Origin of the sequence: Nostoc sp. (assembly GCF_036919895.1) — a bacterium.
In the GTDB taxonomy this organism is placed as follows: domain Bacteria; phylum Cyanobacteriota; class Cyanobacteriia; order Cyanobacteriales; family Nostocaceae; genus Nostoc.
The window spans coordinates 1-57,671 of record NZ_JBALBW010000132.1; the positions used below are offsets into that span (position 1 = coordinate 1).

39 protein-coding genes and 3 tRNA genes (1 of these 42 running past the window's edge) are annotated in these 57,671 nt (G+C 41.2%); 20 read left to right on the top strand and 22 right to left on the bottom strand.

What is annotated here, in order from left to right; all coding sequences use genetic code 11:
• Window positions 1-82 precede the first annotated feature (82 nt).
• The 3 genes from V7K55_RS25320 (at window position 83) to V7K55_RS25330 (ending at window position 3,885) form a co-directional block, all read left to right on the top strand.
• Window positions 83-769, top strand: a complete 687-nt coding sequence (locus V7K55_RS25320; RefSeq protein WP_334835760.1) for a hypothetical protein — start codon at window positions 83-85, stop codon at window positions 767-769.
• Window positions 766-2,514 (top strand): ATP-binding protein, encoded by a 1,749-nt coding sequence (locus V7K55_RS25325; RefSeq protein WP_334835763.1) that lies wholly within the window; start codon window positions 766-768, stop codon window positions 2,512-2,514. Before V7K55_RS25320 ends, V7K55_RS25325 begins: the two co-directional genes overlap by 4 nt.
• 102 nt (window positions 2,515-2,616) lie before the next feature.
• A complete protein-coding gene (locus tag V7K55_RS25330) occupies window positions 2,617-3,885 on the top strand; it encodes a hypothetical protein (RefSeq protein WP_334835765.1) in 1,269 nt (422 codons plus the stop codon).
• Here V7K55_RS25330 and V7K55_RS25335 read toward each other — a convergent pair.
• From V7K55_RS25335 to V7K55_RS25380, 10 genes are all read right to left on the bottom strand, one after another.
• Complete coding sequence (locus V7K55_RS25335; protein ID WP_334835767.1) at window positions 3,854-4,186, bottom strand: TniB family NTP-binding protein; 333 nt, start codon at window positions 4,184-4,186, stop codon at window positions 3,854-3,856. The two genes, V7K55_RS25330 and V7K55_RS25335, sit on opposite strands and share 32 nt — an antisense overlap.
• 273 nt (window positions 4,187-4,459) lie before the next feature.
• Window positions 4,460-5,008: a Uma2 family endonuclease gene (locus V7K55_RS25340; RefSeq protein ID WP_334835768.1), complete on the bottom strand. Its 549-nt coding sequence runs from the start codon at window positions 5,006-5,008 to the stop codon at window positions 4,460-4,462.
• 187 nt (window positions 5,009-5,195) lie between these two features.
• Complete coding sequence (locus tag V7K55_RS25345; RefSeq protein WP_334835770.1) at window positions 5,196-5,378, bottom strand: CsbD family protein; 183 nt, start codon at window positions 5,376-5,378, stop codon at window positions 5,196-5,198.
• Between the two features lie 274 nt (window positions 5,379-5,652).
• Window positions 5,653-6,888, bottom strand: coding sequence for a DUF445 domain-containing protein (locus tag V7K55_RS25350; RefSeq protein WP_334835772.1), 1,236 nt, complete (start codon window positions 6,886-6,888; stop codon window positions 5,653-5,655).
• 113 nt (window positions 6,889-7,001) lie between these two features.
• Window positions 7,002-7,706 carry a bifunctional demethylmenaquinone methyltransferase/2-methoxy-6-polyprenyl-1,4-benzoquinol methylase UbiE gene (gene ubiE, locus V7K55_RS25355; RefSeq protein ID WP_334835774.1) on the bottom strand — a complete coding sequence of 235 codons (705 nt, stop codon included), beginning with the start codon at window positions 7,704-7,706 and terminating at the stop codon, window positions 7,002-7,004.
• Window positions 7,707-7,769: 63 nt separating this feature from the next.
• A complete protein-coding gene (locus V7K55_RS25360; RefSeq protein WP_334835776.1) occupies window positions 7,770-8,726 on the bottom strand; it encodes a response regulator in 957 nt (318 codons plus the stop codon).
• A 549-nt stretch (window positions 8,727-9,275) separates the two neighbouring features.
• The gene (locus tag V7K55_RS25365) at window positions 9,276-12,332 is read right to left on the bottom strand and encodes a hypothetical protein (protein ID WP_334835778.1); all 3,057 of its coding nucleotides are present in this window, start codon (window positions 12,330-12,332) and stop codon (window positions 9,276-9,278) included.
• A 218-nt stretch (window positions 12,333-12,550) separates the two neighbouring features.
• Window positions 12,551-15,298, bottom strand: coding sequence for a tubulin-like doman-containing protein (locus V7K55_RS25370; RefSeq protein ID WP_334835780.1), 2,748 nt, complete (start codon window positions 15,296-15,298; stop codon window positions 12,551-12,553).
• Between the two features lie 20 nt (window positions 15,299-15,318).
• A complete protein-coding gene (locus V7K55_RS25375) occupies window positions 15,319-17,184 on the bottom strand; it encodes a vWA domain-containing protein (RefSeq protein ID WP_334835782.1) in 1,866 nt (621 codons plus the stop codon).
• Between the two features lie 691 nt (window positions 17,185-17,875).
• Window positions 17,876-20,806 (bottom strand): sensor histidine kinase, encoded by a 2,931-nt coding sequence (locus tag V7K55_RS25380; RefSeq protein ID WP_334835784.1) that lies wholly within the window; start codon window positions 20,804-20,806, stop codon window positions 17,876-17,878.
• A gap of 223 nt (window positions 20,807-21,029) precedes the next feature.
• Between V7K55_RS25380 and V7K55_RS25385 the strand changes: the two genes are divergently transcribed.
• Window positions 21,030-22,160, top strand: coding sequence for a quinone-dependent dihydroorotate dehydrogenase (locus V7K55_RS25385; protein ID WP_334835786.1), 1,131 nt, complete (start codon window positions 21,030-21,032; stop codon window positions 22,158-22,160).
• Window positions 22,161-22,181: 21 nt separating this feature from the next.
• On the opposite strand, the gene V7K55_RS25390 is transcribed toward V7K55_RS25385, so the two are convergent.
• Entirely contained in the window at window positions 22,182-22,922 is a 741-nt protein-coding gene (locus V7K55_RS25390) for a hypothetical protein (protein ID WP_334835788.1), read from the bottom strand.
• 522 nt (window positions 22,923-23,444) lie between these two features.
• Here V7K55_RS25390 and V7K55_RS25395 point away from each other — a divergent pair.
• The 6 genes from V7K55_RS25395 to V7K55_RS25420 all read left to right on the top strand — a co-directional run bounded on the left by V7K55_RS25395 (window position 23,445) and on the right by V7K55_RS25420 (window position 28,855).
• A tRNA-OTHER gene (locus tag V7K55_RS25395) sits at window positions 23,445-23,574 on the top strand.
• A 45-nt stretch (window positions 23,575-23,619) separates the two neighbouring features.
• Window positions 23,620-23,746, top strand: a tRNA-OTHER gene (locus tag V7K55_RS25400).
• A gap of 60 nt (window positions 23,747-23,806) precedes the next feature.
• A tRNA-OTHER gene (locus V7K55_RS25405) sits at window positions 23,807-23,933 on the top strand.
• 37 nt (window positions 23,934-23,970) lie between these two features.
• A complete protein-coding gene (locus tag V7K55_RS25410) occupies window positions 23,971-25,572 on the top strand; it encodes a TROVE domain-containing protein (protein WP_334835790.1) in 1,602 nt (533 codons plus the stop codon).
• Window positions 25,573-25,592: 20 nt separating this feature from the next.
• Window positions 25,593-25,838, top strand: coding sequence for a hypothetical protein (locus tag V7K55_RS25415; RefSeq protein ID WP_334835793.1), 246 nt, complete (start codon window positions 25,593-25,595; stop codon window positions 25,836-25,838).
• A 692-nt stretch (window positions 25,839-26,530) separates the two neighbouring features.
• Window positions 26,531-28,855, top strand: coding sequence for an NB-ARC domain-containing protein (locus tag V7K55_RS25420; RefSeq protein WP_334835795.1), 2,325 nt, complete (start codon window positions 26,531-26,533; stop codon window positions 28,853-28,855).
• Window positions 28,856-29,025: 170 nt separating this feature from the next.
• Here V7K55_RS25420 and V7K55_RS25425 read toward each other — a convergent pair whose 3' ends face one another.
• Window positions 29,026-31,386, bottom strand: coding sequence for a CHASE2 domain-containing serine/threonine-protein kinase (locus V7K55_RS25425; protein WP_334835798.1), 2,361 nt, complete (start codon window positions 31,384-31,386; stop codon window positions 29,026-29,028).
• 741 nt (window positions 31,387-32,127) lie between these two features.
• On the opposite strand from V7K55_RS25425, the gene V7K55_RS25430 reads away from it, so the two are divergent.
• The 3 genes from V7K55_RS25430 (at window position 32,128) to V7K55_RS25440 (ending at window position 35,276) form a co-directional block, all read left to right on the top strand.
• On the top strand, window positions 32,128-32,649 hold the full coding sequence (locus V7K55_RS25430; RefSeq protein ID WP_041565194.1) for a LabA-like NYN domain-containing protein: 522 nt from the start codon (window positions 32,128-32,130) through the stop codon (window positions 32,647-32,649).
• Between the two features lie 95 nt (window positions 32,650-32,744).
• Window positions 32,745-34,349 carry a 2-isopropylmalate synthase gene (locus V7K55_RS25435; RefSeq protein WP_334835800.1) on the top strand — a complete coding sequence of 535 codons (1,605 nt, stop codon included), beginning with the start codon at window positions 32,745-32,747 and terminating at the stop codon, window positions 34,347-34,349.
• 246 nt (window positions 34,350-34,595) lie between these two features.
• Window positions 34,596-35,276 (top strand): ester cyclase, encoded by a 681-nt coding sequence (locus tag V7K55_RS25440; RefSeq protein ID WP_334835802.1) that lies wholly within the window; start codon window positions 34,596-34,598, stop codon window positions 35,274-35,276.
• 146 nt (window positions 35,277-35,422) lie between these two features.
• On the opposite strand, the gene V7K55_RS25445 is transcribed toward V7K55_RS25440, so the two are convergent.
• A complete protein-coding gene (locus V7K55_RS25445; protein ID WP_334835804.1) occupies window positions 35,423-37,879 on the bottom strand; it encodes a HEAT repeat domain-containing protein in 2,457 nt (818 codons plus the stop codon).
• 212 nt (window positions 37,880-38,091) lie between these two features.
• Window positions 38,092-38,529, bottom strand: coding sequence for a GNAT family N-acetyltransferase (locus V7K55_RS25450; protein WP_334835806.1), 438 nt, complete (start codon window positions 38,527-38,529; stop codon window positions 38,092-38,094).
• A 153-nt stretch (window positions 38,530-38,682) separates the two neighbouring features.
• Here V7K55_RS25450 and V7K55_RS25455 point away from each other — a divergent pair, with 153 nt between their 5' ends.
• A complete protein-coding gene (locus tag V7K55_RS25455; RefSeq protein WP_334835808.1) occupies window positions 38,683-40,128 on the top strand; it encodes a RecQ family ATP-dependent DNA helicase in 1,446 nt (481 codons plus the stop codon).
• A 54-nt stretch (window positions 40,129-40,182) separates the two neighbouring features.
• Here the strand turns inward: V7K55_RS25455 and V7K55_RS25460 are convergent, their stop codons facing one another.
• The 3 genes from V7K55_RS25460 to V7K55_RS25470 all read right to left on the bottom strand — a co-directional run bounded on the left by V7K55_RS25460 (window position 40,183) and on the right by V7K55_RS25470 (window position 45,719).
• On the bottom strand, window positions 40,183-41,130 hold the full coding sequence (locus tag V7K55_RS25460) for an aldo/keto reductase (RefSeq protein WP_334835811.1): 948 nt from the start codon (window positions 41,128-41,130) through the stop codon (window positions 40,183-40,185).
• Window positions 41,131-41,167: 37 nt separating this feature from the next.
• Window positions 41,168-45,100 (bottom strand): DUF2157 domain-containing protein, encoded by a 3,933-nt coding sequence (locus tag V7K55_RS25465; protein WP_334835813.1) that lies wholly within the window; start codon window positions 45,098-45,100, stop codon window positions 41,168-41,170.
• Between the two features lie 367 nt (window positions 45,101-45,467).
• Complete coding sequence (locus tag V7K55_RS25470) at window positions 45,468-45,719, bottom strand: hypothetical protein (RefSeq protein WP_334835816.1); 252 nt, start codon at window positions 45,717-45,719, stop codon at window positions 45,468-45,470.
• A gap of 291 nt (window positions 45,720-46,010) precedes the next feature.
• On the opposite strand from V7K55_RS25470, the gene V7K55_RS25475 reads away from it, so the two are divergent.
• The 5 genes from V7K55_RS25475 to V7K55_RS25495 all read left to right on the top strand — a co-directional run bounded on the left by V7K55_RS25475 (window position 46,011) and on the right by V7K55_RS25495 (window position 50,291).
• The gene (locus V7K55_RS25475) at window positions 46,011-46,616 is read left to right on the top strand and encodes a sigma-70 family RNA polymerase sigma factor (RefSeq protein ID WP_334835818.1); all 606 of its coding nucleotides are present in this window, start codon (window positions 46,011-46,013) and stop codon (window positions 46,614-46,616) included.
• Window positions 46,613-46,960, top strand: coding sequence for a hypothetical protein (locus V7K55_RS25480; RefSeq protein ID WP_334835820.1), 348 nt, complete (start codon window positions 46,613-46,615; stop codon window positions 46,958-46,960). The genes V7K55_RS25475 and V7K55_RS25480 overlap by 4 nt, the downstream gene beginning before the upstream one ends.
• A 12-nt stretch (window positions 46,961-46,972) precedes the next feature.
• On the top strand, window positions 46,973-47,440 hold the full coding sequence (locus V7K55_RS25485; protein WP_334835823.1) for a Spy/CpxP family protein refolding chaperone: 468 nt from the start codon (window positions 46,973-46,975) through the stop codon (window positions 47,438-47,440).
• A 4-nt stretch (window positions 47,441-47,444) separates the two neighbouring features.
• Window positions 47,445-48,962, top strand: coding sequence for a DUF1800 domain-containing protein (locus V7K55_RS25490; protein ID WP_334835825.1), 1,518 nt, complete (start codon window positions 47,445-47,447; stop codon window positions 48,960-48,962).
• Window positions 48,963-49,058: 96 nt separating this feature from the next.
• Window positions 49,059-50,291, top strand: a complete 1,233-nt coding sequence (locus V7K55_RS25495) for a DUF1501 domain-containing protein (RefSeq protein ID WP_334835827.1) — start codon at window positions 49,059-49,061, stop codon at window positions 50,289-50,291.
• A gap of 43 nt (window positions 50,292-50,334) precedes the next feature.
• Here the strand turns inward: V7K55_RS25495 and V7K55_RS25500 are convergent, their stop codons facing one another.
• Together V7K55_RS25500 and V7K55_RS25505 are read right to left on the bottom strand one after the other, a co-directional pair.
• Window positions 50,335-51,525: an MFS transporter gene (locus tag V7K55_RS25500; protein ID WP_334835829.1), complete on the bottom strand. Its 1,191-nt coding sequence runs from the start codon at window positions 51,523-51,525 to the stop codon at window positions 50,335-50,337.
• 12 nt (window positions 51,526-51,537) lie between these two features.
• Complete coding sequence (locus tag V7K55_RS25505) at window positions 51,538-52,110, bottom strand: Uma2 family endonuclease (protein WP_334835831.1); 573 nt, start codon at window positions 52,108-52,110, stop codon at window positions 51,538-51,540.
• Window positions 52,111-52,560: 450 nt separating this feature from the next.
• On the opposite strand from V7K55_RS25505, the gene V7K55_RS25510 reads away from it, so the two are divergent.
• Complete coding sequence (locus V7K55_RS25510) at window positions 52,561-53,166, top strand: GIY-YIG nuclease family protein (RefSeq protein WP_334835833.1); 606 nt, start codon at window positions 52,561-52,563, stop codon at window positions 53,164-53,166.
• 227 nt (window positions 53,167-53,393) lie between these two features.
• On the opposite strand, the gene recQ is transcribed toward V7K55_RS25510, so the two are convergent.
• The 3 genes from recQ to V7K55_RS25525 all read right to left on the bottom strand — a co-directional run.
• A complete protein-coding gene (gene recQ, locus V7K55_RS25515; protein ID WP_334835835.1) occupies window positions 53,394-55,556 on the bottom strand; it encodes a DNA helicase RecQ in 2,163 nt (720 codons plus the stop codon).
• Between the two features lie 311 nt (window positions 55,557-55,867).
• Entirely contained in the window at window positions 55,868-57,430 is a 1,563-nt protein-coding gene (locus V7K55_RS25520; RefSeq protein WP_334835837.1) for an AAA-like domain-containing protein, read from the bottom strand.
• Between the two features lie 110 nt (window positions 57,431-57,540).
• Window positions 57,541-57,671, bottom strand: the final stretch of a protein-coding gene (locus V7K55_RS25525; protein WP_442949118.1) for an AAA-like domain-containing protein. The gene runs 1,255 nt beyond the window's last position; only the last 131 of its 1,386 coding nucleotides appear in the window; the start codon falls outside the window, past its right edge; its stop codon occupies window positions 57,541-57,543.

Here is a 57,671-nt window from a genome sequence, read left to right on the forward strand (position 1 = left end):
TCTCCCGCAGGTCTACTGAGTAGGGTTTCATCTGATTTTTTACTTTTATCTTCTCAACTACTGTACCAAACCGTTACACAAAGTGCTGTATATAGAACCTGATAGAATTACAGCAAATGATAGCGATTTGTTTAGTCTATGTGACGAATTGGACAAAATTCGTAAGACTAAAGGCTCTTGGGCTACCACATTTCGGGAATATCAAGAAAGAGAGATCGCAATTTCCTGTGAGCAAGAAACTGTGTTGCTAGATGGGCCCGTTTTTACTCAAAACTTGATTACCCAAAGTTCAGGACGAGATATTTATAATGAGATGATGCAAACAGGGAAGCGTTTTATTGGTGTAATCAAAGATTTGGGGAGTTCATGGTCTATTAGTAAATGGACAGCAATGAGTTTAGAGCGAGGAGAGGGATTTGTCCTGTGTCCTATCCAAGAGCAATATCAACAACGGTTTGAAGATAACAGAAGCATTAATAACTGGATTGGCTCATTGTCTGGGCAGTATGTTAGGGTAGTCTATCGTCCTGCGGAGAAAGCGTTTGCCTTTGAATGCGCTCTAGCTGATTTGCCATACGCAGTAAGCTTATTGCGGCAAGATGCTAGTCCAACAATTAACCACGAAATCCCGCTTTTGCTCGAAACAGTTGATTGGCATCTCAGAGGAAGCAACAACTCCCAGGCAATAAAACACTCCTTTATTAGCGAGATTCAGCGCAATAACTATCGTATGGGAGTAGATATTACAAATGAGGGTAACTACAGATGACACTAATTCAAATTCCCGACACAATTAATTCTGATTTAAGTTTAATCTGTGGCTACACCTTTAATGAGCCAGAGTTATCAGCCAACGAGTTCGTAATCGTTGAAGATCGCGCAAGCCACAGGAACTATTTTGGACAAGTTGTTGGGCCACAAGCAAACTTGAATCGCTCGGCACTTGGGCCACAAGATAACGCGACAATCAATGCTTTTGAGCAGCTAGAGCAGAATAACTATGCTCGTGAAGTTGTAGTTCGAGAGGTTTATTTTTATCAGGTAAACCTGATTAAAGACATTACCCAAGACCCACCAAGTAGCGTTCGTCTGCGACCTCAAATTGGCTCTATTGCAAGACAAGCAACAGAAGATGAGATCATCGGATACTTAAACTTGCCCCCTGCGGATGAAAGATATAGAATTGGACAGATTATCGATACAAATATTGGCATTTATGTCAATGCACGAACTTTTTATTATCAAAGCTTAATTGCTGGTGCAACTGGGAGCGGAAAAACCAATTCTTGTGCAAATTACATTCGCGCAGCACTACAAATGGGCTTTGCAGTTATTATTTACGATCACAAGCCTGATTATCAGCATATTGATCGACATAATCAAGATGCAATAGACATTTTAAATGGGAATCGTCAAATAGACCAAGACACAACCTGGATTGAAGGAGTTGATGCTGATTTTTACTACTTGGGAGAGGAATCAACTACCTTTCAAGGTACTCCAATTGCTATTCCCGCCTCAGAGTTCGATCCAGCAGTTCTGGCAGCAGTAATGTACTATCCTCCTAATGAAACTAACTCTCGTGAAGAATTCGAGACTTTATTAGAAGAATTTGACGACGAGCGACAGGCAGATCAGAATGGTAACGAGTCAGTAATTTGGACGCTAGGGGACTTTTACCGATGGGTGACTAGCTATGATTCCCAGAACCCCAATGCACGACAGCCACCTCCTCATAGAAGAGGGGGCATAGACATGCGAACTTACAATGCTATGGTCAACAAAATGACCCGTCGTAATCGTCGTCCAGCTTGGGTTGACGGTGGACTACCAATCCGTCCAACAGCAAATCCTAACGGTACTAGACCCAGAATAGCCAGTGCGAGTGCAGCTGCAATGGGTCAAGATCAAACCCCTCAGCAACCACAATACTTTGATCCTACTGATCTATTACAACCTGGAAGAGCATTAGTTATTCGTGTGGGACAGGTAGGTGGAGGACGTGACTATGGATTGTTCCTCAACTATATGCTTAAACGAGTTTACGATCTCAAAGAGCAACGCCAGATTACTTTCCCAGTGCTGCACCATATTGATGAAGCTCAAGACCTCTTCAATGGTAGTAAGCAGTTTGCCTCTGCAATAGGGAATGTGCTTAGTGAAGGAGTCCGTAAAGGCAGAAGCCGACAAATTGCCTTTACTATTGCTGTTCAGAGCGCTGCTCAAATACCTGATGATATCTTGAATAATTTAAACACTCGCATTATTCATCGGCATAACCGAGCCAGTGAAGCGCAAAGAGCATTAGAGAAAGCCGCAGATGCTCAAATTTCAATGACCAAGAATTTTGGGCCTGGTGAAGCACTTGTTGACCTATTTGGTGCTTCAGCAGTAGTTAATGCCAGAATGCGTTTATCGCCTTTTCAGCTTACTACTGAGGAGTTATTGCAGCAGCAAGAACAACAAGCTACATCTCAATCGCAAAGACAGCGCACAACTTCTCCACCAAGATAAAATTTACTTCATGTCTAAAATATCGAAAAAACAGCCAGAGATCCTGGCTTCATCTTCTATCGTCCTAACTATTTTTGTTAGTAGTCAGGAGGAAAACAATCAATGAAAGATCCTTTGTCTGAAAACAAATTCGCTATTATCCCCACCATTGTTAGTGGCAATCAAGAAACAGTTGTCGTCAATTTTCTGAAAACGGCTAGGGAATTACTGAGGCAAGCTAAAACACTAGAAGAAACTCAGGAGGTTTGGCAAAAACTCAATGCCCTGGAAGCTATCTCTAAAAAATTCCGATTAAGTAAAGAGGTGCAGCTTGACGCTACTGAATTGCGGATTCGGATTGAACGTCGAGTAGGAGAAATGTTAAACCAAAAAAATCAAAGCAGAGAAGGAGATATAAAAAACCAGAATCAAAACTCAGTTAAAGTTTATTTAGATTCCGAGGATTCTAAAAGCGTCTCATCAAACCTTAGTTTTACCAAAAATGATTTGTCAAAATTCCAGAAACTTGCAAGCACTCCACAAAAAGTGTTTGAGGCTGTGATAACTGATTTGAGGACTGAAGCCGCCATTAAAAGGCAGACAGCTTTATCAACAACCGGAATATTGCGGGCCATTCAGAATGAAAATAAAAAAGATAGAGAACTACTATTTAGCCCTATTATCAAGCCTTCTGACAACTGGAACTTTAGCACAGTTCAATATGGTCGGATTGATGAAAATTTGCGGGAAGAGAGGGGTTACATTCCTGGTGAAATTTATGCAAACTGCTTCTGGTACTACGTAAAGCCAGGGGATTTAGTAATTGCTCCGATGGCTGGTTCTGGTCAGGTTTGGCGGGTGTATGAAGCTCGTAAAGAGTGGATGGGTCAGCACATTTATGATTTTAAATTAAAAATGTTTGATTTAACTCCACGCGGTAAGTACAAAGATTTAATTACTCAACATGACTTGACAAAAAGTTTCCCAATTACTAATCCTGATTACATTATTATAGACATTCCTTACTATGGGATGGTTGCCCAGCAGTATTCTAATAAATCTGAAGATTTAGCTAATATGGCTTTAGAAAATTGGCAGATAGCAATGACTACAATTGCGAAAAATTGTGCGTCAGCACAACAAACAGGAAGCCTTTGCACTGTCATTTCCCCGAACTATCGAGATGTCGCCAAAAAGCAAATTTTTATGATTACAGATATAGTTCGCTCTTTGTGGGAGTTGGCTGGGTATATTCTTTACGATAAAGCTTATTCAAGCCGTAGAATTCAGCAAAATCAAACTCCCCAAATGGCTAGAATGAATAATCAAGCTAAAGCTAATCAAATTATGCTAACTGATATTACGGAAGTTCTAACATTTCGGAGAGTTTAATTGGTATAATTTCCTGACGAGTGGTATACAGATATTGAATAAATAATTGACAAGACCGAAAACGGTTGTAAACCTGCTCATCGCGCTTAATCGCTGCATGTAAGCGGTCAGTTCCTGCCAAAATCACTGCTATTCCCAACCTGTCAAAAATATCACGCACTTCGGCAAAAGTTTTCGGCTTAAAGCGGTCAGCTTCATCAATAATCAACATCTCCACCGCGCAACCTTTAAGAACCCGCAGTGTTCTATCTCTAATCTCTGTCACTGTTCCTTTAGTTACCTGATATTTCAAATGCTCCATAATTAAATTACCCCAAATAATTCCTTAGCACTGCACTCCTGGGGAATTTGGATAGAGGTATTTGTGACAATATTCTGTTAAATTGACAAAGAATTAGTTAATGTACAAATGAAACCCGCAACTAAAAATCAAGCTTTATTGAAAGCAATCTATGAATGATTAGAACAAGCACAAAATTGGAGAAATAAATGGAATACAATATGGGGCAGGTAGTAGATGCCATAGCACATATTTATCTTCTTAGATAATGGTTAGGTGAAGGAAGTGATATAGTCAATTAATAATCTGTTCCACCGCAACAGAAATATCTGGAAATACTAGCGGTTGAATTGTTCCCGCAGTCAATGTCAATTTTGTCGCATACTCTCCGTCTAATATTTCTCGAAACACCACTAAATGAAGCTTTTTGATATTTACGACCCAGTACTCTAAAATACCTGCTTCTGCGTAGATTTTGCTTTTTCTCTCTAAATCTTTTTCTAAACTTGAGTTAGCATACTCAATCAACCAAAAAATATTTTCTGGATAGGGATGATGCTCTCGATACTCGCGTCCTAAACGTTGGACAATGGCAATATCTGGTTCTGGTTCCGAGTCGTTGGGTAATGTGATCGGCTTGGCATGACGAATTTTGGCACGTTCAGCCAACAACTTTGCTAGATACTCACCAGATTCATCACTACAATAAGCATGGGGTTCCCCTTCCGGCGACATTTCGACAATTTCCCCCTTAAGTAGTTCAACTTTGCGATCGCTCAAAATGCCAGCATCAATGATGCGGTGATATTCGTCAATCGTCCATTTCGCAACAATAAAAGTCATGACGATTGATTCCTCCCAATAATTCTTGATATCTTACCATTTTAAACAGACTTGAAAGGAAAACACTAACGCATCTATTTTGTACACACGCAAAAACTCCACTAACTCAAAGTTAGTGGAGTAATTAATGTTCAACTATCAGGAACAAATTATGTCTAATATTGCTTTCTGTAATGTATAAGCAAAATTAGTCTATAACTTTCTTCACTTCATCTTTGATGTTTTCTACAGTGTGAGTAACTTGAGCATCAGCTTGCTTTGCTTGTCCTTCAGCTTTGTCTTGTGGATTACCAGTGACTTCACCCACAACCTCTTGAATTTTTCCTTCAATATTTTTTACAGTAGCTTCTATTCTTTTTTCGATACTCATGGTTTTATTTCCCGCTTGTAGTTGACTCAGCTATTACATAAACTAACAATAGCGTATTCTTTTTGACTTCCATCAACCGATAGAATAATTTGGTAGATTATGTATCTTAAGATAGATGTGAGTTGTTACAGATGTAAATTGACAAGACTTCAAAATTAAGGAATGAATTCCGAATAATTTGATTTATCAACGGCGATCGCTATATTTTACTCGCTTCAGAACATAGCTAACTTACTACTATAATTGCTCAGATTTTGTCGGAAAAAACAAAAACTTAATATTGACTGACTATTAAAAACACTGTCTGCAATAACCCGATGACAAAACCCAAAACACCACCTAAAGTTACAATGGCCTGCAATTCATTTTTGACAATTCCTTCAATAGCAGCTTCTAATTCAGCCGGCGAAGTTGATTTCACGCGGTCAACTATCACTTGATCTATCGATAAAATCGGAATTACTTGTGCCACAATTACTTCTAAATCTTTTTCCAAATACTTATCTAAAATTAGAGCCAACTCTTGACTCATAACTTCTAAAGAAGTACTGACAACAGGTGAAGTACTAAGACGATTCAGCAGGACTACAGCAATATTTTCCCAATCAACAGAATCAGTTAATCCTTGTAAAAAATCGCTACCACTGTTTTGTAGGTAATGACGGACACTTTCGCGGGTAGTCTTTCGCAGTTGGCGTACCGTACCCATTGGCAGGTTTTGTAATGATAAATTTTGCAGTAATTTCCTGATGCGATCGCGGATCTGCAAATCTTGAGTCAATTCCTGCAAGCGACTATTTGTAGCCTCCTTTTCATCCAAGCAAAAAGTCCGTAACCGCGTCAGAGTATTACGTAAGCCAAACAAATTTGCTACAACCCAATAAGTCCCACTGGTTTTTTCGCGGAAGCCTTCATCAATAATTTGAATGGTGCGATCGGTTAAAAAATCAACTATCGTTTGGCGCAACAAATCCGGTGGTAAAACTACTTCTAGTAACCAATCAGCAAGCCTTGTAGCCTGTTCTTCACTCAATTGAAATTCCAGCAATATCTGGTCAAAAATTTGATTGATCTGCGCTTCCAAAAAGTCTTCACGTCGCGCTAAAACCTTGAGTAACCGTGGTAAGGATTCGCCTAGCAAATCCCGTAAAATTCCCGCGACAATTTTGGCACTTTTTTGGTTTTTATCTGTTTTGATTTGTTCAATCGCCAGTTGCAACAACCAGAGAATTGCTGCTTGCACGCGTTCTGTTTGCAACAAACGCCGGGCGAGATTTTGCAATTCTTGTGGTGTCAATAGTGACCCCATGATTGTCTTGGAAATGTTCAAAGCTAGACGTTCCTGGTTGCGGGGAATCAAGCCAGGGGTGAAGGGTACTCTTTGTCCAGCAATGTAAATTGCTCGGTAAGGACGGAACAACATTTTGATGGCTATATCATTTGTGAAATAGCCAATAATTCCACCCAGTACCGGGGGAGACACATAAAGCCAAAGATGAGACCAGTCCAAGGGAAGAATTAAAAAAGTTAGGAGTTTAGAGCTTAGAGTTAGGAGTTAGGAGTTAGAAATTGGGAATGATAAATTTTCAATGAGAATTTATCACTACTCATAATTTATAACTTTTAACTAATAACTCCTAACTTACTAAGCACTAGCACTCCCATCATACCGTTCGCAATGGGGTAGTGTGTGGCAACACCAAAACCAACTTGACGCGCTAACTCTATTTGCTCTTTCCCGATGGGAAACCGGTCTAAGCTAGGGCTAATGTAAGCATATTCTTCTTTTAACCCTAAATAATTCGCAACTGGCACCACAAAACCGTTCAGATAAAACTGCTGAAAGGCACGTAGCTGAGGATTGCTCGGTCGATGAAAGTCTAGAATTGCGGCTTTCGCACCCGGCTTCAAAACCCGGTATAACTCTTGGAGACTGCGGGAAATATCTTTAACATTTCTTAAGCCATAGCCCATTGTGGCGGCATCAAATTGGTTATCTTCAAAGGGTAAATTTAGCACATCGGCTTCTACCCAGGCGAACGCAGGTTGGGGGTACTGTCTTTGAGAACGTTCTCTAGCAGTTTCTAGCAGGTTGCACGAAAAATCCACTCCATACACCTGTCCTGCTGCTCCCACACGCCTTGCTAAACGTAAGGCTAAATCACCACTACCGCAGCACAAATCTAATACAGTATCACCCGATTTAGCTGCACTCCATTTAACTGCCATTTCCTTCCAGATTCGATGCTGTCCCAAACTTAACCAATCGTTCAACTGGTCATAAACTGGAGCAATACGGTTAAAAATGGCCTGAATTTCGTTAGTCATTGGTCAATTAGTCATTGGTCATTTGTCAAGGATAAAGGACAAGGGACAAATGACAAATGACAACTACACAGTAATTTTAGGGGAGTGACTACTAGTAAGAGCGATCGCTACCAGTTCGGCTGATAAATTAATTAGCGTTAATTCATCTTCCCGCAAAGTGCATGGTTGTTTCCACTGTAGCGACAATACACCCAAAAGTTGATTACGATAGCTAATTGGGATAACTAAATGTGCTTGCACACCCGTATTTTGGTAGTGAGTAGCATCAGCTAATTTAGTGTCTTTAAGTACATTTAAGGAAACTTGCATTTGCTCAGTGGCGATCGCTTCCGTTGTTAGTGGATCTAGAGATAGCCAATTCTCTATTGTACCTGTATCGCTGTAAGTTCCTTGAGTTGCAACCAGATTTTTTCCATCTGTAAGCTGGAGGATACAGCCTTCTGCCCCAAAAGTCTCACTCACGGCCCTAGCGATTGGAGTAAGAGTTTCCTCTAAGCTAGAAGCTGCTTGAGTTACCTGTACCAAAACACTCAGCAGCGCCATTTGAGCATGAGCGCGACGTAATTCTTCTGTACGTTGCTTGAGCAAGTCGTAGGTTTCTGCTGCTCTTTGCACTACTGCCTTCAGTTCCCCTGGATCCCAAGGCTTAGTGATATATTTGTAGACTTGCCCTGCATTAATTGCTTCTACTAAGTCTTCAATATCAGTAAATCCGGTGAGAATTATCCTCACTGTATCGGGAAACTGAGGTACAGTCTTACTGAGAAACTCAGTTCCTTTCATTTCTGGCATCCGTTGATCGGAGATAATTACCGCTACTTCCCCTTCTGCTGCCAAAACTTGTAAGGCGTTCACCCCACTATCAGCTTTCAGAACATTAAAGTCGCGTCGAAATGTCCGATAAAGCAAATCGAGATTATCTGGCTCATCGTCAACTACCAAGATTTTGAGCTTTTTGGGTCGTTCTAGAGTCATGACTTGATATTGGAGTTTATCATTTTCGCCACTGGGCTTATCCATTAAGATATTTCCTTTAAATATTCACTATCTTGTTATATTCCATACCAAGCTTAGTTGAGAATAGCTCAAATTTATCAAGGGTTTTTACGGACTTAATTTGCATGTTTAAATACGTTATGCATGGGTAGTACAGAAGATATTTGGCTGTCCAAACATTTGAATTAGAAAAAATTGTCCTGGAAAACCAACTAAATCAGCCTTGTAGCCTCTGAGAAACCTCACCCTGGTTTTGCTATGCAAAACCTGTCCCTCTTCTTCGTAAGACTACGGTGTACACACAAGTAGTTGTTGACGGCGTTTTCAGATTTATCGCGCAGCCCTGGAGATACCTCACCCTGATTTTGCTGTGCAAAATTCTGTCCCTCTCCTTATTAAGGAGAGGGCAGGGTGAGGTTTTCTTTTGTTTTGGGTAATTCGATGACTTGTGTGTACACTGTAGCCTTCATAAGGGGAGGAGAAAAAGCCTCTGGGATAAGCGTTTTAGCTTAAGTTGACACCAATGGCATCTTGCCCGCTCTGGTTGTGCAAATTAAATACGCGACAGCTTATCTAATTCAGGGGATTATATTCTAAGAGGAGATGATCTAAAAGCTTAACCTCGTAATGATTTAAATCTGAAGCAGATGTTCCTAATTCCTGTAATTTATGGTAAATAAAATCACGTTCATAAGTTTCGATTCGTTCTTGTAAGTCTCCATAGAGTTCCTGAAAGGTGAACTCAGTTGCTAAAGCTAAGGTAATTTGTTCTCGATTTTTACCAATTGACCGACCGTTAAATTGATAATCACCTTGAGAATGCTGGGATAGTAGCCCAAGAGCGATCGCTAACAGCAGGGTTTGATAAGCTAGTTTTAATTCCCTACCAGAACCTATTTCTTCTGGGATTAAATCGGGAATGTTTTCGTCTGGCTCGATTTGTTCGCCCTGAGTACGTTCATAGCAGTCTCGATAATACTCAATTTGACTGAGGAAATAACCCGGAAAGCCCAAGGAACGAGTCAAAATACACAACCTCTGATCATCTTCAGCTACCAAGGCGGTTAAATTACGACTCAAGCGACTGTAAAACCCAAAAATTTGTTCTTTATCTTTTGCTCCCAGCCAGAGGGTAATCTCCCGTTGAGAAGTTGGGCTTAAGTTAGCGTCAATATCTTGAAGTCGCAGCAATAAATTAGCGCTATCAAAAAGTTGATTCAAACGTAGATTAGCAGTATTGGCGGCAATTAAATCTGATTGTTTTAATACTTCGCCAATAGACAAATTACCCAATTGCTCGAACTGTTGACGGGCAAAGGGCATAAGTTGATTTTGAAACTCTTCAGCAGAAATTTTCCACGACTGAGAACGGCTAACCTGTTCTTGAGTAAATTTTTCTGTTGGTAATGTAGAAAGAAAACTTTGGTAATAAGCATCAATATCTGCATCAGTCAGAACTGTAAGCCGAATTTCGGAGAACTTCGTGGTAGCTTGATCGCGTTGAGCAACTAAATTATTGTATATCTCAGAGAAATCAGACAGAGTTTGACGTAAGGTTTCAGTTCTTTGTTTAGCTGTTTTAATCAAATAATTTAACGCCTCGACACGGAGATTTTGGGCGTATAAATCGTACTCTAACTTTAATTGTTCGTTATAGCTGCGACGCAATTCTACGGCGGTTGCTTTAATAGAGCTTTCTAGGCGTTTAATTTGTTTCTGAACCTTCTGAATGCGATCGCGAATATTAGTGCTGTACTTGAGCCAAACTGTACCTAAATAAGTTAAAATTGTTACCGCAGTCCAAAGCAGATAAGTAACTAAGTTAGCCCAAAACTTTTGCAATAACAGCCATAGCGTTGATTGACTGAAAATTCCAGTCAGAATCAGCAAGGCGAATAAAGCACCAGTAACCAGGGTAGGATAAACGAGCAAATACTGTGAACGAAAACGGTTTTCTTCCGTTAGCAGTTCATCTAAGTTATCTGTAGCTGTTTCGAGTTGATTTTCAATGGCCGTTAAGTGGTTTTGAGCGACAACGATCGCAGCTTCAGCTTGTTCACGAGCGCGAGCGATCGCCATAAAGCGGATTTGTCGAGCGTGTTCGATTTCGGCATTTAACGCTTGACGATAGTCAGCAATTGCCGTTTCTAGCTGTTTCTGAGTTGTTTGTAACTCTTGCAGTTGTTCTTCAGACTTTCTTTCAGCTAAACCATCTTGTAATTGTTGCTGCCGCAATTTTAAGGACAAAACTTGGTTGAGCAGCTTTTGAGTGGCTTCTTTATCAATTGTTACCTGCAATCTGGAGTCGAGAAATGCTTCAGCCGTTCGCAGTTCTGTAACCAGATTCTGCGATTGATCGCCAATGGCATCCGTTTGCAGTTCCAAATACAAAAAGGTCAATATGTTTAATAGCCTAGCTGCTTCATGCAAGCCTCTAGGTGTAGCATCAACATAGCGATTGATGCTGCGATCTAAGAAGCTGGTTAAGTTTCCTTGTAGTTGTTTGCAACACTTTTCCAACGTGCGCTTATAGGAAAGCAGCTCTTTATTTTCAAATTGCCGATAAGCACGCTGCAATTCCATCCCATATTCCCGCGCCATCCCAGCCTGAATATCAATGCGCGGATTAAAATCTTGCCAAACTGGTTTGCCGTTGTCTCGTTCTAATCCGAGAAAAGCATTACTGAAATCTTCGCTGAGGACAAATCCTTTGGCATCTAATAAGCATTTGCGGCTTGCTTCGGGAGTAAATTCTGCCTTCGGTAAAAACTGCTCCATGATAATATCGGCAGCAAAGGCAGCACTCAAACGGTTAATAGTTGTTTCTCCTGCGAAAAACAATTCTCCATAACCAAATGAACTATAGGCGGGTATTTTACCCCGTACTTTTTGGGCGCCAAGCAATAAGCCGTTGGTTTCCGGTTCCACTGTGAGAAAACCTGCCAAAGCATCAGCATAGCTAGGCAAATTATCACTCAGTCCCCCAATTCGCTCATCCATCAGCCAGCAGTTATCAAAAGGTGGTACTTTTTGACTACCTGTAATCACAACGCCACTGATCATTTTGTAATCTAACTCTTTCAGGAAGGAGTAAGCAGCACCGTAATCAGCAGTTGTGGCTTGGGTAAATAACCCTGGCAATAGCAATAAAGCTTCTAAGCTGTAAGGAATATCTGTAAAGTACTTAGAAAATAGCCAACGAATCAAGCGTACTATGTCAAAAACTACTCCCCTAGCAAATTGATTGCTGGCTGATAGCATGAGATATACTCGATGGCTGCTGCTGATTTCTATTCCTTGGCGTTTCGCTGCGATCGCTTCTTTTGATTGACTAGCCGTTTTCAATAATTCAATCAGTGCAGTTTGCAGTTCGCCTGTCGCGTCGCTAAACTGGGTACGAATTTTGGAAACATAAGCTTGTTTACTATGAGTTTGAGCCAGATCAAAACTCGTGTCAGCAAACTGATCTAACTCGCCACTAAAGCCAAAAGTTTGACCATCCCAAGTTAAGTTATAAGTTTGGATTAAACAGGTTTGATCGGCTGGAAATTTTTGCAGTTGCCGTTTAATGGCTGTACAAAAAGCGGCACTGTGAGGATCGAGTGCAAGTAAAATAGTTGGTTTTGGCATAGGGACACTCTCTCTCAGAGGTTGAATGAACAAGTATTTCGCTGTGACTTTAGGCACTTTAGGCACTTTAGGCACTTTAGATCCCCCCTAACCCCCCTTAAAAAGGGGGGAACCGGAATCAAAGTCCCCCTTTTTTAAGGGGGATTTAGGGGGATCTAAAATTTTTGATACCGACAAGAGGACTTTTCAAAGATCCTCTCAGAGTGCAAAATATAGGGCTAAATAATCACATCTAAATCTTCCAGGTAAGCTTCAATTTCCTGGATTTCCATTTCTACCTGTTCTTGAATCTGGGCATCAACCTTGCCTCCTTTTAAAACCTGATTGAGGTGATTGATGTAGTTTTGCAAAGTAGATTTGGCTTTGTCTTGGTCTTCGTGGGTAATCCGCTCAACTTTGTCAGCAATTTCCTTAACTAGAGGCAAGTTACTTTTGAAAGCTTTAAATGCTGACTTGCGATCGCTTCCCAAAGGCAAAACTCCGCCCTCTAATCTTTTCGCTTGTTCTGTAGAAACGAAATATTTTTTACTCTGATTGACAACTAATTTATACGGATCGGGTGCCAACGCTAATGCAAACCAACGCAACGCCCCACCGTCGTCTTCTGGAGGAATTAAATTAGCTAAGTTTGTCCAATTGCGATGTAAGTGCTTGAAGACTTTATTCGGATCTAGGTAAGCTGACTCCAGTTCCCTCATGCCGTTGAAGGCAAATAAGGGAACACCGACTTCCACCCGAAACAGCATCACCTTATGGGGTTCGCCTGTCGGTACGAAAGAAGGATTATTATTTCCTTTAGGCAAGCGATTAGAAAGAGGTGGATCGCTAAAAATTGTGTTGTTGCTCTCTACTCCGTAGTAATAAAATTCTGTGATTAAGTGCTGCTGTTGAATGGGAATTTCCGATACTTCATACTGCCAGAGAGGAACTGCAAGTTTACCAAGTTGTTGCAAATCTTGCCCCGCATCTTCGGGATTGCTATCTGCCAAAACCTGCTCAACAGTCATACTGGTGAGAGGATAGTAAGCTTCATCGACAAATTTCAGAATTTCATTCTTGACATCTTCAGCTTTTTTATCAGACCAATTCGTTAAAGTTTGAGACTGTTCTCGATGCCAACGGATAAAATCTTCGCCAGTAACTTTGGGGCGTTTCGATTGGATATTGATGCGCTGAATGGTGTGAATAAAAGGATTATCGTTACTTCCTTGACGATTGACCTCGTGATAACTCTGTTCTATATCTCGATAAACTTTATCTAAGTTGCTGTGTAGACGCTGACACTTTTCCTGAATTTGCTCTACCTTCGCCCGCAGTACACCATAGAGTTCAGCCGCTTTATCACACCGTTTCCAATGTAAATAAGTTTTCCACTTTTGGTCAGCCCGTTCTTTGTATCTCTGACAAGCTGCTTGAATAGTATTTTTATTTGGGAACCAAGTTTCCGCAACTTCTTTAATCTTTTCTTCTTGTGGTTCTAATTTCAAAGTATTGAAACTGGATTGCGCCTCTTGCGATTTGCGCTGCACACTTTGCTGTAATTCGTCTAATTTTTGGGAAAGTTTGCTCAAAAATTCTAAAACATAAGCTAGCCCATTGGGACGGTTAAGACCGCGTTCCCAGAAAGTTGCGATCGCACCAGATGCAGTCTGCTCTAAGCGATAAAAACTCAATCCTAATTCTTGAGCCGTCCGTTGTTCAAACTGATCTAACTGCCGTTTGTAGAGTTCTTTGATTGTCGGCAAAGCTGTGCGATCCTGACGGATTTCGCCAATTCTAAATTCGGGTTTGATTTGTCCGCCGCGATCGCTTTCAGTCAACGCATTCAGAAGAGTAGTCGCTTCTGCTAATTTGCAATCTTCTAAAAATCGGGTGATGTCGCTTTCTAAATCGATTGTTGCGGTAGATGCCATTAACTCATTTTTCAGCAAGCTTTGAGCATCCTCTAATTTCATCCGCTCATATTGCTGTACTGGCAGAGTCAGGGTAGCAAAGCCAAAACTACAGTAATTGATATTGCGCCCTCTAACTTTTTCACCAGTTGCGAGATAAGCGCGAATATTATCAGCAACGTTAGCAGCATCTAGACCGATTTGAGAACCAATTTGGATGTATAAGCCATCTGCAACTAAATTTTGCAAATCGTCTGGACGACCAACTACAGTTCCATTTTTGTTAACCCCGTCAATTAAAAATACAGCATCAAAGGGAGGGCGATCGGCTTTGATTTTTCTGATCCCATAATCAATCTCAATGCTATTAGATGGTGACAATCCCCAAAAGTGTTCGATTTCTTTGAGAGCGCCATAAGCATTAGACTTGACCAAGTGAGTTTGGGGAATATTGGCAAACACTCTGGGTAAAACAAATACGCCCGTAATATTAGAGAAATTATTAAGATGTTCTCGTGTTAAAAAAGCCGTATCTAAAAATGTGCCACTCCCCGTTCCACCAGCCAAACTGCCAACAATAAAAACTTCAACACCATCCCGACTGGAAACTTGAAAATTATCTGAAAATGCTTGTTTACTAGTACGAATTTCGCGGACAGCATTGATTGCTTGAGCAATTAAAGCGTCAATATCGCCTACTTTCGCAAACAAGGCGAGCCGTCCCCGGGCCCGAATCTGTCCAGCGCCACTGATCAGGCTAGCTGCGGAAATATCCCTAGGCCACCATTCAGCGATGTGGTCGTTACGTGTTAGCGGTAGGGGATTTGCGACAGAAATTGCATAAAGTTCATTAGGCTCTAAGATAACCTTGGTGCCATCAGGTGATTTTTCTCGTTCTTGGATATTTTCAGTAGTATCAATAGAAATAAAACGAATAACTTCTGGAACTGAGCCGTAAACATCTATGAATCGCTTTTTAAGTTTAAGTACGACTTCATAACCCGTTCCTCCTAGCCCGATAACGACGGTAGGACGAAAAACAACCGTGGGACGCACAACCGTGGGACTTAACATTCACTTTCCTGTGATATTATTCAAGAGTTTGTCTGCCCACTGCCTGGCTCAGAGGGTCTTTGGTGTTCAATCCAGTTAAATTGCAACTTAACGTTGTCAATCTCGATGATGTCCTCGTTGAAAAGTTCATCTGTATTTATCTTTTTAGTATTGACAAAAATTACACCTTTCAAACACCGCACATCTATATTCTTTTTGCCTAACCGCCAAACTGTGACTAACTCCGCATCAGAATTAGTAGCAGCAATGGCTGGTATCAATTCACTCAGGCAGACTCTACCCTTCTGTAGGTGAGTGAGACTAATCTCTTCATCTTCCGATGATTGTGGCAGTGGTTCTAGCACTACCAACGCTCCTTCTAAGCGTTTACGGTTGCGGAAATCTTCGACTAATTCCAAGGGAGTTTTGCGTTGAATCAAACAAATTACTATCAGGGCAATTAACAACACCAACAGCACTAAGAGCAACCAAATAACTATTTTCCGCCACAGTGGCATCAAAATATAGAGATGAGCTTCCGTACTGACAGGGCTAGCAATTGAGTTATCTGGCTTCAGGACTAAACTGAAAGTGCGATCGCCTGCAAAGCTGCTATCCTTAACCTGCAACTGCACAGGAATTGTAGTTTCTCCTGGTTGTAAGGATATGGTTGATGAAGGTTCTGCGATAGAAACGTCTTTGAAATTTCCTTGCTGTTGTAAGCTAGCTGTTCCAGATATATTGGTGCGAACTACCAAAGTTTGGGTTTCAGTGGTTTTACCTGCTTCTATGGAGCCAAAATCTAGCTTTGTCGGTTGTATTTGCAGTTTTGACTGAATGGTTACAGGTAGGTCAATTTTTATTGGTGCGATCGCTTGATCTGCGCTTATCAGCACCAAGCGCAAGTTATTAGCGCCCCCTTTTGCCTCTGCTGGTATCTGTAAACGTACAGGAATGGCTGTTTCTTGATTCGCAACTAAGTCGATGGTGCGATCGGGTGAAATTAAACGAATACCGCTTTGCTGAGGGTCTTCCAGTTGCAAACTTACTTTACCATTGACATTACTGATGCCATTAATATTGAGCGGTTCAGTAGTTGTTCCAGGTGATACTGGCTGCAAATTAGCAGTGGGTAAATTAACATCAAGTTTTGGTTTAATAAGCGCTGGTCGAATATTTTGAGCCAGCTTGTTAAGTTGAACTCCTCCCGGATCTCGCAATACTTGCCCCTTGCCACAAAGTGCTGGATTGCTAGCAAAGTCATTCAGTTGCTTTTCGTGTTCTTTTAATCCTAAAGATACAAAAAATATGTAGGGCTTACATTGTTGCTCACGTAGAAATTGGGTATTGCTAGGAATAGGAACAGGATTAGGAATACCACGTACATCTTCTAATCCATCTGTCAGAAATACTATACTGACAGTCCGACCAAGAGCATCAGTACGTTTGTTTAATAGGGCAGAATGTTGCAGTGCTTTTTGCACAGCCTTACCTGTATGAGTTCGCACACCCTCAGCCTGAAGTGAGTTAATTATTTGCTTTAGTTTACCTCTGTCTGGATTACTGGTAATCTTGATATCGTCTGCATTTAAAGTTACATCTTTGTCAAAAGTATAGATAGTAACTGTATCGCCTAATCTAGCAGTATTAACAAATTCGGTAATAGAATTCTTGACTGGTTCAAAAATATTTTTTGTTCCACCTACACCACGCATGGAAGCAGAAGTATCTACTACTAAAATCCAGTCAATTCCCCCCTTAAGAGTAGTTTGAGCAGATGCACTACACAAGTTAGGAATTGATATTAGAGCCAAAAAAATCAGGCTTTGAATTGAACGAAATATCAAGCAATGCTTGAAGTATCTAAAACTCATTGATAGATTTATCCATGCATAGTAATTTGACATTTGTCTTCTGTTAAGCTACTGCTTAACAGGTTATATTTAATCCGTTTAATGGCTGTACATATATTTCTGTACCATCCATCTAATTCTCTGTGTGGTAAATTTAGGTTCGACAAGCTTACAGTTATGATTTGATGCGCTGATTCCATCTTATTACCTAAACAATGTAGGCTAAAGGTGCTATTTTCATACCAAAATCGATATAAAAATTTGATGAGATGTGTAGTAAGTTATTTAAATCCAGTAGCTAGGTAAAAAATGATCTTTATTTAATTATTTACTCTCGGCATGAAATATTCTATTGATATCTAACCATTAGTTAAATATTGGGAAAAGCACTAATAATTGCTAATTATTTTTTGAATCCCATTACTATATGTATTTCATATAAAATTTGACAATTTTTATCTGGCTAATTCTTTTTTTATAAATAGAAAATGATGCTAATCAGCATTTTGTCAATTTATATGTTAGCTATTTTTTTAAAGAATGTCACGTTTTTTTGTAGATATGCAAGTTATCAAAAACTACAAGTTCAACTCTTTATAGAGTCAGTAAATATATACAAAATAGTTGAGATAGTTGCCAAGATAATTTGATATTTCCGTTTAATTAGCCTTGACAGGGAGAAGGATAAATTGTTAGTGCTTGTAGTTATAGCGGCTCCGGTATAATTAACGTACAGAAAGCTCTACTAAGAATCATGACTAACTAACGGCAATAGCAAACGGCTAACTACCCGATTATCTGGTAGTTGATAGAAATTTAACTCTCCTCCTAGTTCCAACATGAGGTTTTGGCAGATTAGCAGATGTAAAGCTGGGGGTTGGTCGAGCTTGGAGGGAGCAAGCACATCTTTGAGTGTATTTTGATGTAGTTCTGTGAGTAGCTGTGATTCGATCGCACCGTTGTATGTAATCGACAGTTCCAGCGATGTCTGATGTTCAGCACTTACACTTGCAGAAGATTGCTTTGCCTCTGAGGATTTTGACGCATCTAAACGGCGACACCAAATATCAATTCTACCGCCGATTGGAGAATGGTTACAGGCAGTAACCAATAATTCATGGATAACTAATTCAATTTTGACAATATCACCAGCGATCGCCATTGCGGATTGAGCGCTGGCGCTGGAACTAGGAACACCTCTGACTAAGGAAGAATTCTTTGGTGATTCTTGCTCATCAATTGGTTGTCCCAAGCCATGTACACCAATCCATAGCTTTTGTTTATGAAGTAAATTTTCGATGCGTTCGAGCGATCGCTTTAGTAAACTGGCTATGGGCATAGTTTCCCAACTAATATGTAGCTTCCAGTTCTCAAGTTTTAGCATTCCACTCATAGAAGTGGCTGTGTGGTCTAATTGCCGTAGCAATAGTTGGTAGCGCATTTGAGTCAGTTCATTGGCAGGAATGCCCAAATCATGTATTTGTTTCAGCGATAGCGCCGTTATTCTTTGGATTTCCTCTAGACGACGATGCTTGTACCAGTTGAGTTGTCGTAATTCCTCTGTTGTGGATTCTAGAAGTCGGTTAATTTGCTTTTGACGACGCCACCAAGCTAATTGAGAAATCAGAGTTGCGATCGCATTAATATTTTGTTGTGACCAGCGACGCTCTTGATAGTCTGCTAACAATACTACACCTGTGATTTCATAATCAGCATTAGTACGTAATGCCATCACCAAAATTTGACCTTTATCTGGAGTATTCAACCATTTTCGAGTTTCTGGGGGTAAATTATCTACCTTCAAAGTCAAGTAATTCTCCGTAACCAGCGCCCATTGAATTAAGGCTTCCGACTGGATAGGAATAGATGCATCTGAAAAAATCCCAAATTGACTATTATCAATCACTCCAGGGATAATTTCTGCCAAATTTTCACCAGGCGACCAGGATAGCAGTAACGCAAAGGGACAACCCAGAATCGACGCTATTTGTTCGAGTGCTGTTCGTTCTAAATGGTTTTTTTCGACCTCGATTTTGCTATTCTGGGTTTGTGTCAAGATGTTGAGGCATTGCTCAAAAGCCTGGGAAGTTTTTTGCTGCTGGGTAGTGCGGTTGTGCAATTGCCACTGACGAACAATTACCCCAATCTGTTGACTAACAGCCCACAGTAAATCCTTTTCGAGGGTTGTCCAAGAACGATGGGTTTCGTGAGTGATGAGCAAAAGTGCTCCTGGGATATGACTTTGAGTGCATTTACAAATAAGTAGCGATCGCACTCCACTTTCTAGTAAAAAGGGCCGCCAGTTAAAAAAGCGTAAATCTTCATCTAAGTTTTCAATCTCCACCGCTTCAGTTGAACGTTGCAAAAGCTGTACATCTAATTCTTTGAGAGGATTCAGGGTAAATGTCAACGGTCGGCGATTATGAGGCTGATTTTGGTAAATAAATTGATAATTATTTTGCTCAGGATCGGACTGCAACAGCAAAAAACGGGTGGCTGTTAGTCGAGCTAAAACTCTTTTAGCACAGTTGTGTAATGTTTCCTGAAGATCGTGTTCGCTATAGATACCCTGGGCAACTTGACCAGTTAGTTGGGCATCCTCTTGAATCTGTTTGATAGTGCTTTCCATACTTTCAGTTGGTGTAACTAGGGACATTAAACTAGCTACACTCTGAACAAAATTTTTGTCCGTCTCCGTCCAGATTCGAGGTTCATTGCTTTCCACCGCTAGAAAACCGAGCAAGTTCTTTTGCCAGATAATCGGAGCAGCCAAGAGCGATCGCACCTTCAGCCGTTGCAGCAATTTTGCCGTAAAATGGCTTTTTAAAGAACTGCGGGCATCACCAATTGAGACAATTTGGTTCACTGCCAAAGCATAATAAAAGTCGCTCAAGTCCTGTACAGTCATTCCCGCTGCTTGCTGATTGCTAGAATTGCGATCGCCTTTGACAAGCTGATTGCTGATCCGACACCAAAAGTAGCGCCCTTCTCGATCGAACCAGTAAACATTTGTCCGATTAGGGGAGATAAATTTATGAGTTGCTTGTACCCCTGCTTCAAGTCTTTGATTAAGGTTTGTGAGGGTGCGTAAATTTTCGAGCAATTCTAATAATGGCTCATCGCTTCGCTTGGTTTGCTTTTGCTGCTTATGCATCTCATGTTGATAAAGCAATGCCCCCAATTCACCTAAAACCATCATCAAACGGGCTTTTGCTTCCCCTGTCAGTAGATAGCCCCAGCGATCTGAACCGAGTAACAGCAAACCCAAGCAACGGTCTTTATAGCGAATTGGTAAAATAATTGTTCCTCGGATCTGCAATTTTTCAGCAATTTTGCGCCATTCGGCGGCGCGGATTTCAGTTTGCAAATCAGCTATCCCCAAGGGATGCTGCTCAATCACCACTTGCTCTAATAAATCCCCCGGACTGAGAACAACCCTTTGGTGTAAAAAGCTCGTGTCCCGATCGGGTGTAATGCCGCCTTTGCCGAATAATATGTGATTCAGGCGATCGTAAAGAGCAATCCAAATCAGTCTGTAATCAAACTCTTCCTTAAGATAAGAAATAGTAGTTTCAATCAGAACGTCAACATCATCTTCTTCTCTGAGGCTCTGGAGGACGCGCCCCAATGAGAGGATTTGCTGTTCGGCGGCTATAGGTTTTTGCGGCTGCCCCATCTGATTTATTGGTTAACATAACTTGTAATATATAAGATGCCCAGAAAACCACCCTGAGTAATATTGCCACAAGTGTTTAATGTTGAACTGGGGACTGGGGATTGGGGATTGGTGACTGGGGAGGGAGTAGAGAGCAGGGTGAAAATTCCTCTCCTCAGCACCGCGCACTCTCCCCTATAACTCTTTTCAATGCCCAATCCCTAGTCCCCAGTCCCCAAAGCTAATGGATATTTATAAATTTGCAATTAGTCCACTTCTGTTCAATTTGGTAAAAACAGACCCAGAGTGGCTACACCAGCAGACGATTCGCAGTTTTAACTGGCTATCACAAACCCCTGCTAGTTGGGCAAACCAACGCTTACAAAAATCTTTATGTCTGTACGATTCCCGCTTAGAACAAAATTTATTTGGGCTAAACTTCCCAAATCCCGTAGGATTAGCAGCTGGCTTCGATAAGGATGGAGTCGCTGCTGGTATTTGGTCTAATCTGGGTTTTGGTTTTGCAGAACTAGGAACTGTAACTTTTCACGCCCAGCCAGGAAATCCGCGTCCCCGTTTGTTTCGCCTACCGTTGGATAAAGCTGCTCTCAATCGCATGGGCTTTAATAACCTTGGTGCAGCAGCAATGGCGGCACGTTTGACACAGGAAAAACAGGAGTCAACTCACTTAATACCCATAGGGATAAATTTGGGGAAATCTAAGGTGACTCCCCTAGAAGAAGCCGCACAAGATTATCTTGATAGTTTTCGCTTACTCAAGGATTTGGGAGATTATTTTGTTGTTAATGTCTCTTCGCCTAATACACCGGGGTTGCGATCGCTCCAAGATGCCTCTATGCTCAGTGCAATATTGAATCTATTACAACAAGAAAACACTGCACATAAACCCATTTTTGTCAAGATAGCGCCAGATTTAGATTGGGTTGCGATCGCTGACATTATTTCTTTAGCTAAAACCTACAATCTGGCGGGAATTATCGCCACCAATACCACCATCTGCCGTGATGAACTGAAAACTCAGGTGATTGACCAAACTGGCAAATCACCCAAGGAAGAAGCTGGTGGAATTAGCGGTGAACCATTGCGCGATCGCTCCACTGAGGTAATTCGTTTTATTTGGCAGCAAACCCAAGGACAAATCCCGATTATTGGCGTTGGTGGAATTTTTTCCCCAGAGGATGCTTGGGAAAAAATTACTGCTGGTGCTAGCTTGATCCAAGTTTATACAGGCTGGATTTATGAAGGCCCACTGATGGTACGCCAGATTCTTTCAGGTTTACTTTCCAAGTTAGAACAAAGCGGATTAAATTCCATCAACGAAGCTGTGGGCTTAGAATTCAAAAATCAAAAGTAATTAATATTTTTTAATTTTGAATTACGATTCTTCTTCCTCCAGTGGGAAAAACTCCTTAGTTTTTTCCGAGTATGACCAGGCAATACCATCAGGGTCTTTACTGCGACTCCATTCAGGAAACTCTGGATCGTTCCGTCGTTTATAAACCGTGCTGGAATAGACATTTAGCCGTTTGGCAAGTTCAGATTGAATGAGAGAGCCAAAAATTAATTGTTTTTCCAGCGATCGTTTAGCTTCCTCATGGGTTTGAGTTAGCTGCGGTATTGATTCGGTTTCTGGTTCTTCCTCCTCAAGTGTTGTTGTTGGTAGAGGTGCTAAGAGCGATCGCGCAGTTTTAGTAACTGGTTGAGCCGGAAGCTCTTTGACAGGCTCACTACTGTCAAGAATATTGCCGAGAATGCTGGCAGTTATAAAGTAATAAGACAGCCCCGCCTCTTCGGAATTGACTATACTCGCACCAAATTCCGAGGCTTTACCATCCAAATAGCGTTTTGCCGTTGTTCCGGTAAAATTGCCCTTGATTGCCAAGTCCATTGGCGTAAGTCTGCCTTGATTTTCTCGAACCAACTGATGAAAAATTGGGTTAACTCGCACAGTCCACTGTTGCCATTGATATTCCTGCCAAATCTTGAAGCCAATTACCAGCACAATTAGCGCTAGTAAAATTCTCCAGGTAGCAACCAGGAAAATAATCAAAAACGAGATGGGCAAAAGTAGAACGAGAAAAGCCTTGCCGTTGTCTTCTATGGGTTTTTCACTCATGCTGATTTTTGCCAAGTGAATTTTGGGAAATAGTATTATATATCTTGGCAAAAATTGTGACACTTTTTTGTATCTTTTGGCAAAGTTGCGGCAAATTTGCCGCAACTTTGCCGGCAAAATCTTTCCTGGGTGGTTGTTATACCTTTACCTTATCTAAGATTGGTGTGCGATGCCTACGGCGGTAAACTACGCCCAAAAGTTTTTCCCAGCGAAAAAAAGAAGATTTTTAACTCAACCAACAACTCCCTAAATTAAATCGTCAGCTCCTTGACAACAGATAATACATATACTACAGTAATAATACAAGTCAACTTTCATTAGAGAGTTAACCTGCGCCAGTAGCGGATAGCTCAAATGACAGAGCGCCCACCTTGCCCGGAAGGGCCGACGTATCAAGGGTTATCGTATATAACTTAAACACCCTCAATCAAACTTCTGGAGGTGTAGGTAAAAATCCTACTTCGTTACACCAAATTCAGTGCTGAGTCACGAATTTTAAATGTTTAATTCATAACTGTATATGTGGTGGGTAGCTCAGTGGTTAGAGCGCCTAAATATCCTTATTCACCCCTTGCCTGAAAAGGCCGACGAATTGAGGGTTATCGCCTGCCAAGCGGGAGGTCGCGGGTTCAAATCCCGCTCCACTACACCAATTAATTTTAGATTTTAGATTGAATTTAAAATCCTAAATTTTCATGTGGCGGGTAGCTCAGAGGTAGAGCGCTAAACATCCTTTTTCACCACTTGCCTGAAAAGGCCGACGAATTAGGGTTATCGAATCAAGTTCGAGAGGTCGCGGGTTCGATTCCTGCTCCGCTACACCAATTAATTTTAGATTTTGGATTTTAGATTTTAGATTCCATCCCAAATTCCAACTTTTCATGTGGCGGGTAGCTCAGTTTGGTAGAGCGCCGAAAAACATCCTTGTTCACACCTTGCCTGAAAAGGCCGAAGAATTAGGGTTATCGCATTTTAAGCCGGATGTCGTGGGTTCGATTCCTGCTCCGCCACCTTTCATTTTTGCCCGTAAGGGCCGGGAGATGAAGCGATGAATTACAATTTTTTCACCAAAAAGAAAACAACTACACCACAAAATCAACCTATCCCCGGACGAGAAGCAGAGATGATTCAGGGACGTTCCGCCGGCTTTATGTTTGATGCTGGCATTTGGAAAATGCTGCGTCGCTGTCTTTTAGTTGGCACAGCAAAAAGCACTTACTACGCTGGTAAACAAGAATTAACTGAAAATTTTGTGACAGTTGTAAGACAAGCTGTTGCCGAAAATCCTAGCCGTGTAGCAGAAGAAATTTTGTATGCTAGCGATGGACGCGCCATCAACAACAGTGCGCCTATATTAGCTTTGGTGCTACTGTCAATGGGTGAAGCACCACAGGCAAAACAGGCTTTTGGTGAAATCTTCCCGCAAGTTGTCCGCACTGGTAGCCACTTTTACGAATGGTTGAACTACACCAAATCTCTGCGGGGATTTGGCAAAGTAGTGCGGGAAGCTGGTAAAACTTGGCTCTCAAGGGAAGATGTCAAGGGTTTAGCTTATCAACTGTTGAAATATCAACAGCGTCAAGGCTTCTCCCACCGAGATGCGTTGCGGTTGTTCCATGTAAAACCGCCGACAGAAAATCACCGTCAACTATTTGAGTGGGTAGTTAGAGGCTGGGAAGAATTACCAGCAGACATCCCTTCAGAAGCGTTGGCACAAATTTGGTGGTATGAGTGGCTGAAGCGGAATCCTACCCAAGCCCATGAAGCTATTTCCCAAGGACACTTAACCCACGAAATGGCTGCACCGGTGGGCAAAATGGACAAGCTTGCTTGGCAGCTGCTATTTCAAGAAATGCCAATAGGTGCAATGCTGCGTAACTTGGGTTCTTTAACTGAACTGGGTGTGTTACGAGCCGATGAAAATGCTAACTTGCTGCGAGTGGAAGAAGTTCTTAATCGCAGAGAACATCTGCGTAAAGGGCGCATTCATCCGATTGATGTTTTGAAAGCACTCAAAACTTATGAATCTGGTGGAAGATTAGGACGCAGTAAGAAAACTTGGAATCCAGTTCCTCGGATTGTGGACATCTTAGAAAAGGCGGTTGAACTGTCTTTTGATGTCGTCAAACCCACAGGTAAAGTATTCATGCACGCCGTAGACATTTCTGCTTCTATGGGTAGCTTGGTTGCAGATATGGGACTGAGTTGTTGTGAAATTGCCACCACAATGGCACTGGTGACAGCAAAAGCCGAGAAAAACTACATGATTCGCGGCTTTTCTACCGAATTCCGTGATTTAGGTATCAGTGCCAAAGATAGTTTTAGTTCTGCGGTTCGCAAAGCTAGCAACCAAAACTTCGGCGGAACGGATGCATCTGTAGCTTACGACTGGATGATTAAGAATAAATTCAAAGCTGATGTAGTCTGCTTTTGGACTGATTCAGAAAGCTGGGCTGGAAATAAGCATCCAAGTCAAGCGCTGAAGGAGTACCGCAAAAAGGTAAATCCCAACGTTAAGGCAGTGTACGTCACTTTGACACCTTACCAGATTACTTTGGTAGATCCTCAAGATTCGCTGTCTTGGGATTTGGCAGGGTTTGACCCAGGTACGCCCCGCATTATTCAGATGCTAGCTACGGGTGAGTTATAGATATTACTGAAGGGTAAAGGGTGAAAAACTTTATCCTTCATTATTTCATGGCGGGTTATCCTTGTTCGCAACTTGCCTTTCGGGGACGAAGAAATTTAGGGTTATCGGTTACGTCTCCACCATTGTGGGGATTAGCGGGTTCAATCCCCGCACCCGCCCTAATTAATTTTGATTTAAGTTATCGCAGAGGTGCGATTGCCTTTAGAGTAAGTATCTCATACAAAGCTAGAAATGTTGATTATTGCTTAAAGCCTTTACATACATGAGTTTCAGGATACTTTCTCAAAAAATACTAACAAAATACTAACAAAATACTAACAAAATACTAACAATGCTAATTACATTATTTGTGTCAGTTTAGTAGGATAAATACTAAATAATTATAATGCCGCAGCTGTATTCAAAAGTATTGACTCAGTGTTAATGTTCATTGTATTGTTGACATAACAGCAAAAACCCCCAGTGTTTTAGTTAATGCTGGGGGTCTTTTAATGTTTAATCCTTGGGAGCGTTTGCCGACGCTCACCAGGAATATTCTTTATTTACAGCAGATCAAGGACTGCTTGCTTTAGTATGTCACAAAACCAAGAGCAAAACAAGAACTCTCACTCAGGGATTACTTTTACTTTTCGTCTATCAGAAACGTTGTTTGCTGTTATTTTGACAGCGGGAGTTTCATTTGGAGGTGGATTCACTGTTGCGAATAGCCAGCAATCAACTGTAAATTGCTCTGTTCAAAATCAATCTACCCATAGAAAAAGTACAATTCTAGACTAGATACTTCTTGCGGAGTATTAGCAACACTCTGCAAGAAGTATTATGTAAGAATATCAACAAATTTTACCTATGATGTTTTTGGAATTTTTTTATAATAAAAATGTTAGCTTAGATGTCAACTTTTTATTCTTTAAAACATTAATAATTTTAAATCTATCACTTCTTGATAGGATAATATTTTATGTCAGGTCAATCAAAAGGTAGAAATCTGTCTAAAACTTGGTATGGAAAGTTTTTACACGACTGGGAGATAGATCGCTTACTGACTGACTTGGAGTCTAAAATTCAAAAACGTTACAGACAAAGTACCAAGACAAATTTGTTACTTGGATTGCTGTGCGGGTATAGCCTAACTAAGATAAGTCAGGACTTGTACATGACTCACACTGCTGTGAGAGTGGGATTGAGCAATATCTATCGAGATATTGAAAGCTTGACAGGAGAACCAGATAACAGCGTCAGGTCAAGCAACCTTATTTACATTCTAGAGAGACATGGGTATCGCAGAGGTGTTGCTGCATCTTGTACCGAAAGCGCCTCTATCCCCCACAATCTGCCATCACCAACCTATACAGAATTTATCGGTCGGGAAGCCGATATGAAAAAGCTACTGGAACGCCTTTCGCCGGAACATGGCGCTCACATGATCACGGTGCATGGTATTGGTGGCGTAGGTAAAACGGCGCTGGTGTTAGCAGCTGCTTACCTGTGCTTAAAAGCCAGTAACGAAAACTCTTCTGAGGCACCTCGGTTTGATGCGATTATTTTTACTTCAGCCAAACAACAAGAACTTGTTCCCACCAATAGTATAGTTCGGCGGCAACAGGGACAGCGTAACCTGCGCGATATCTTTCGGGAAATTGCCAATGCTTTAGACGACCCGACAATTATCCAATCTCCTCCCAATGACCAATTCGATCGTGTACGCCAAATTCTCTCGAAACGGAGAACATTGTTGATTGTGGATAATATGGAGACTATAGAAGACAGGGATGAGGTTATTGAGTTTTTATATAATCTGCCCATTTGCATTAAAGTAGTAATTACTACCCGTGAACAAATTGCCTTACTGCCCATTCGTTTGCGAAATTTACCTCTTGATGATGGTTTGCAATTGATTGGACAACAAGCTGAAGAAAAAGGTATAACTCTCAATAATGAGGATTCCAAGCTACTCTACGATCGCACTGGCGGAATCCCTCTTGCTATTGTTTATGCCATCGGTCAAGTATCCAGTGGCTACTCTTTAAACTCAGTATTGGATCGATTAATTTCGGCTACAGGTGATGTAGCTCGTTTTTGCTTTGAGGAATCAGTCCAAGTAATTAAGGAACAACCACCCCAGAAGTTACTGATGTCACTGGCGATTTTTCCTAACTCTCCCATACTCGCTGCTGTAGCTGAGGTTGCTGGATTAACAGCCGCTCCTGATGCTGTAAATAATGGCTTGGCACGTTTGCAACAACTTTCATTGGTGAATCTTAACCCAGAGACTAAGCGGTTTGAGATGCTCTCTCTAACTCGTGAATATGCCTTAGCAGAATTAGCTGCTTACCCAGATTTTGAGAAGGAAGCACGAAGGCGCTGGGTGAAATGGTATCTTGATTTTGCCCACAATTATGCCGGAGAAGATTGGGAAAAGTGGATACATTACAATAAGTTAGAAGCAGAAGAAGGAAATCTGCGGGCAGTACTTCATTGGTGTGAAGACCAAGAACACTATGAAGCAGTTAGGGATTTATGGCTACTGTTGAATCACTACATGGATCTCTATGCATATTGGGACGATCGACTCGACTGGTTGCAATGGCTCATAGAACAATCAGAACGACGTGGTGAATGGTCATCTTTAGTGAAATTTATCGTCTGCAAAAGCTGGCTACTAATTCGGGAATGTTCTTGTGTGAGTCTGAAAGAAGCAGACGAAATTTTGCAGAGGGCGTGGATTTTGCGTGAACATGCAGATTTATGCGTTCAGGCTGACTTAGCTGAGAGTATGGCTAGGCTGCAAATTAGACAGAAAGATTATCAAGATGCCAGCCACTGGCTAATGGTAGAAGAAAAATTGGTGATCGAGGCGAATCTAGAGGAGCGACAGCACATCCGCTATTTTATTCCTGTTCTTTATCATCAGGCTGAAATTTTTTATTTAGAAGGTGAATATCTTTTAGCAAAGAAGCTCTTTCAAGAAGTGATGAAAAGTGCAGAAAAAATTAGTTGGCATCGGGTGATCAATTCTGCTCAAAATTGGCTGGCTGATATTGCAATTGAACAAGGCGATCGCGATGAAGCTCAAAAGTTGTTAACACAAGGTTTAACTGTAGCTGAAAGCAGCAAAAATAAACGGCGTTTAGCTCGCTATCAACGTTCTCATGCCCGTTGGCAGAAAAAGTGGGGAAGTGCAGAGAAAGCCCAGCAGTTGTCTACTACAGTGATTAATAGTTTTAAGCACTTGGGCATGACACGGGATGCACAGGAGATGCAAATTTTTCTTGATTCTCCATAATCATCTGCAAACAAAGAATCTATAGGATTGTTGCTATCCAAAAGTGCGATCGCAAACGTTTACTTCTTGTAAAACTAGCCAAGATGCTTTTTACAAAATATGTAATATAACTTAGCAATGTTCGAGCGATCGCTATTCCTTGTAAATCATCAAATTCAACCGCGTCCTTCTCAAGGAGTTTCTGAGGATGATTCTGAGCAAGATTTTGTGGGAGCGTTTACTTGCTCTAAGGTATTGGTTAATGAGTCATCCCGTAGCATGGGGTATTTGCTTTGGGAATTTATAACATCGTCACAAGCTTCCAGATCCTCTAGAGCTTCTGATGCAGACTGATATCGCTGTTTGAAGTCATCCAACACCATTTTACTGAGAATCTTAGCTAGGGAATTGCTCAATTTAGAGCGTAGTTTACCGTTGTAGACATCGCTCCATTTGATCTCTCCATAACCATCTCTACCTAGCTCACGGGGCGCTATGCCAGTTAAGGCTTTAATCCCAAGCATACCCACTGCATAGATATCGCTACTGTAGTGGGGACGGCCAAAACATTGTTCGCTTGGTGAGTAACCCTGAGTCCCAATGCCAATGGTAAAGGGGGTTTGCTCTTGTGCATCAAGCTGTTTGATGCTGACTTCTTTGACGGCTCCAAAGTCAATCAATACAAGTTTTCCGTCTGAGTGTCGCCGGATGATATTACTGGGCTTAATATCCCGGTGAATCACGTTATTTTTATGAATAAATGTTAATGTTTGCAATAAGTCCCTGACAATTTTGATCGTGGCAATTTCATCAATTGCTCTACCTGGTGGTAATTCCTGATTTAAAGGATGACCAATTATCTGTTCTTGCACTAGATAAAATTCCTCATCTTCTTCAAAATAAGCCAAAAGTTGAGGGATTTGATCGTGTGTTCCCAATTTTTCTAGAGTTTGCGCCTCTGAGTGAAATAACCGTCTGGCAAGTTGCAGGGCTTCTGGTTTGGTGCTGGCTGGTTTTAGTTGCTTGAGAACACATTGCGGATTTCCAGGACGTTGAGTATCTTCAGCAATGTATGTTTCGCTGAATCCACCGGAACCGAGAACTTTGACAATTTTGTAGCGTCGAGCCAGAACTTTCCCTGACAAGGCTAAATCTCGTTGCTGGATTAGGTCTTGCAAGTCATCTTGTTGACTGATAATCTCTTGGACAACGGGGGAAGTTTTATACTTCTGAAAAATATCTACTAATTGGCGTTTCCTAATATTTTCTCTGACTAATGAGGTTCCCAGGTAGGAAAATCCGGTCATCGCGATCGCAATCATTGGTACTATGGTAGGGAAAATTAACCGACCATAGATAAATAACCCATAACTAATTGCTACCCAAGTGCTAGACAGGGCGAGGCTATATAGAAATCTATTGATACTACGCTTGCGTCTGCTAATCATCAAGGCTGTACTGCCAACTAGAATTAGCACAAACAAACCCCGCAATGGTGGTGTGTTAATTCCTGGAGCGATCGCTTTCCCTGTCATCAAACTTGCGATCGCATTGGCGTGAATTTCCACGCCTGACATGGGTTTGGCACTGTTGCTAGCAGCTACTGGATAATAATCATTATTTAATTTATCTGTTGCACCTATTAGCACTATTTTGTCTTTGAAGACCTTTCCCTGCTGCAAATAGGTGTTCCAGTTTTCCGGGTCGAGGACGTGCCAAAAGGGTATTTGCTCAAATGTCCCCGCAGGTCCCCAAAAATAAATGCGATCGCCCTTTGGTCGGGGATAATTTACTTCTGTTATCCTGAGTGCTGCTTCATCAAAAGAGGGTAGCTTCTCGATCAAATTATCTTCAGCCAACGACTTAGAAAACTCACTTGCCAATCGATGAACTTTACCATCAGCTTCTAAGGGGAAATTAACTGAGCCAATAGACACTGACCCTGTACGAAACATCTGTTGTGGGTCTATCAGTTGTGTAAAAGACCCTTGGCGTGTCTGGGAATTTTCGTAGACGGCTGCTAAAGTAATTTTACTGCCATATTTTTGCAATACTGTATGAAGTTGGCGATCGTCAGTAGCTCCATAGCTACTAGGAGTGTCAAATATTACGTCTACTGCAACAGAGCGGACACCTGCTTTGATTAATTTTGTAATTATCTGGGCATAAGCAGCACGTTTATAAGGATAAGATTTCAGTGTTTCTAGGTAGGCATACTGTTTGGGATTTGTTTTATAGTACTGTTCGGGAACTGATATTGACTGATCGTCTATTGCTAAAATTACAATGTCTTCTGGAGGTACAATCGGCCCGCGCAGTTGAAAAAAGCCAGAAAGCGCCTTATTTTCCATCAATTGAACCAATTCTCCATCAGAAGCACTCAGCAATGCTGCACCCATTACCCAAGCCCCAGCGAGGAGATGGCCTAAGCGCATCATCCACCTAGACTGGCGAGCCGATGCTGTCGAGGTTACTTTTGTCGGTTTGCTTGAATGTCTATTGGCAGCAGAGACATAGTTTTTAGTTAAGGTAGATGTAGGTTCTTCTGCCATATTGTGTTACTGATTGATTTAAGTCCAACACTTTTATTTATTCAGACCACGTTTTAGTGCAAGCACATTGAAATAAGACTTAAATGACAATTTTATACATTTGTAAAGTATCTTCTATCGATCGACAAACTTTTATTAGCAGAGCTAGCCCCCTAGAGATTCCTACTCAGGTACTACTTAACTTATTATTTTTCTGTTAAGTGAGTTACAACTAGTGATTGTCTCATAGATCGGAGTCGAAGTAGATCCGACTCTGCAATTGGTTGCGGCAAGATTTTACCGTAACCTAACCAACAGGTATGCTCCTAACCGAGTGTTTTACCATAAGCTGTCCAAGTCCGTCTTCTGTCTTTGGCGCAATATTGGTACTCACCACAAAGCTTGTCCTGATACTGACAGCTTCACTTTATAGATAGGCATCAACTTATATTTTACTTTAAGCCTATGCTATACCTCTTTAGGAGTAAACTTTAGTGTTATACAGCAATGAATGCTGTTATTGGTTCAATTTTATTGGTAGATTTCGATCGCAGGGTAGCTCTTGCAGTGCTGGAGGTGAATAAGGTTTAGCACCCAGGATCTCAACTCCAATATTGCATCCATTTTTATGCCTTGAAAGAGGTAAGATAAAAGCTATATGATGAAGAGCTAGTTTATAGATATTAGCAAACAAGGCATTTGAAAATTGCTATAATCTATTGTTCCATCTAAATTCATTTATATTATTAGGTGTAAATTTGTATGGGTTCTCCAATGAATCGTCTGTCTATTTTTGTAGACGGAAACAATATGTTCTATGCACAACAAAAAAATGGGTGGTTTTTTGACCCGCGACGAGTCTTAGAATACTTTAAACATGAGCAATCAGAAACAACATTAATTAATGCCTTCTGGTACACTGGCTTAAAAGACCCACAGGATCAACGAGGTTTTAGAGATGCTCTAATTAGTCTAGGATATACAGTCCGAACTAAAATCCTTAAAGAATATTATGATGATACGTCCGGTCGTTACTCGCAAAAAGCTAATTTAGATATTGAAATTGTTGTAGATATGTTTAATACAGTAGACCAGTATGACCGAGTAGTATTATTCAGTGGCGACGGGGATTTTGAAAGAGCAATTGAACTATTACGATCGAAAAATACACATATTACGGTAGTGTCAACAGAAGGAATGATTGCTAGAGAACTACGGAACGCTACTGATAGATATATAGATTTAAATGATATCAGAGATCAAATAGAAAAAACCGAAGGTTAATAGCCTTAGCAATTATTTACAAAGGTAAGAGTAAAAGAAAAACTAAGGTTGAAGATATATTGAGCCACAAGTAAAAACTAACAAACAAACGGCAAATGACAAACAAAACCGATCGAATCATCATTTTTGATACTACACTGCGAGATGGAGAGCAGTGTCCGGGAGCGACTCTGAATATAGACGAAAAGCTAGTTATTGCCAAACAACTGGCGCGTCTGGGTGTGGATATAATTGAGGCAGGATTTGCCTTTGCTAGTCCGGGAGATTTTGAAGCAGTCAGTAAGATTGCCCAAATTGTCGGGACAGAAAATGGCCCAGTAATTTGCAGTTTGGCAAGAGCCATTAAAGCAGATATTGAAGCGGCCGCAGAAGCATTAAAACCAGCTGTAAAGGGCAGAATTCACACATTTATTTCGACTTCTGATATTCATTTAGAGTATCAGTTGCGGAAGTCACGGGCAGAAGTGCTAGCGATCGCTGAAGAAATGGTAGCTTATGCTAAGTCCTTCATGACAGATATCGAATTTTCGCCAATGGATGCGGCCCGTACCGATCCAGAATTTCTGTATCAAGTTTTAGAGCGAGCGATCGCAGCTGGTGCAACAACAGTTAACATTCCCGATACCGTAGGTTACACCACCCCAAGCGAATTTGGAGCAATGATTAAGGGCATTATCGAAAATGTCCCCAACATCGACCAAGCGATTATTTCCGTTCACGGCCACAATGATTTAGGCTTGGCAGTTGCTAACTTCTTAGAAGCCGTAAAAAATGGCGCACGGCAACTAGAATGTACAATTAATGGTATTGGCGAACGCGCCGGCAATGCCTCATTAGAAGAGTTGGTGATGGCGCTACACGTCCGGCGACAATATTTTAACCCTTATCTCGGTAGACCAGAAGAATCTCAAGAATCCCTGACAAATATCGACACCCGGCAAATTTACAAAACCTCACGCTTAGTTTCCAATTTGACGGGAATGTTGGTACAACCAAATAAAGCGATTGTAGGGGCCAATGCCTTTGCCCATGAGTCTGGGATTCACCAAGATGGGGTGTTAAAAAACAAGCTCACCTACGAAATTATGGATGCCCAATTGATTGGCTTGTCAGACAATCAAATCGTTTTGGGCAAACATTCCGGGAGAAATGCTTTCCGCACCCGCTTAAAAGAATTGGGCTTTGAACTGTCGGATACTGAGTTAAATAAAGCCTTCGTTAGATTCAAAGAAGTAGCAGATAAAAAGAAAGATATTTCTGATTGGGATTTGGAAGCGATCGTTAACGATGAAATTCAACAAGCACCCGATTTGTTCCGAGTAGAATTGGTGCAAGTTTCCTGTGGTAGCAACGCCCGCCCTACTGCTACAGTTACTCTGCGTACCCCAGAAGGTGAAGAATTAACCGATGCTGCGATCGGTACTGGGCCAGTGGATGCAGTTTACAAAGCCATCAACCGAGTGGTGAATGTACCCAACGAGTTGATTGAGTTTTCTGTGCAGTCAGTAACAGCCGGTATTGATGCCATTGGTGAAGTGACGATTCGCTTGCGTTATGAATCTAAAGTATTTTCTGGCCATGCAGCGAACACAGATATTATTGTGGCATCCGCGCAAGCTTATGTAAATGCGCTGAATAGGTTGTATGCAGCCTTGCAAACTCAACAAAAGCCAGAGAAAGCAACTGCACAGAAAGTATAAAAGCACCTTTTTTCTGATTTTCAGTTAGATGTAAAACTGCATTAGACATATTGCATAAGTCAAAATTTGTTAAATCGAACCACAGATACATACCGATAAATATCTGTGGTTCTTTTTGCGTGTATTCAGATTTGTGCAAAAAGTCAAGTTTATTATAAATATTTTTTACTTTTTTGTATTTTTTGATTTACCTTATATGCATAAAACTTTATTCTGGGAAACGATGTTTATAATCAGTCAACTTGTATGAGTAGCGAAAAAACAACAGAATTGCCACTCTGGGTACAAGATAGAGATATAGTTATTGCTCATGATGAAGAAGTACAGTGGCGAGAAGGAAAACGCCCGGATTATTCATACACCAATGAATTTCTTCATCAAGAGAGTAAATTTCAGCATCCTGAAGGTTCTTTGGAAGCGATCGCCCAAAACTTAGTCCGAAATTTTGAGATGGAAGCTTCTAATAAATCTAATCCTCAACAGTGGCTTTCGATTGTTACTGATAAGTTTAAAATGAGTACCAATGGGGGACAACAATTCACTGCTCAAGATGTTGCAGCTGAAGGTACTTATAACTTGTTTTTGGGTGAAAGTGAGCAGTATAGCTCTGAAACAGAAACCTTTGAATCTTCATTTCAAGTTTTTCATACAGCCTTTCCTAATGGCTTCCTTTGGGAATTAACAGAGATCCTTTCGGGGCCACCTAATGTAACCTTTAAGTGGCGACATTGGGGAACATTTAATGGTTCCTATAAAGACTATGCACCCACAGGTGAAACAATAGAAATTGTAGGAGTTAGTATTGCTCGCGTGACTGATGACTTAAAGATTGAATCTTTAGAGCATTATTTTGATAATAGTGTCTTTCTTCAGAAACTAACGGCAGGTGGTTGTCCTTTTCATTCTCAAAATCAGAAGAATCACTAATTTTCATTTAGTTGTAGTCTATCGAATAACACGCTCGATCGGCGCTCTTAGTAAACAGCAGGGAGTACCGATCGAGTGATTATAATCATCGAAAGTCTGTAATAAAAGGGGATGCGGATAAATTTTAATAAATCGAAAAATGCCGTTCATGGTATTGGTGTTTGCACAGTAGTCGCTGGTATATTGACTGAAGGTGTAAACCCAGCCAGTTTACCCAACTTTTGGGGTACAAAGTCAGTTTCTTTGCTACCTTGAACCTCAGATAAGTAGCAATCTCGCACTGCCAACAACAAGCCTTTGATGGCATCTTGTCTGCCTGTTTTGACTAACTCATCTGCCTTTTTGAAAAAATGCGATCGCCATTTACCATCGTTATTGCCATACAATTCGATTAAATACCAACCTGCAAGATACTCAGCTAAAGGGTCAAGACAAAAACGAATTCTATCTTTAGCAGAACCGATAGTTTGAATCAGGTGTAGGCGCTTTTCTAAATAATCAAGGTCGGTTTCTGGATCATCAATACCCAAATTTGCTAATGCAACAATAGCATCTCCACGCTTGGCGGTTGCTGGTTGATAACTTTGCTGCAAGCATTCCCAGGCGATCGCTTTAGCATTTTGATGAACAGTGCGATCGTCAAATTGCTCGTCTGTAACATCCCGATTGAGTTCATTGAGATAACCCAGCATCAAATTAGGAATATTCTCTGGTAGCGCAGAAATATTAGATGCAACCTCTCTACTGGCGATTAACTGTTCAGCATAGAGTTTAGCTAGCAAAACAGTGATATTATTTTGACCTACCATCAGAGAAAGGCGATTACAAGCGTCAAAAAATTCTTGATCGGTAAAGCGATCGCGTTTACCTCGCTGCATCAGATAAGCTTCCATAAAGGATGATAGTTTATTAGCCTCAATCCGCAAAGGTTTAATTATTGTCTTATTAATCCGCCCCAGCTTTTCGTCAATTCGGGAAGTAATCACCAGTGCATTCACCGGAAACTCTGGCGACTCCGGTTCAATTGCTTCTCGTGTAGTGGCATTCATTTCTGAGAAACGGTCTATAATCACTAGAATGCGTTTCTTTCTTAACAAACGTAACAATAATTCTTGACAAATTGGCTCTGGTTCATCAATTAAAGCTTGCAACTGTCCTCTGATGGCTGATAAAAGCGGCAACTTCCCTTCAGTTACTCGAAATTCTTCTTCCAACAGCACTGGTAACATCAAATGTTTGCAGAGTCTTGTGTTTTCAGCTTCTGCCATTGCCCAGCCAGCTATTTGACAAGCTACAGTGGTTTTACCTACACCCCCTTCCCCGTTGATTACTAGGCAGCTACGTTGTTTATCGAAAGTTGAGCGCAAATTGTCAAAAGAAAGTTGCGGAACTGTTGCACCATCTAGAACAACCGGAATTGGAATGTAACAGGCGCGACTGCTAACTGTATCCTTTTTGGGAAATTGTTCGCGGGCTGATTTGATGTATTTAGCTACCCACGCATCTAATACTCTGGGATGGTAATGAAACCAGCCAACAAATAGCACATATCGCAGAGGTACATTGACACTGATAAATGGGAGAGAAAAATCTGTGTAAGGTTTGAGCGCGTTGTTAATTTTCAACAACCATAAAGGCGCTACCCGCAAGAGAATTAACCATAGAGAAGGCAATAAAATCGTGTAGGCGGCAATTCCTAAGAGTAATTTATGCTTAAATAGCGATTCCAGAAATCTATCAAAGAGGCGAGTTTCTTTTTCTGCTTTCAGGGCATTCAGAGGGCGACGGATCAGCCTAATGTCGGTTTCTGTGAATTTATCTTTGTATTCTTGTATTTTTGTCAATACCTGTTCAAAATCTAAGATAACTTTCTGCAACTTTGAGCTAGGTAAAGCATTTGCTTTATCCTGAAAACCTGCTGCTATTCCTCCCAAACCTTTGACGGCACCTAAACGCACGTAAGAAAGGTTATCATTCAACAAGATAATTAAATTCGGGACAGCCGATACTGCTTCTGTACCCATTGCACCCAGAGCGTAGGCGGCATTATAACGTACTGTGGGGTTATTATCTTTTAAGGCAGTAGTTAAGACTGGAACAGCTACTTTCGCTTCTACACCAATTTTCCTAAGTGCAGAAGGAACATAAATACGAACGTATTGCTCCTTGTCTTGTAATGCCGCCATCAAGGATGGAACTGCTGCTTTTGCTGCTGTACCAATATTTCCTAAAGCTAAGGTGGCGTACAGGCGGACTTGTCCATCCTCATCCTGCAATGCCGCACTCAAAGCCGGGACAGCTGGTGCTGCTTCTGCACCCAAATCCCCTAAAACCGAAGCAGCGTGCCAACGAAGATTACTATCCTGATTTTTTAAAGCCTCAATCAGAGATGGCACTGCTGAAGAACCCATATTAACTAATGCATCTGCGGCAATGGTACGGATGTGGCCATCGTTATCTATTAGCTTCTCAATTAGGGGAGCAATTTTGCTGTCAGTAATGATTTGTGCCCAACTATTGCTTGTCCATAGTAGGAATAGTGTCAGGCATAAGACAACTACCTTGAGGGCGCTGAGTAATACTTGTCTGGTGTGCTTTGTCATTGAATCGGATTGAACCACCCGATGAACAACTCCAGTCAGAGAAACTATACCTAGATTGTAATCTAACTGTCAATGCGGGTTAGCGATCGCACTGGTTTGCCTAACCTAGTAATCTGTCAGACCAACTTTGCCGAGTAAACCTGTGTTCTCTGTGCCTCTGCGGTTCGTTCTTTTACGCTTCAAAGTTAGCTTGACAGACCACTAGGCATTGCTTAAGCTCGATCGCAATTATGATTTAAACGCATCATAATTTTTTCCGGCTCGGTCAAATTTTTAAAACCATAACGGCGACAAAGTCCATGAGCATCTTTTGTACCTAACATCCACCTTTGAACGTCTTGTAATTCTGGATATTCTAAAATGTATTCTACAAACCATTTTCCTAAACCCTGTCCTCGATAAGGCTCCAGAATAAAAACATCTTTTAACAACGCAGAAGTTGCATAATCAGTGATAACTCTTGCAAAGCAAACTTGTTGATTATGTTCATAAAGTCCAAAACATAAAGAATTGTTGATTGACTTTTCCACAGTAGCTAACGGGATATTTTCAGCCCAATAGGAAGTTTGTAAAAAATCATGAATCATTTGAATATCTAATTTAGATTTATCGGTGTTGATGTAAAATTGATGTTTTAATTCTTCATTCATCTGGCTACATCTTTTATTTAATAGGTTGAGAAATTATAATTCATTCTTGCGGTCAGTAGTTTGTAGTGTCAAATGATGAAATTACTGAACCATTAACTAGATAACAAAGGCTATATTCAGCATTAAATGATATGGGTGTATTTACCATTGATTATGAATCAGCCTACAACAAAATCTTGGCAAGAAGTTCTCGCTGCTTTCAAACAAATCTGGGGTTATGAAGATTTCCGTCCGCCACAGGGAGAAATTGTTAGCAGTTTATTAGCACAAAAAGATGCGCTGATTATTATGCCCACAGGTGGTGGTAAGTCGATTTGTTTTCAACTTCCCGCACTACTACAAACAGGATTAACTTTGGTAGTTTCGCCCTTGGTAGCGTTGATGGAAAATCAAGTTCAGGAACTACGAGAAAGTAACCAAAAAGCGGCACTTTTACATAGTGAATTATCTTCATCTCAACACCGTGCAACTCTGCAAGCTTTAGAACGTCAACAGCTAAGATTACTTTATTTATCGCCAGAAACTTTGCTAAGTGCGCCAGTGTGGGAAAGATTATGTCAGCCACAATTGCAAATTAATGGCTTAATTTTAGATGAAGCTCATTGTTTAGTGCAGTGGGGTGATACTTTTCGCCCAGCTTATCGCAGATTAGGGGCGGTGCGTCCGGCATTGCTAAAATCAAAACCACCAGGAACAAAAATTAGCATCGCCGCTTTTACTGCGACTGCTGATCCTTTAGCCCAAAAGATTATTCAAACAGTTTTACAATTACAGCAACCAGAGATTTTTCGCTTGAATCCTTACCGTTCTAATTTGCATCCTAGTGTTCGGATTGCTTGGACACCACGAGGTAGAAAACAACAATTATTAAAGTTTATTCAAAATAGACCACAAGAATCAGGATTAGTTTATGTTCGCACTAGGAGAGATAGTGAGGATTTAGCTGAATGGTTAGCAGATATGGGTTATGCTACAGCTAGTTATCATGCGGGATTAGGTGCAACAGAACGCCGGGCAGTGGAAGCAAGTTGGTTAAGTGGTAAAATTCCCTTTGTGGTGTGTACTTGTGCGTTTGGGATGGGGATTAATAAAAGTAATGTCCGGTGGGTTGCCCATTTTCACGCGCCACATCTGCTATCTGAATATGTGCAAGAAATTGGCCGGGCTGGAAGGGATGGGAAACCGGCAGAAGCGTTAACATTGGTGAGTGAACCTACGGGCTGGTTAGATCCAGAGGATAAGCAAAGACAGGAGTTTTTTCAAGAGCAAATGCGATCGCAACAACAAATAGCGCAGCAACTTGTGAAAAAATTACCAAAACAGGGAGAAGTGAATGCAGTAACCCGACAATTTCCTGATGGTGCTACGGCGCTGGCTTTACTTCACAGCAATGGACAGTTAAACTGGCTTGATCCTTTCCATTACACCATTGCTCAAAAAGCGGGAACTCAGCCACCGATGCAATTACACGCTGCTAAACAAATGCATCAATATTTGACTACAAAGCAGTGTCGTTGGCAATTTTTGTTAAACGCCTTTGGTTTTGACAAAGACGCAGCTAACTGGCGTTGCGGACATTGCGATAATTGTCGTCAATAAGCCATGCTAGGGACTATTTGTAGTTGGCGCTTTAGCGCTAAAGCGCCAACTGTTCTAAGAACTGGCTTGATTTAGAAGGGCGATCGCATCTGGGTCGAGTTTGAGATCGATCGCTTTAATGATATCGTTAAGTTGCTCAATGTTAGTTGCACTGACAATAGGAGCAGTAATAGTAGGACGCGCAATCAGCCATGCTAAGGAAACTTGGGTGGGAGTAGAATTATAAGTTTTTGCTACTTCATCAACCGCCTTTAGAATTTGGAAACCACGAGCATTTAAATATTTCTTGACAGAATTACCACGGGCGCTAATAGACAAATTTTGTTCTGAGCGATATTTACCAGAGAGAAAGCCACTAGCAAGGGAGGAATAGCTAATCACACCAATTCCCTGTTCTTGGCTAAGAAGTTGTAAATCCTGCTCATACTCGGATCGAGAATACAAGTTATAACGGGGCTGAAGGCTCTCGTAGCGAGGATATCCATGCTGCTGGCTGATTTTCAATGCCTCTGCTAGACGGGATGCACTATAATTTGAAGCGCCAATTACACGCACTTTTCCCTGACTAATTAATTCTTTATATGTTTCAAGAGTTTCTTCAAGGGGAGTGCTTTCATCATCGATATGTGATTGATATAAATCAACATAATCGGTTTGTAATCTTTGTAATGAGTCTTCAACAGCTTGTTGAATATATTTGCGAGAAAGCCCTTTACCTTTAGTACCTAACTCATTACCAACTTTAGTTGCAATCACTACTCGCTCGCGGTTCCCACGTTGCTTAAGCCATTTTCCTATAATTATCTCAGATTCTCCACCCTGATTCCCAGGAACCCACATAGAATAGACATCAGCAGTGTCAATAAAATTACCTCCAGCCGCAATAAAGTGGTCTAAAATCTGAAATGAAGTATCTTCATTAATCGTCCAGCCAAATACGTTGCCACCAAAACATAATGGTGATACTTCTAGCTCGGAACGTCCAATTTTACGTCTTTCCATAGATATTTAGACTCCTCTTTATCTATTTATTACTCTTTTATTGCCATGATTGAAATTCATCAATGGCGCTACGAATTAAGGTAGTTATTTGAGTGCGACGGGTTTCAAAGTTGGCGGCGATGTAAATCAGCAAAATACCAACTAGCAAGCCAACAATCCATTTTAAAAAGGAGTACTGCAAGCTGAAAATTACCGATTGATAGATTGTAGTGATTAAAAAAGTGGCTGTACCAATGTAGAGAAAAGCCCGCACTCGCAAAGCTAATCCGGCAAAAATAGCGATGAGGCTGAAAATTCCAGGTATCCAGGCTGTATTTTGATTAAATAAAATTGCCCACCCACAAATTAAACCACTACCTAGCAATCTTAGAATATGGCGAGATGGTTTGTACTCTGGTAGCTTCAGTTGGGTATCTACTTGAGCAATATAAAGCAGTGATAACCCAATTGGTGTTACATACCATAAAATATCAGTCAGGCGTAAGGAATCAAACCAACGGGAAAGCGCCCAATCAATCAACGCCACACTAATATAGGTAAAACGGATGTTTTCACCTATCTTTGCCAGGAAAATGTAAAATCCAGCTGCGAGTATTAAAGTAATGGGGTAAGTTTGCAGTCTGGTTTCCCATAAAATTATCAGTGGAATGATGTAGGCGGCTTGCTGCCAAGGTTTTTTAGACCAACCCCAGCTTTCCCAAGGTAGGATGTACAGAAAATAGGCTACCACACAAGCGATCGCACCATTCCAAGGAACTAACGGCCCAGCCCAAAATTTTCCGACTGCTGTCTCCCGCCAATAAACTCTCATGCCGGCTACCTCTAATAAGCCAAGGTAAACCCACATTTCGCCTATTGTGATTCCTCCCCAGATATTGGGGGAAGGGCGCGAATTTCGTCCCTGAAAGATGGCATAACGAATCAAAAATACTCCTGTTGCTAATCCCACCAAACGGTTAACTCCAATGGGAAGAGGAATAGCAGCCATTAATAAGCAGCTACTCCAAACCCAATGAATATGGGCGATTCCTTTTAGTTCTTGGAGAGTTAGGCGTAAGTAGCTGACTAGCCTTGGCGACAATATGCGGTAAGCATACATGATACTGGTACCAAGGGCAGACATGGCAATTAATCCATCACCTAATGCTCCTCCTGAAGCTTGTGACATTTGATAGAACAAAAGTTCGTAGGTAGAAATGGATACGCCAATAATTCCTAAGTACAGCAGGGGTTTAAAGTTCTCGCGCCGTCGCCCCACGCCAATGATAATAAAAGCTACACCCAAGGAATACAAACCAGTCCACTCGGTGAAGGTGTTCAAACGCAGCAATACGCTGAATGCACCATAAATTAAGGGCAAAATGTGGAGGCTGCTAGGAAGCTTTTCTAATTGATATCGTCGTCGCCACCACTCGCCGATAAGTTGAGCAATTAAACCTAAAGCGATGTTTGCGATCGCAATTTTAACAGTTGAGCGTTCTCCAAATCCCAACACCTCGGCAGTCAATAATTCCAAAGACCAACCGATACCATAAAACGCCCAATTTGTCGGTTGTCGCCAACTGCGATAAACAATAGCTACCAAGGTGATTGCAGTGGCAGCTAAGTACAAAGATCCTGAAGTAATAAACCCTGAGTAAATCAGCACTGAGTGCAGCGTCAAACTAAACAACTCAAAACCACACAATGCGATCGCCCATTTATCACTGGCGGCTGCATAGATAACTCCTAGTTCGTTACCGCCTCGCTTCAAAGCTGTCCGCGCTAACCATAGAATTAGAGTTGCGATCGCTCCAACGACAAACCAACCTCCTAGCGCGAGGCGAGGTAAACCAGGTACACCAGTCCACAGCAGTGCTACTATGAAACTCAGAGCAAATCCTTCTGTAATTACCGCAGATATTTGGTTTCGCAAATAGCGTGTATTTGCGAACATCAGTCCCGCACCTACTGCCAAACCAATTAATCTAATTCCTGGTAGCTGTAAAGTTAGTAGCTGGGCAACTCCCACAGCTAAGACACTCAAGTAACGGGTAGTAGTCCGCCGCTCGATAATTGTGCAATTGGCAACACCCGTGAGAGCTATGGGCGTAACTAGCCATAAGGCTCCCAAATAAGCTCGGCTATCAGCCATACCATGCCAAGATAATTCTGCCTTCATCCACAATAGGAAAAAACTAGCGGCGGCTAATCCTAAACCCACATCCCATGCACTACGTTGCCATAGTCCTTCTTCTACGCTAAATCGCCATTCTGCAACCATCAAAGCTAATAAAATACTTGCCCAGACTTGTTGACTCAGGTTTGGTGCCAGCCAATTAATAGTAGAGCAAAATGTCAGCACTCCCATGATGTGAGTTAGATATACCAGGGGAAGGGATGAGGAGGAGCGGCGTTGAGTGACGAATGCCAGAGTGATGGTGGAAAATAACAGATTTAGCGATCGCAATGCGGGATTTGCTATGGCGATCGTTGTTAAGAAAGCTCCAAGTAAGAGGGTGAGTAGTTCGCCAAACTTAGCTAATTCTCGCTTTTGGGTGCGATGTAGGCTATCTGTAAGCGCTACCATCAAAATTATGTAGGGAAATAAAGCTACACCCAGCAAAGCCGAGGGTTGATTTTGAGAATTGGTGAGTTGAGTGCCAGTTGCGATCGCTAATTTCTGTAAGCTATCAGGTACTAATCGCCAACCTAGCCAAACTGTCTGTAAGCCGATGACGAAAACCGCAGCGAAATCAAGCCTTAAACTGTACCGCCGCAAGCAACTTCCCAGAAACCATAAACCCAAACCACTGACAGCTATGGCTTGCCAAGGATAATTTATTACCGAAACCAGCCAACCCAAGAAGAGTAGAATACCACCAAGTTTTTCCCCGAGGAAGAGAGACGATGGGAATGGGGGAGATGGGGAAAATATTACAGTTACATCCTCTGCTCCCCCTGCTCCCTGCTCCCTGTTCACTCCCTTCTCCTGTGCTAACCAAGTGACTAGCCAGCCACAAATGCCGATCGCTAAACCTAATTGCGTTACATCTACCCCAGCAACAAAAATCGCCCGCACTAGCAGCACTATTAGAGCATAAATAATCACAGAGGCAGGTGAGTTAATACTTAACCGTCGGCGATCGCTTCTATCTCCTTGACGTTGGTAAAGATTGTGATAAATGCTAATGATGGTTGTACCGATCGTTGCCACATAAATGGCAATTAAGGGAAATCCTCTTAATTGCCAACCCCAATGCAGATAACTCAGCCCTAGAATATTGGCTAAAGGTAATTTGCCGGTACGTAAATTGGGAAAAATAGTCCGATTTTTGGAGAGTAAAACAGTTATAGCTGTGAGGGTAGGCCAAGCGATCGCAACTACAATCCAATCCACAGGATTTTGCCACAACTTAAAGCTATCCATTGCCCAAAAGTTCACTGGAACTAACAAAAGAGTGGCAATCAGTAAAGTTTGAGCCGTCAATCTCAGGTTGTTTTGCCTAGTTGCCCAGAAGCTTAACCCCCAAAAACTCAGAGTATAAGCAAATAAAACTCCATACTGTCCAGAAGCAGGAAACTTTGCCCACTGACTCGCAGCCAGTACCCCAGAGGATACTACTACCAGGAATACCCCTAAAAAAAGCAGCCACCGGACACTCAATTCTGCCCCCAAGGACTGCAATATTCTGCTGAGAAAGTTGGGTTCAGTTGATTTTTGTTGCGTTTGTCTGCGACTACTAGATTGTAAAGCTGCTACAGGCAACTGCTGCACGGGATCGGGAGTTGTAAAAACTACCTTTGTTTTAGCTTCAGACTGGGGTTGCAACACCACCGTACACACCAAAAACTCTCGACATAGCTCCTTGACTTGGGTATCGGATATCAAATCTAAACGCAGCCATATATCTAGTCCTTCTAGTAACTGAGGATGGGAGTCTGGCAGTCTGATTTCAAATTTTAGCGGGCGCTCAAGGGGCGATGACATAAATGGCAAGAGTATAAGTATATACTTTAATATGATTTTAATTAAAGTATATTTTGGCTGTAATCGTGCCACTTATTAGGCTAATAGATATTAATTTTTAACTCCTATAGGACTCAGATTTTATTTTTGAAATACATGTAGGGTATGTTATGCCACAGGCTAAGGCACTACTTCAGATTTGAGATGCGTTACATTAGCGATGCCAGTTGGAGAGAATTAATTCGTCAAGTGACTATCATTGCTTTCGATGATTTGGGAACAAAAGGTTTTTCCTGTAATGCCATAAAAGAAGGGAAGTTACTGCCTCCCTTCTACTCTTTATCAAGCTAGTGTATTAAGTGCTAATCTCTTAACTGAGAGTGATTGATTATCGATAGTCATACTCATGTCTAGAGCGCCACTCCCGTTTCTCATGTTCTCTACGTAGCCATTCACGGCGCTCACGCTCTTCACGCTCTCTACGTAGTAATACTAGCCTACTTTGTTCTCGTTTGCGCCACTCATGTTGGTGATTGTTTCCCAAAATTACTTCTACTTGAGCAGATGCACGCTCTGCTAAAACACTCGAAGTTAGCAAAACGCCTAACAAACAAGATGAAAGAATTCTTTTCATGTTCATAAAGACATACCTTTGATTGAACCAGAAATCTATAGCTTTAGACTTTTTACTTTCAGAAAAGGTTCAATTAGGGGAGACACTTCCAAATAATACCGATCGTATTCTTAATTGCTCGTTGTGTGGTGTTGTTCTGGATTGTACTTCTATATATATTCAGAAATTATCCGTTTTAGCTCTTTGAGAGAATTCATTTTGAGCAATTTTTGCCTATGTCCAAACTTCTAACCTATTTGAACCTTTTTTCCATTCATCCGGTCTAATAAATACAAGCAACGAAACGGATAGAGGAGAATGCCTCAGGTGTTAGTTGTGCCAGCCAAGGTTTCAAAAGCAAATCAATTGATTGGTGAATCAGAAAGCGAATCTGACAGTTATTTAGTAGAGCAGTGCCTGCGGGGTGATACCCAAAGCTACGGTCAGCTTTACCGTCGCCATCAGCAAAGAGTGAGGTCAATCCTCTATAAACTTTGTACTCCTGCCAGCCTGGATGATGTGGTGCAGGAAGTGTTTTTGCAAGCCTGGAAAGGATTGCCCAAGTTCCGCCAAACAGCAAAATTTTCCACCTGGCTGTACCGAATTGCTTGGAATGTGGCTAGCGACCAGCGACAGGCAGATGTTAAAAGGCGGACTCAATTACAGATTCTGAGTGAAAAAACTCCTACCCAACAGGAAGCCCCAGAGTTAATGAATCTGCATTATCAAGACCTTGTGCAACGGGGACTAGCAAACCTAAGTTTTGACCATCGCACGATATTGGTTTTGCATGATTTGGAAGAAGTACCTCAAAAAGAGGTAGCACAAATCCTAAATATTCCCTTGGGAACGGTCAAATCACGTCTATTCCATGCTCGTGCTGCGATGCGTCAATTTCTCCAAAACCAAGGAGTGCAGCTATGACTCAGCCACCCGATGATGATTCTGACCTAATTAATTTTCTGTGCCAACATCGCCCAGAAGTTCCGCCAGCTTCACCTGATTTAGAACAACAAATTTTACAACAGGTGAAAGTTTGCCCTTTGCCACCCTTACGCCACTATTCAAGGTTGAGGTTAGTTTTGTCTGCTCTCGCTGCTGGATTAGTCGCTGCTATAGTTGGCTACCGTGCCTTTATACCAGTTCAACCGAGTCCGGCTGAACTTGCTACATTGCAAAATTTTATTGAAAGCAATTGGCAAGGTACAGTCAGTAACGAACATCTGGAAAGTGATGTATGGCATTTTACAGACTTAGATACTGAATAGGAGATCGCTTTGATGTTAATCCGTCGTGTTTCCATTTTAGCGGTGGTGATGATTGCCCTTGGTAGCACTATTGCTCTAGCCAAGCCAAGTTTGCTTTCACGCCAAGTCATTGCCCAAACTCCCACAAATCTATCTCGCCCAAATCGTGCTAAATCTGGGGGATGGCTCAAAGATTTGAATTTGACATCCCAGCAACTACAACAGATTAAGGAAATTCGTCGTCAATCTAAACAACAGATAGCCCAAAAATCACAAGAGATACGTCAAAGACAACAGGAATTACATGACTTAATAGCAGGGACGACAGCTACTAAAGAGCAAGTGCGGGATAAATATAACCAAATTAAGCTTGTGAAGCATCAGCTTGCTGATATTCAGTTTGAAAATACCCTTGCTATTCGGGAAATTTTGAACCCAGAGCAACGGCAGAAATTTGCCGATCGCATGTATAAGAAAAATCCTCCAGCCCGGCACAATTAACTCTATGCTTGTAAAGACTAAATATTGGGTGTTGTTGCTGTTGATCTTGCTGGGGTCAATTCCTCCCAGTAATGCAGCATCCACAACTGTTGACCCAAAAGTATTACATATAATTAATCGCCTCAGCTTTGGCCCTCGTCCGGGAGATGTGCAAAGAGTGGAATCTATAGGTGTAGAGCGATACATTCAGGAGCAACTCTCACCCGAATCGATTCCCGAACCACAAAGTCTCACCAGCCAACTAAAGCAGCTAGATACTCTCCAATTGAATCCGGTGGAACTTTTAAAACATGGTATAACTAATCCCCCAGGACAAAAACCCACCCAGTTAGAAAGAAAAGCTGCCAACCAATGGGCTAAACAGGTGCTAGTTCAAGCTGTCCAGTCCCGATTATTAAAGGCAACTAGCAGTCAGCGACAACTCCAGGAAGTGATGGTGGACTTTTGGTATAACCATTTTAATGTGGATGCTGCGAAAGGACGCGATCGCCTCTGGGTAGGAGCTTATGAACAACAAGCGATTCGACCTTACGCTTTGGGTCGCTTTCGTGACCTGTTAGGGGCAACAGCCCATCATCCAGCCATGCAGTTTTATCTAGACAACTTCCAAAATCGGGCTGACAGTCGCCCTGATGCCCAAGGTAATATTCGAGGTTTAAATGAGAACTATGCCCGCGAACTGATGGAACTACACACTCTCGGCGTTGATGGAGGTTATACTCAGCAAGATGTGATTGCTCTGGCGCGGATTTTAAGTGGTTGGGGTTTCAGTCGTCCCAGTCAGCAGACAGATAATCCTTTCGGATTTTACTTCAATCTAAAGCGTCATGATTTTAGCGACAAAGTTTTCCTGGGACACACAATTAAAAGCGGTGGTGAAGCCCAAGGGGAGGAAGCTTTGGATATTTTGGCTCGAAGTCCGACGACTGCACGTCACATTAGCTATCAGATAGCTCAATATTTTGTCAGCGATGTTCCTCCAACTGCTCTAGTAAACAATCTCACACAACGTTATCTTGCCACTGATGGCAATATTCGTGAGGTTCTTAACACCCTATTCCACAGCCGGGAATTCTGGGATGCAAAAAACTTTAATGCCAAGTTTAAAACCCCCTATCAATTCGCGATCTCGGCGGTGCGAGCCACAGGTGTCGAAGTGCAGAATACAAAACCAATCTCCAATCTACTGCAACAGTTGGGAATGCCCCTATATGGTTGCCAAACTCCAGACGGTTACAAAAACACAGCAGATGTGTGGTTAAATCCTGATGCCATGAACCGCCGCCTGAGTTTTGCTTCAGCGATCGCTAATGGAAATTTACCCTTATCAACTGTCCCCACAAATCTGCAACAGTGGGAGAAAATCGGCCAAAAGTCTCCCAATATTCCTGTAGATGCTTGGCAACTAACCAATACATTGGGCAATTTTTTGTCAGTGAAAACGCAAAAGGCGATCGCTTCTAGTTCCCCTCAAATTCATAGTGCTTTAATCTTGGGCAGTCCAGAATTTATGCGTCGTTAGGGACTCTTTCTCTCTTTCCTTCTTTGCGCCCTTTGCGGTTCGTTCCTCATATACTTTGACGAATCTTCATACAAAATTGGTATCAATAATTTAATTATGAAAAGACGTGACTTCCTCTTCCATTGTGGAATTTTTTCAGCTGCCGCGATCGCAGCCGTAAGTAGCAATACTTGGATAGCCAAATCTGCTACCCAAAACAGCGATCGGAAGCGTTTGATTGTAATTTTCCTCCGGGGAGCAGTAGACGGTTTAAACATCGTGGTTCCTTACTCAGAGACAGCTTACTATCAAGCTCGACCGCAAATTGCTATCCCCCAACCAGGGAAGGAAGGGGGAGTACTAGATTTAGATGGACGCTTTGGCTTGCATCCAGCATTAGCTTCCTTGATGCCCTTTTGGCAGCAAAACAGTTTGGCATTTGTTCATGCCTGTGGTTCCCCCGATCCAACTCGCTCTCACTTTGATGCTCAACAATACATGGAAAACGCTACCCCTGGTGACAAACATACTCATGATGGTTGGATGAATCGTTTACTAGGGGTGATTTCTCAAAAAACACCCATCCAAGGAATAAGTGTCGGAGAAACAACACCCTGGATTTTTTCTGGACGGATGCCTATAGCTAACATCGCATCAGGGAGAAATGCTAACAGACCTCTGCCAATAGATCGTCCTCAATTAGCAGCAGCATTTGACCAACTTTATAGCGGTAATGATGCCTTAAGTCAGACCTATCGCCAAGGACGGATGGCGCGTCAGGCCATCATGAATGACCTAGATAATGAAATGAAAATGGCGAATAATGGTGCGCCTTCACCTGATGGCTTCGCTACCGATGCCCAACGATTGGCACAATTAATGCTCAAAGACCCCAGAATTGAGTTAGGATTTATGGCTTTGGGGGGTTGGGATACTCATGTCAATCAAGGTAGCACTCAAGGACAGTTAGCTCGGAACTTAAAAAAATTGGGTTCAGGTTTGACAGCTTTAGTCAAAGGTTTGGGAAGCGTTTACCAAAATACGACAATTCTCGTAATGTCCGAGTTTGGTCGTACAGTTAAGCAAAATGATAACGGTGGTACTGACCACGGTCATGGGAATGTCATGTGGGTTTTGGGCGGTAAAGTTCGCGGTGGTAAAGTTTATGGTGAATGGCCTGGTCTATCTACAGCCCAACTTTATCAAGGTAGAGACTTGGCTATTACCACTGATTTTCGGGATGTTATCTCTGCTGTGTTGTCAGATCATCTACATGTCAATGAAGCAAAATTAAATCAAGTATTGCCAAATTACGCCTCTACTCAGAAAGTAGAATTAATTTCCACTTAGTACCAATTGCCGAAATTGTCTCTGCAACTATTTTCAAAGTAAACTATTTATTTGTTTTTACCGTAGTTATTTTAGGTCTGACGATAATCAGAAATCCGATCAAAGTAGAAACTAACATTTGCCAAGTCACTAAATTCCAGCCACCAATATTCCAGCATAATAGGCCAATGCTAGTACCGACAGCACCGCCGATAAAATAGGTAGTCATATAAACTGTGTTGATGCGACTATTCGATTGAGCATCAAGAGTGTATATCCTGGCGACATTGGTGACTTGAATTGCCTGTACACCTATATCTAGTAACAGTACAGCAACAGCGATCGCCAGTGCAGAATTAGCAGCAATTTTAGCAATTACTAAACTTACAATCACCACCGATACAGCAATAGTTAAGGAACGTTGTGAGTTACCTTTATCGGCTAGTTTACCAAAAACTGGTGCCATCAATGCACCTGCGATCGCCACAAAGCCATACATCCCAATTGTGTCAGATTCAAAATTAAAAGGCGCTCCGCTTAAATGGAAAGTCAGCGTTGTCCAAAATGAGCAAAAAACACCAAACAATAACCCACCAATTAAAGAAGCTTCTCTTAATAATGAAAAACGTTTTAATTGTTCAAGTGTTGATTTCAATAATTCCAAATAATAACCATTGAATTCATTTTTGACATTCGGCAAATATATTTGTAGCAATCCACTAACAATTAAAATCATTACTGCTGAAAATCCGTATACATAACGCCAACCCAACCATTCAGCAATATATCCACTAAAAACCCTTGCTCCTAAAACTCCAATCAATATACCAGTAAAAATGTTACCTACAGTTTGGCCTGTAGTTACTCTATCTATACTTGCTGCTAAGGGAAGAATAACCTGAGCCGAGACTGTCGCAATCCCAATTGCGACGCTCAATATCCAAACTTCGACGATGTTTTGTGAAAATGTCATGAGCATCAACAAACAGAACAAACATCCCAGTAAGGAAAGAATTAATTTTTTCTTGTTAATTTTATCGCCCAGGGGGATTAAAAAGAAAAGCCCAAAACCATAACCAACTTGCGTAAGCACAGATATGCTACCCGCTTCGCCTTCACTGACTCCAAAAGAAGACGCAATATCTTTGAGGATTGGCTGATTATAGTAAACGTTAGCAACACAGACACCAGCTGCGATCGCCATAATCACTACCTGGACTTTAGTTAATCCGTTACTTGAGATTTGTTTTTCCATTCAACCTAAAATTTATACAGGAAAAAACTGGTTTACAGTACAGCTAAAACCAGGCAAGAGTGGAGAAATTATATTATCATTACTAAATAGTGTTGCTACCAAATTAAGTTGGCTTTGTTCGCGCCGATAGACCTCTAGTTTACGCGATCGCCAATCAGCAATCCAATATTCTTTTACTCCTCTGGAAGAATAAAGTTTAAGTTTAGCTTCCTTATCTCGTCTTAGGTCTTCGTTGCTAGCAGACAAAACTTCGACTACTAAATCTGGTGCGCCAGTTAAATGTCCTGCTTCATCCAATGTTAGCGCCAAGGTTTCTTTAGTAGCCCAAACCACATCAGGAATCACATTATCTGATTCTGAAAACAAAATGCCAGGGTTGATTACAGCTTCTCCTAAACCAGTAAACTCTGACCAAATATTAAGTTGTCCGAAAATCTTCCCACAAGTTTGCTGATGCTTAAAATGAGGTGCCCTGGTCATAAATAATTCTCCATCAACTATCTCGTAGCGCGTCCCTTCATTTTCTGGTAAAAGTTCCACATCCTGAGTTGTCCAGCGTACTCCTGTATTAAGGGTCTGACTCATGGGCTAACTCCTTTAATCTTGCTCTTGTATTTTAATCATAAAAGGATATTTGAAAATTCACAAAGTATACTAGACAGGACTATTTTTTCTAGACGGAAACCGCCCAGAAAGGCTTAGACATCTTATATTCATATTAAATAAATTGTCAGTAGAAGCATATTCCTTAGTCTAGTAGATGCAGATGGTAACGAACTAGAGGAATACAAGGTAAGTTTACCAAGTTGGCTAAGACCAGAGATATTTACAAAGGCTTCAATGGTCAACCTATTATTTTTAAGGATTAATTATGGCTACAGATTTCATTAAGCTAACTGATTTACTTAATCAATCATAATTACTTTTAAAGCAAATCAAACAGTATCCAGACTACAAAAAGGTAAAATATTCACCAGATTTTAGAGTTGCAGACGCGATTGCAGCTTTAGAAGAACTACAAACAGAGATACAAGAATGAAACCAGGGTACATTTATTTAATTCATAGTGTAGGTACATATAGATACAAAATAGGGCTAACTGTAGCACCACGGACACCAGAGGATAGATTAAAAGAACTGAATAGCCGTCAAAGTCCCTACCCATTGAAACTCATTCATTATGTGTTTGTTGCTGACGTTTACAAAGTAGAGAAAGAAATTCATCAAGCTTGTAAGTCATTTAATGTTTATAGGGAGTGGTTTGAATTTCAAAAGAACGCATATTTGCAACAAGTTATTCAGTTAATGGAGCGTAGTAATGTAGCGCAAAGACCAAATAAGAATTCTCAGGGTTACGGTCAATATCAGAATAAAATAAATCTTTCTTTGCCTATAATTCCTAGAGATATTGAACGTACAAGTCAAGAGAGAGAGGAAATCCCAAAATATTTAATATCCAGACGATATGAACCCCACAATCGTTTGAGACAAGGCATAGTCGGGGAGAAAAACAAGAATAAGAAAATTAAGAAAAGGAAACCTACTGTTTTAGGTAAAGGTTTCAATAATAATTTTTTATTTTTAGTAGCAATAGTCATTTGTATTATTTTATTTTTATATGTTGTGAGTATATTGATTTAAAAGGGTGCGATGGCGTAACCGCCCTTTCCGGTGGCGATCGCAGCAATTAACATAGTTTTCACTGAAGCTAAAACCCTGGCGAATAGAATTCGCGGCTATACAGACAAAACCCACCTTCGTGGGTTTAAAATCTTAAATTTCTCTTAGTCCACGAAGGTGGACTTTGCTTGTGTAGCCGCAAATTTTATTCGCCCTATATTTTGAAAACATCCTCTAAAATTTAATTTTTATTTGCGATTTTCCCGCCGCCATTTACTCCGTACTAAACGAATTTCATCAAAAGTGTAGCTTTCCCCTAATTGTTCTTTCATGGGAGTGAGGGAAATATCACCGAGTACTTCTAAAACTTGCCAAATTTTTTGTTGATGTTCTAGAGGCATTAATTGATTTAAATCAACTGGCTGATTTTTCTCAATTAGTTTTTCTAGATGATTGCTAACTGTTGCTGGGCTAAGGTTACGTTTTTGGGCAATTTGAGCGATATTTAAACCTTGCTGATGTAGTTGTAATGTCTGTAATTCGGTGTAAGAAGATGAGTTGGGAGAAGATACAGAAGCGGGAGTAACAGATTTATTTTGCAAACCTTTTTCTTGGCGGTAGGCGCGAATTTCTGTAATAAACTTTTCGCCATATTGAGCTAGTTTGTGACTACCTACACCAGAGAGTTTGGCAAATTCAGCTAAGGTTTGGGGTTGTACCTGTACCATCACCTTTAAAGTGGAATCGTGGAAAATGACATAAGGTGGTACAGATTGCTCATCAGCTAATTGTTTGCGTAGCGATCGCAACTTCTGTAATAATATCTCTGCAACTTCTGCTTTTTCACTCCCCTGTTCCCAGCTAATCTTTTGAACTGTGGTTACAGCTAGCGAAACTGTGCGTTGTTTTCGCATTACTTGCCAACTTGAGGCATTTAGTTTTAAAACTGAGTAACCATCACTAGTTTGTTCTATTAACCCTTGATGTAAAAGCGATCGCCCCAACATTCGCCATTCATCTAGAGTTCTATCTTTGCCAATACCGTAGGTAGAAAGTTTATCGTGTTCGTACTGAAGAATTTTGTCTTTTTTTGCCCCCCGTAACACATCAATTATGTGTAGCATCCCAAACCTTTCTTTGCAACGCGCCACACAAGATAGAAACTTCATAGCTTCAATTGTCCAATCTTGCATGGGTTTGGGATGACGACAATTGTCACAGTTACCGCAATTCCCAGGAAACCTTTCGCCAAAATAACCTAGTTGAATCGTTCGCCGGCAATCAGTGCCTTCAGCGTAATCGATCATTTGTCGCAGTTGTTGTTTGGCAATCAACTGTTCTTGAGGATCAGTTTTTTGATCGATACTCCATTCAATTGTTTTAACATCACCAAAGCTGAAAAATATTGTACACCGAGATGGTTCTCCGTCTCTACCGGCTCGACCCGATTCTTGATAATAACCTTCGATATTTCTGGGCATATCAAAGTGAACTACTAGCCGCACATCGGGTTTATTAATTCCCATCCCAAAGGCGACAGTTGCCACCATCACCCGGACATCATCTCGAATAAATCGCGTTTGATTACTACTACGTTCTTCATCATTTAATCCGGCATGATAAGGCAAAACAATAACTTTATCATTTTGGAGTTTAAAAGTGAGTTCATCAACTTTTTTACGAGTTAAAGAATAAATAATTGTCGAACCTTCAGTTTCTCGAATTAGTTCTAACAATTCAGCGTAAGCATATTTAGTTTTAGGACGAACTTCGTAATAAAGATTGTCACGGTTAAAACTGGCAAGATGGATGCTAGGCTGCTTCAGCCCTAATTGTTGAATGATATCACTACGGACGCGATCGGTTGCTGTGGCAGTGAGGGCGACGGTAGGAACATCAGGATAGCGTTTTCTAAGAGATTTTAACTGGCGATATTCTGGACGAAAATCATGTCCCCATTCCGAAACGCAGTGCGCTTCATCAATAGCAAAGCTAGAAATACCGATTTTTTCTTTAACTAAATCGATAAATGGGAGAAACCTCTCACTGAGGAGACGTTCCGGGGCGACGTAGAGTAATTTTACTTTACCACTGAGGATGGCTTCTTCGCGCGATCGCACTTGATAAGCATTCAAGCTGCTATTGAGAAATGTCGCGTTAATATTATTATTTCGCAGTGCTTCTACTTGGTCTTGCATCAAAGCAATTAACGGCGAAACTACCACAGTTAGTCCATTTTTTAACAATGCTGGTAGCTGAAAACACAAAGATTTTCCCCCGCCAGTCGGCATCACAACCATTAAATCTCGATTTTGCAGCGCATCTTCGATAATTTGCCGTTGTCCGGGGCGGAATTGGTCATAACCGAAGTGATATTTTAGCGCTTGTTCGAGATGGGGATACTGAAGCATAGCGATCGCTTTTTCGGGGGCTGTCTGCGTGAGTAGTTATTAAAGATATCAGCATTTTAACTCACATTTTCGGTAGCTTTGGTTAGGACTGCGTTTCTGTTGGCGATGTCTACGACGGGCTACGCCTACGCACGCTTATCAACCTTCATTTTAAGACAGTTGCAATCGGATTAGAGATCGCACTTGATAAGCTAATAAACATCGTCATGAGTACCAATATCTAGCAAAAGGACAACTTGTTTCTCACTCTCGTCATTGGTTTTCAGCAAAAAAACAATGCGACAATAGTTTCTTCTATTCTGGACTGTAAGTCAGCATCCATCTAACCGAGAATTTACAGTTTTAACTTTCCCCTGATGCCCGATCTGATTACATTTTAACTTTGATTCTAAAGCATCAATCTTTTGTAAAAGCGACACTCCCCACACTATAGAAATCACCAACTTGATTGTCATACCTGCGAGTAAAAGTGTCACAATTGTGGCAGCTTTCTTTTGTTGAACCAGCCTTTTTTGTTGTTCTGCAAGTCGTGCTTCAACTTCTTTAGCGCGTTCAGCTTCTAATGCTTGCTGCATTTCTCGCCGATCTAATTCTTCACTAGCAGCTAAAAATCGATAATCTAAGTTGCTCAAGCTTTTACCATGTGCCCAGATTTGGGCATCAATCAAGGCTTGTCCGCGCAATAGGCGAGATTCATCCTTTTGGTTTGAGGCTATCCACGCATTGAAGCTTTCATAGTAGGGGCGCAAGTAAGCTAATTTTTTTCCAACCCATTCTAAATTGAAAACTTCTTGATAAATTCGGTTTTTGATTTGCAGAGAACCTTGCTTTTTGATCGCCAAACCAGACAGCAATAGTTCTACCTGTTCTCGACTATCATCGGTTGGTACTTCCACTCCTTGGAGGACTTGCTGATAAATTCCTAGCAATCTGGCGGCAATTTGTTCATTTCGGAGGATGCGATCGCGAATCGTCCGTAAATGCTCTGGTTCATCTTGTGATTCCCATTTTTCGATGATATGCGATCGCACCACATTTTCTATCCAAAATTCTTCTGTGCCAGGGGGAATTTTTAGCGTTCTACCCACATTATCTTGAGATAAACTGACAAGTAGCCGACACAGCTTTTGAGTAAGAAATGGTTGCCCTTTTGTCCAAGCTAATACTTCTTTCAAAACTTTCTGGGGATGATTATCTTTAATATCCAGTCCTAAAGATAGTGGTTGAGCTTCTTCAAATGTAAAACCATTTACTCGGATGGCTTTACCAAAATTAAATGGTGTAATGTGATTTTGATATACAATTAAGTCTGAAGGTGTAGCAACACCAAAAATTGCAAATGTAATCCGATGATATTCTGGATCGATTGCTCGTTGGTTATAGCAAAACCGAATCAAGCTAAAAAAGTCATCAACAGAGAAATCGAGACCGAGAATACTATCAATTTCATCAATAAAAATGAATAGTCTTTCGTTAGGAAACTGAGCTAACAGAACTTCTGAAATAAACCGACTGAGTTTATGAACCAAGGAAAGATCATTTTGTTCTTGCCACCAAGCTTTTAAATTGATTTTTCCTAACAGTTTAAAACCCAACCATAAATCGCCTACAACTCCCTTATACCACTGTTCTGGAGTTATATTATCGCAACCAATATTAGTCATATCAACGGTGGCACATCTAAAACCTTCTTGTTGCAAGCGATGCTTTGTTTTTACCATAAGTGAAGATTTACCCATTTGCCTACAGCTAAGGATGTAACAAAATTCACCTTGTCTCAAGGCTTGGTAAAGTTCCACATCCGCTCTGCGCTCAACATAGCTAGGAGCATCACTAGTTAAAGTGCCACCAACTTGATATCGATAATTGTCCATTTAATTTAAAATTTAAAATGTTAAATTATTTTTCGTTCTTAATAAATGAATTGGCACTGAAATTACTTATTTTCTTGATTTGTCTTTCAATAGTTTACCAGAACTACTTATTATCCTGAATGCTTTCCAAGCTGTTGGCTAAAATAAAGGCGATATAACTCACACATAGTATGAGCTTGATTGCCATTGAGTTTAACCAAACCCATACTTTCTAGTTTATAAGCAGCGATCGCATCTAGCT

Excerpts from the sequence above, each read along its gene's own strand:
- V7K55_RS25325 (WP_334835763.1), top strand. The coding sequence starts at position 766 with ATGACACTAATTCAAATTCCCGACACAATTAATTCTGATTTAAGTTTA.
- V7K55_RS25330 (WP_334835765.1), top strand. The coding sequence starts at position 2,617 with ATGAAAGATCCTTTGTCTGAAAACAAATTCGCTATTATCCCCACCATT.
- V7K55_RS25335 (WP_334835767.1), bottom strand. The coding sequence starts at position 4,186 with ATGGAGCATTTGAAATATCAGGTAACTAAAGGAACAGTGACAGAGATT.
- V7K55_RS25340 (WP_334835768.1), bottom strand. The coding sequence starts at position 5,008 with ATGACTTTTATTGTTGCGAAATGGACGATTGACGAATATCACCGCATC.
- V7K55_RS25345 (WP_334835770.1), bottom strand. The coding sequence starts at position 5,378 with ATGAGTATCGAAAAAAGAATAGAAGCTACTGTAAAAAATATTGAAGGA.
- ubiE (WP_334835774.1), bottom strand. The coding sequence starts at position 7,706 with ATGACTAACGAAATTCAGGCCATTTTTAACCGTATTGCTCCAGTTTAT.
- V7K55_RS25360 (WP_334835776.1), bottom strand. The coding sequence starts at position 8,726 with ATGGATAAGCCCAGTGGCGAAAATGATAAACTCCAATATCAAGTCATG.
- V7K55_RS25365 (WP_334835778.1), bottom strand. The coding sequence starts at position 12,332 with ATGCCAAAACCAACTATTTTACTTGCACTCGATCCTCACAGTGCCGCT.
- V7K55_RS25370 (WP_334835780.1), bottom strand. The coding sequence starts at position 15,298 with ATGTTAAGTCCCACGGTTGTGCGTCCCACGGTTGTTTTTCGTCCTACC.
- V7K55_RS25375 (WP_334835782.1), bottom strand. The coding sequence starts at position 17,184 with ATGTCAAATTACTATGCATGGATAAATCTATCAATGAGTTTTAGATAC.
- V7K55_RS25380 (WP_334835784.1), bottom strand. The coding sequence starts at position 20,806 with ATGGGGCAGCCGCAAAAACCTATAGCCGCCGAACAGCAAATCCTCTCA.
- V7K55_RS25385 (WP_334835786.1), top strand. The coding sequence starts at position 21,030 with ATGGATATTTATAAATTTGCAATTAGTCCACTTCTGTTCAATTTGGTA.
- V7K55_RS25390 (WP_334835788.1), bottom strand. The coding sequence starts at position 22,922 with ATGAGTGAAAAACCCATAGAAGACAACGGCAAGGCTTTTCTCGTTCTA.
- V7K55_RS25410 (WP_334835790.1), top strand. The coding sequence starts at position 23,971 with ATGAATTACAATTTTTTCACCAAAAAGAAAACAACTACACCACAAAAT.
- V7K55_RS25420 (WP_334835795.1), top strand. The coding sequence starts at position 26,531 with ATGTCAGGTCAATCAAAAGGTAGAAATCTGTCTAAAACTTGGTATGGA.
- V7K55_RS25425 (WP_334835798.1), bottom strand. The coding sequence starts at position 31,386 with ATGGCAGAAGAACCTACATCTACCTTAACTAAAAACTATGTCTCTGCT.
- V7K55_RS25430 (WP_041565194.1), top strand. The coding sequence starts at position 32,128 with ATGGGTTCTCCAATGAATCGTCTGTCTATTTTTGTAGACGGAAACAAT.
- V7K55_RS25435 (WP_334835800.1), top strand. The coding sequence starts at position 32,745 with ATGACAAACAAAACCGATCGAATCATCATTTTTGATACTACACTGCGA.
- V7K55_RS25440 (WP_334835802.1), top strand. The coding sequence starts at position 34,596 with ATGAGTAGCGAAAAAACAACAGAATTGCCACTCTGGGTACAAGATAGA.
- V7K55_RS25445 (WP_334835804.1), bottom strand. The coding sequence starts at position 37,879 with ATGACAAAGCACACCAGACAAGTATTACTCAGCGCCCTCAAGGTAGTT.
- V7K55_RS25450 (WP_334835806.1), bottom strand. The coding sequence starts at position 38,529 with ATGAATGAAGAATTAAAACATCAATTTTACATCAACACCGATAAATCT.
- V7K55_RS25455 (WP_334835808.1), top strand. The coding sequence starts at position 38,683 with ATGAATCAGCCTACAACAAAATCTTGGCAAGAAGTTCTCGCTGCTTTC.
- V7K55_RS25460 (WP_334835811.1), bottom strand. The coding sequence starts at position 41,130 with ATGGAAAGACGTAAAATTGGACGTTCCGAGCTAGAAGTATCACCATTA.
- V7K55_RS25465 (WP_334835813.1), bottom strand. The coding sequence starts at position 45,100 with ATGTCATCGCCCCTTGAGCGCCCGCTAAAATTTGAAATCAGACTGCCA.
- V7K55_RS25470 (WP_334835816.1), bottom strand. The coding sequence starts at position 45,719 with ATGAACATGAAAAGAATTCTTTCATCTTGTTTGTTAGGCGTTTTGCTA.
- V7K55_RS25475 (WP_334835818.1), top strand. The coding sequence starts at position 46,011 with ATGCCTCAGGTGTTAGTTGTGCCAGCCAAGGTTTCAAAAGCAAATCAA.
- V7K55_RS25480 (WP_334835820.1), top strand. The coding sequence starts at position 46,613 with ATGACTCAGCCACCCGATGATGATTCTGACCTAATTAATTTTCTGTGC.
- V7K55_RS25485 (WP_334835823.1), top strand. The coding sequence starts at position 46,973 with ATGTTAATCCGTCGTGTTTCCATTTTAGCGGTGGTGATGATTGCCCTT.
- V7K55_RS25490 (WP_334835825.1), top strand. The coding sequence starts at position 47,445 with ATGCTTGTAAAGACTAAATATTGGGTGTTGTTGCTGTTGATCTTGCTG.
- V7K55_RS25495 (WP_334835827.1), top strand. The coding sequence starts at position 49,059 with ATGAAAAGACGTGACTTCCTCTTCCATTGTGGAATTTTTTCAGCTGCC.
- V7K55_RS25500 (WP_334835829.1), bottom strand. The coding sequence starts at position 51,525 with ATGGAAAAACAAATCTCAAGTAACGGATTAACTAAAGTCCAGGTAGTG.
- V7K55_RS25505 (WP_334835831.1), bottom strand. The coding sequence starts at position 52,110 with ATGAGTCAGACCCTTAATACAGGAGTACGCTGGACAACTCAGGATGTG.
- V7K55_RS25510 (WP_334835833.1), top strand. The coding sequence starts at position 52,561 with ATGAAACCAGGGTACATTTATTTAATTCATAGTGTAGGTACATATAGA.
- recQ (WP_334835835.1), bottom strand. The coding sequence starts at position 55,556 with ATGCTTCAGTATCCCCATCTCGAACAAGCGCTAAAATATCACTTCGGT.
- V7K55_RS25520 (WP_334835837.1), bottom strand. The coding sequence starts at position 57,430 with ATGGACAATTATCGATATCAAGTTGGTGGCACTTTAACTAGTGATGCT.